The following is a 57,671-nucleotide window of genomic DNA, read 5'->3' on the forward strand; positions in this document are numbered from 1 at the left end:
TCCCGTGGCTGCTCTAGCACCCGCCCCTACTGGCCGTGGGAATCGTGGGTTAGGGTTAGGGTTAGGTTAGGGCGATCGCTTTCAGTGGGCTGGTTTCTCCCGTGGCTGCTCTAGCACCCGCCCCTACAGAGTCGCGCCTACTCTATATTTGTGTCGCCTTCCCTGGTTAAAATAATTAATCCACTATACTCGGATAATCTTCATGGCACAGACTCTACTTTTTAATGCACTGCGTCAAGCCACTGACGAAGAAATGGCTCGCGATCCTGCTGTATTGGTTCTAGGGGAAGATGTAGGTCACTATGGTGGTTCCTACAAAGTGACCAAAGACTTGCATAAGAAATATGGGGATCTGCGAGTTCTCGATACCCCCATTGCTGAAAATAGTTTCACAGGGATGGCAGTTGGTGCCGCTATGACCGGACTGCGACCCATAATCGAAGGGATGAACATGGGATTCCTGCTGCTGGCTTTCAACCAAATTGCTAATAATGGTGGAATGCTGCGCTACACTTCCGGGGGTAACTTTAAAATGCCTTTGGTAATTCGTGGACCCGGCGGGGTGGGTCGTCAATTGGGAGCCGAACACTCTCAACGCCTAGAGTCCTATTTCCAAGCGGTTCCGGGTCTAAAAATTGTCGCCTGTTCTACGCCCTATAATGCTAAGGGTCTACTCAAATCGGCAATTCGGGATGATAACCCGGTTTTGTTCTTTGAGCACGTCCTGCTGTATAACCTCAAGGAAGATCTACCGGAAGAGGAATATTTGGTTCCTATTGACCAGGCGGAAATTGTGCGATCGGGTAAAGATGTCACGATTCTTACCTACTCTCGGATGCGCCATCATGTAATGCAGGCGGTTCCGGCTATGGTGAAACAGGGTTTTGACCCAGAGGTGATTGATTTAATTTCCCTCAAGCCTTTAGACCTGAATACCATTGGCGAGTCGATTCGGAAAACTCACCGTGTGATTATTGTGGAAGAGTGCATGAAAACCGGGGGAATTGGGGCGGAACTGACCGCCTCGATTAATGATAATTTCTTTGATGAACTTGATGCTCCTGTGTTGCGGCTTTCCTCCCAGGATATCCCTACCCCCTATAACGGGATGTTGGAAAGGTTGACGATTGTACAGCCGGAACAGGTTCTGGAGGCGGTTCAGAAGATGTTATCCCACCAGGTATAGCTTAATGGGTTCCGCGTCTGGACTTCTGGGTTGAGTTGGGGTGAAGTTCCATGGCTTTCCTGGTAGTTCGGCGTGGGATCGGATTTTAATGATAAAATGAGTCGTTATCCCTGATTTTGAATTCAGTATGCGAAAACAGCGATCGCTCCTTTTCCTGATCTTACTCCTGGTCATCACTTCCCTGATTATTTTGGTCCGGGTTCCTATTCGCCTGGGACTAGACTTGCGGGGTGGTTCTCAACTCACAATTCAGTTGCAAACCTCCGATGATGTGCCACGCATTGATGAGCGGGTTTTGGAGGGGGTTCAGAGTGTCATCGAAAACCGTGTCAACGGTTTGGGTGTTTCTGAGGCTGTGGTGCAAACTGTAGGAGATGATCAGATTCTGGTGCAACTCCCCGGTGTCAGTGACCCAGAACAAGCGGAACGGGTTTTGGGAGGGACGGCTCAGTTGGATTTCCGGGAGCAAAGACCGGGGACTGAGGGAGAGCTTTTTGCGGAAATACAGGTTAATCGAGCATTAGATGCTGATTTAAGACAGGCGATCGCCACCGGAGACGATGATAGACTCGAACAACTCCTCCAACAACTCAATGAAAGTAATCAGGCGATCGCCTCATTCTATAAAGAACCCATAATTCGCGGCCAGCAGCTACAAGATGCCTTCCCCCAACCCACTCAAGGGGGGAATGGTTGGGAAATTGTCCTGCGCTTTAATAGTGAAGGCGGCAGAAATTTTGCTGAACTTACCAAAAACTTAGCCGGGACAGGACGCACCATTGGCATCTTTTTAGATGACAGTCTGTTAAGTTCTCCCACCGTTTCCGTGGAATTTGCCGATACCGGAATTACCGGGGGAAGTGCCGTAATTACCGGCAATTTTAGCGCCGCCGAAGCTAATGATCTCGCCGTACAATTGCGAGGGGGAGCGCTTCCGGTTCCGGTGGAAATTGTCGAAAACCGCACCGTCGGTGCAACTCTGGGACGTGATAGCATTCAGCGCAGTATTTATGCCGGCAGTGGCGGCTTGATTTTGGTGCTAATTTTTATGGTGGCTTATTATCGCCTACCAGGAGCGATCGCTGATGTGGCTTTGGTGGTTTACGCCTTATTTACCCTAGCCATTTTTGCCCTCTTGGGAGTTACCCTTACCCTACCGGGAATTGCTGGGTTTATCCTTAGTATCGGTATGGCTGTTGATGCTAACGTCCTGATTTTTGAACGCACCCGGGAAGAACTCCGAGCCGGAAAAACCCTCTATCGTTCCGTCGAGTCTGGTTTTTATCGGGCTTTTGGCAGTATCCTGGATGGAAATGTTACCACTGGTATTGCTTGTGCCGCTCTGTTCTGGCTGGGAACTGGACTGGTGAAGGGATTTGCCCTTACCCTCGGTTTGGGGGTGGCTGTGAGTATGTTTACCGCTGTTACCTTTAGCCGCACTCTCATGTTTACCGTGATTAGTTTACCTGAGTTCCGCAAGCCTGAATTGTTTTGTCCAAATCTCCCTAAGACTAATTAGGTTTGATGGTTTTCTCAACTCTTGTGTTGCCCCTAAATTATGGCTTGATCTGAAACTATGACTTTTAGTGTGACAAAACGGCGATCGCTTTGGTGGATGATTTCGGCGGCGGTTATCCTCGCCGGAATAGTGGGGATGTTAATTTCCTGGACTAATCCTGATATTGGCTCACCCATACGCCCCGGACTAGACTTTGTGGGAGGAACTCGCCTCCAGTTGGAACTTGATTGCACTGTTCCCGGTAATTGTGATGGCCCCATTGAGATTGACCAGGTGCGGGAAGTTTTGCAGGCTCAGGACTTGGGTAGCAGTTCCATTCAACTTTTGGATAAAGACCCCATTCAACGCGATCGCCAAATTGTTTCCGTTCGCACTAAAAACCTCAATGTTGATGAACGAACTCAGCTAGAAGCCGCCTTGCGAGAGGCGATCGGAGTTTTTGACCCCCTCGCTACCCAAATCGACACCGTGGGACCAACTCTCGGCCGTCAAATCTTTATTTCTGGACTCCAAGCCTTACTCGTCGCTTTCGCCGGAATTACCGTCTATCTAACTTTCCGGTTCCAGTTTGACTATGCAGTATTTGCATTTGTCGCCCTATTCCATGATGTTTTTCTGACTATGGGGATATTCTCCATTTTCGGTCTGGTTTTTGGCTTAGAAGCCGATACCCTATTTTTAGTAGCCCTCTTGACAATTATCGGGTTTTCTGTTAATGACACCGTGGTAATTTACGATCGCATCCGGGAAATCTTGAAACAAATGCCTGATGCTTCTACCGGGGAAGTCGTTGATAATGCCGTTAACCAAACCTTGGCGCGCTCTATCAATACCACAGTTACCACCATCCTACCCCTGTTTTGCATTTTCCTGTTTGGCGGGGAAACTCTCAAATATTTTGCCCTCACCCTGATTATAGGTTTTATTGCAGGTTCCTACTCTAGTATTTTTATTGCTAGTACCCTCCTGGGTTGGTGGCGCGATCGCAAAGCGTCTAAGTCAACCATCGTCCCTAATGATGAACCTCAGCCAGTGTCTAGGGAAAAATAAATAATTACAGTCCCATGTCCTATCCTGAACCCTCATTAGATGATCCAGTCCTGAAAACTCAAATGAAACGACTCCATGAGTTGATAATTTGGAGTCGCTGGCTGGTGATTATCCTATTATGGTTGGTTATTGGCTCACTGAGTTTGTGGGGAATGCGATCGGACATTTCCCTACTCATGGAACATTTTACCTGGGCTACAGTCCGCCACGGCCTATTTCATAATCGCCTATCTGCGATCGGTTTAGGTATATGTGTAGGCATGACTACCAGCACCTTACTTTGGCAAAGTCGCAACATTCTTATGGGTTTCCCCCTTCGTTATCGCCAACGCCTAGAAAGACAAGTCCTCAAAATTCGCCAACAGGGTTCGACTCATCCCCTGTGGCGGTGGGTAATTAATAATTATAAATAATTAGCCTCCATAACTGAGCAGATCAGCTACCACTAGAAGACTCTCTGAGAATTATCTGCCATAAGTTTGTATAAATTATTACAATTAACCCTTTATGTCAAGTTATGCTTCAGTTGGTTAAGAGATTTGTAAATCATGTGAAATCTTGTGTAATTTGATGTTTGATCAGGCGAATTTGAGTTATGGTTGAGACTATAAAGAAAAAATAAAGGCGGCCACCACAAATTTAAGATTAGTGTGAACAGGCTGCATATCTAAGACGCTCACCCACTCCCGGCTTTGGGGAGAAAATGAACAAACCATAAGGAGGTCTTATGACTCCAACAATGCTCCGTCAACTTTGGTCTTTAGTTGAAAATACCCAACCTTCACATTTAGTTAGTCTGGATGATGATAGCCTGGTTCAGTGCTTGATGGGTCGCCTAAAGAGTCAGTCAAGCATCAATGGTCAGGAGGTGGATATGTTGGATGAGTATATCAACTCTCGTATATCTCTAATTCGTGACCTAGCCGAGGCTCGTCTGTCTGGGGAATCAATGGCTTAATATTCAATAGGGACGGAGTATAGTGTGCGATCGCTCTATATATTACCCCCCCACAATTTCCCCGAAGATCGCGATATATAGCCAATTTATGTCAAACTCCCTTGAAATTGTCCACGAACGATATCGCCAAATTAAGGTAAGTTTATGAAAATTGTCAACTCCCTTCTCAGGCTGTTGTAAGATAGTCCTGTCCTCGGGTTGCCAATTAATTGGGCTCTCCCTCTTCTCCTAAGTCTCCCTGATAGGTGCAAACCTTAATAGTGGGTGGCTTAGTGGCGATATGTAAACCGATTCAAAGACAATTCAAAAACTATGGGTAAACGAGGTTTTCTATTATTGGTAAGTTGCTTGTCAGCCTTATCACTCACAGCTTGTGAACCCGGAGGATCTCCAGGTTCTGACGGACTAGCCGCCGGAGGCAGCGGTCAAAGTCGCCTAAATGTTGTCAAAAACCGAGGAGTCCTCATTTGTGGGGTAGATGGTGGTATTCCTGGCTTCAGTTTTGTTGATCAGAGTGGCGAATACTCTGGCTTAGATGTAGATGTCTGTAAAGCCGTAGCAGCAGCCTTATTTGATGACCCTAATGCAGTTCAGTATCGGAACTTAGATTCCACAGAACGTTTTGAAGCCATGAGAGCCGGGGAAGTAGATATGCTTTCGCGCAATACTACCTGGACTCTCAGCCGTGATACATCTGTAGGGATGGAATTTGCCCCTACCACATTCCATGATGGTCAGGGTATGATGGTTCGCGCAGATAGTGGAATTACCAGCTTAGAAGATTTTCAGGATCGCGCCGTCTGTGTAGAAGCGGGAACTACCACCGAACTTAATCTTACTGATAATATGCGCGAACGGGGTATCACCTTTGAGACCGTGACATTCCAACAGGCTGACCCCGCCTATGCGGCTTATGCTGAGGGTCGTTGTGAAGGTATGACCTCTGATAAATCTCAACTCCTCGCTCGTCGCAGCACCCTTCCCAACCCCAATGATCATATTATCCTGGATGTTACTATGTCTAAGGAACCCCTCGGACCTGTAACCCTCAATAATGACTCAGCTTGGTTTGATACCGTCAAATGGGTGACATTTGCTTTGTTTGAAGCCGAAGAACTAGGAATTACTCAAGCTAATGTCGAAGAAATTGCCCAAACTAGCGAGAATCCTACCATTCGCCGTTTTCTTGGCGTGGAAGGGGATTTAGGTACAGGAATGGGTTTAACTAATGATTTTGCTGCTAGGGTGATTAGGCACGTCGGAAACTATGCGGAAGTTTACGATCGCAATTTAGGTGCAGGTTCCCAGTTTAATCTTCCTCGCAATGAAAATGAGCTATGGACTAATGGGGGTTTACTCTTTTCTCCACCATTCCGTTAATGACAAAAATTAGGTGAAGGGTAGGATCTTATTAGTTGAGGCGGTTTTTTCGACTACCAAAACTGATCCACCTTTCATCTATCATGGTCAAGCTGAATAACATCACAGCAGCTTATGGGGACATATCAAGATGAAATTTGTGGATGAGTATCGGGATTTGGAATTGTCCCAAAAATACGCTCAGGCGATCGCATCTATTACTAGCCAACCCTGGACAATCATGGAAATTTGTGGGGGACAAACCCACTCCATTGTTAAATATGGCATTGACAAGTTATTACCTGAACAAATTACTTTAATTCATGGCCCTGGATGTCCCGTCTGTGTGACTCCCATTCACATGATTGATCGCGCTGTTGAAATAGCCACCCTTCCTAATACTATTCTCTGTTCCTTTGGGGATATGTTACGAGTCCCTGGAACCGAAAAAGACTTGCTTTCAGTTAAGGCTATGGGGGGAGATATTCGCATCGTTTATTCCCCTTTAGATAGTTTAAAAATTGCTCAGAATAACCCCGACAAACAGGTGGTATTTTTGGCGGTCGGCTTTGAAACTACAGCACCCGCTACAGCTATGGCGGTTTATCAAGCCAAAGAACTCTCAATTGAGAATTTTTCGATGCTGGTTTCTCATGTGTTAGTTCCTCCGGCGATCGCGGCTATTTTATCTAGTTATAACTGTCTAGTACAGGGGTTTTTAGCGGCTGGTCATGTTTGCACAGTGATGGGATACACTGAATATGAGCCGATTGTAAAAAAATATAATATTCCCATTGTTGTGACTGGTTTTGAACCTGTAGATATTCTTCAGGGGATTTATCTATGTATTAAACAGCTAGAAGAGGGACAAGCTACATTAGAAAATCAATACACTCGTTCGGTACAAAGAGAGGGAAATAAGACGGCACAAACCATTATATCACAAGTATTTGAAGTAGTCAATCGTCAATGGCGCGGCATAGGAGAAATTTCCGAAAGTGGTTTAGGGTTGCGATCGCCCTACGCGGAATTTGACGCAGAAAATCGGTTTAATTTGTCACCGCCACAACCGGATAATTATAGCGAATGTATTAGCGGTCAAATTATGCAGGGAATCAAAAAACCCCATCAGTGTCCCGCCTTTGGAACCCGCTGTAAACCAGAACATCCCCTCGGTGCGCCCATGGTTTCTTCGGAAGGCGCTTGCGCCGCCTATTATCGTTACCGCCACCAGGGAGAAACCGAGTTATTACAGTAGGGTGCGTCAGACACCAGAAACCATCAGAAAAACCCGATAATTTATTTCTGACGCACCAGAATACTTGTTCGGAAATAGCTTAAAATATTACCCTCACCCTAAATCAGAATTAATTAATAATTAATAATTAATAATTAATAATTAATTATTGTAGGGGCGCGTTCTGCTGTCAATTCTCAATTCCCCACGACGATATTAATAAACCCGCCCTACCCCACGGGGGAATTACTTGGAAAGGTATTAGATTATTAGACCAATTATATAGTAGGGTGCGTCAGACAGGGAAAACCAGGAGAAAAACCCGATAATTGATGACTGACGCACCAGACCAATTATAAAGTGAGGATTAAAATTTTAATTGATAGGTAAAATGTCTATCAGGTGTTCCCCTGGAAATAAGTCAATTCCTAAAGCTGATTTGATTAAATATAGCAGCAGAAATATGATAGCACTAATCATCAGGTTTAAGCCGATGAGCAATAAGGAAGCGGCTATGATATTAGCAATTTTATGGGCTTGGGTAAAGAAAGGCGATCGCTTTTTTTGTCGGCGTTCCTTACCCACGAAAACCACCACATAAAACCGATCTATAATCAAATCGACAGTAAATCTCAGATCGACAATTTTCGAGGAAGGTTGGGGTATAGCTGCATCTAAAGTTTGCCGAATTTCTGCCAGTTGTTGGGGGTTAAAACTTGCCAAAACTTCGGGAGTCATTTTTTGTAAATATTCATCAGCATTTGGGGGTTGAATCCGAGGTAAATTTCTCGGATATTGTTGAGATTTCCTGTTCATATTAAATCATCCAACCTAAGCGAAAAATTACCGAACCGACTATGAAAGCGACCCCCGGGATACCCAGTAGTATATAAAAAAGGCGATCGTCATTTAAACCCACCGTAGATAGGATAGTGCGACCCCATGCTAAAGCCATAATTAGCAGTATAGAAAAAGCCCATAATCCCATTAAAATCATCGCCCAAAGGGGTGCATTTTGGAATGGTAAATCTGGCAGCCACACCGTTGGCCATGTCTTGAGAATAGTGCCAATAAACATAATCAACACTAGCCAAGCATTCGCCAAAACAATAGCTTCTTCCCCGACCTTAGCCAAATGTAGGATAACCGCGAAAGTGATTAACCACACCAACCAGGGAACCTCAAACGCCGCCAGGAACCACCCAGCCACAGTATAGCCCAAAAATAAAGTGATAGTATAGATCCAAAATCGGGGATAGCTGTAAAATTTATCAGCCACAGTGTCTTTAACAGTTATCACGATATTGTATATTATACAAGAACATCTGAGCAACAGCAAATTTCAGCCAATTAATTAACCCATGGAAAGCAACCCCGACTTTAATTTAACCTGTCCTATTCCCATTGACAACTATCCCCAAGTTTTATTAGCCCACGGTGGTGGTGGACGATTAATGAATCAATTAATTGAGCAAATGTTTCGTCCCGCCTTCGGCACATCATCAGATATTCCCCATGATGCAACCACCCTGACTTTAACGGGCAAAAAAATCGCAATGACCACAGATTCTTATGTGGTTAATCCCCTATTTTTTCCAGGGGGAGATATCGGTTCAATGGCAATTTATGGAACTGTGAATGATTTAGCTATGGCGGGGGCGCGTCCTTTATATCTTAGCGTGGGATTTATCCTCGAAGAAGGACTACCCATGACCACTTTATGGCAAATCATTCAAAGGATGCAAATGGCAGCTAAAGGGGCTGATATTCAGATTGTTACCGGGGACACCAAAGTAGTAGATCGCGGCAAGGGAGATGGCATATTTATTAATACAGCAGGAATTGGAATTATTGAACATGAATTAAGGATTTGTCCTGAGTCTGTACAGCCAGGTGATATCATCTTAGTTAGTGGTGATTTAGGTCGTCATGGTATTGCTATTATGGCAGTGCGTGAAGGGTTGGAATTTGAAACCACAATTGAGAGTGATTCTGCACCAGTGGCTGACCTGGTTTTAGAATTATTAAATGCAGGGGTAGAAATTCACTGTTTGCGGGATTTAACTAGAGGTGGTTTAGCTAGTGCTTTACATGAAATAGCGACAGCCAGTAACTTACAAATGGAAATAGACGAGAATCAACTACCCATCCGGGAAGATGTCCAAGGAGCCTGTGAAATTCTGGGTTTTGACCCTATTTATGTAGCGAATGAAGGTCGTTTTGTGGCTTTTATACCTGCTAAGGATGTTGAAAAAACCTGCTCAATTTTAACTGCCAAAAATCCCCAAGCGTCTGTGATTGGTCAAGTTCAAGACAAAGCTGGGGGATTAGTGACTATGCGAAGTAAAATCGGATCGACTCGCATTGTTGACTTACTCAGTGGGGAACAACTACCCCGCATCTGTTAAGTTAAACTCTTTCATGGCTGGAATAAAGTTGGCGTTTTCATGGTTAGAACGACTGAGTTTAATCAATGCAAAACGCTGGATAGGTGTGAGTTTTTCCCACTGTTCTACAGAAATTTGTAAATGGGTTTCGGCGGCTTTATTTTGGACGGCTTCAGGAACTTGACTAGCATCTAACCAAGCTGGCTGTGAATCAACTGGCAAATCTTTTAGGGGTATATCTGTATATTTACTCGCGAAATCTTGCAGTAAATTACGATAGGTATTAATATCGTCTTGGGTTTCGGTTGGCTGTTGTACTAATTGTTGACGCACCGACAGGGGAAATTGATTCCAGTGGGCTAGTTTTAATTTAACCCCACAGGTATCGAGTTTGTAGCGAACCGCCATAGGAATACAGCGTAGAGAAGAGACAAAATCATCCTCAAATTTAAACAAGTGACTCATTATTTACCTATTAGAAGTTGACCTACAAAAAATTGACTTCTGCGCCAACAGATTGACTTTGGATAAAATCAGCTAACCACCGTCTAACGTGATAGGTAGCGCGACAATCATCTTCATTATAACGAACGATCGCATCTAATAAAGTGCGATCGCCTGTTTTTAACCATTCCTCATACCAACAAACACATTGCGCGCCATTAGCCTTAGCATCTCGCCACTCAAAACCCATCCAGCGTGCGATCGATTTTAAGGCGTAGCTTTCCACAGGTAATGTGACGGTTTCTACAATTTGATAATGAACATCAACTAAGCGTTTAATCAAAGGTCGCCACAAATAAGATGGAGTCTGATACAGTTTAGCCAAACGGCTAATAGTTTTGGCTTCATAGTCGCAAAAGTGGAAAATTGGCGCAATGGGATATCGCCACACGAGGGTTAAAAAATGCTCCCAGGCTATTTGTTCATCGGCGGTAGTTTCGGCTAATAAGGGATAGAATTTTTCCCTTTGCGATCGCCTATCAACTACCAACACACCATGAAGATAATCTAAGTTTAGATCCGGCTGTGCTTCAATATCAAAATATAGTTCTACAGGTGATTGTAACCAAAAGGGATCTGGCAGATATTTATGGCTGGTTTTTGTCGATAGTTTAACATTAATAATATCATCAATATTTTGCTTGAGAATGGCTTGATTTTTCCAAACAGATTCAGCTTGCCTAATTACTTGGACAGCGACACCATTATCAAACTCTGGATAAGTTTGGAGGATTTCGGGTTGAGTTTGTGCGAGAGACTCAACACTGGTCAAATTTAAACTATTAAGGCGAGTTTGACGAATGGGGGTAATTCCTGGTAATAAACAGATATTTTTTTGGGATTTAGCAATATCATGGCAGTTAGTATACCATTGACAGAGACTGCATTTTTGGCGACTGATAAAAATATCCGGTTCCTGAGCGTTTTTGATCAGAGTCAGATAATCCTGGACAATTTCCCGCATTTGAGGAAGTCGCTGTTTGAGGTCTACGGAATAAGCACCGCGATCGCGTAATAGTAGCACCACTTCTTCTGGCATTACCCCTTGAATCGCCGCCAATATTTCCCCATGAAATACGGCTACAATTTGATAATCAAGTTTCGGACGTTTTCCTAGGCGGATATCTTGGGGGATATATAGCCAATCACCAAACTGGGAAGCCCCAGGTTTTTTGACTAACAAATCTGGGCGACTGAGATAACTTACCTGTTCAGGGAGTTGGTCAAAAAAGGAGCGATCGCCATAAGCAGAATCGGAGGAATGGCTATGATATAATAACACCCCACGGTAAATATAATCTACTCCCTGCCGCATCAATTCTAGGGTAGCTTGCATTCCGGCTTCCCAGTCTTGTGGGGGATATTTAGGCTGTGAATAAATGCGATCGGCAATGATAGTTTTTCGATAGGTGACACTATCAGCTATCAATTTCAGGAGAAAATCGCTAGGGGGTTCTTTCAGGGTGCGATCGCCGTAGACATCTAAAAAGGCCCGTCGATCGCAACGTTGGTAAAATAGAAGCTGTTGATCTTCGATCAGCATTAATATTGTTGAGGATGGGCAAGGTAAATTTATGATTATAGGCTATGGTAGCACCAATTCTGATGTAGATGGGTTAGTTGTTGAAAATTCGTGGTAAAAGTGGATCATAAGGCGATATCTGATACCCATGAACAAGTCATTAGAAACCCACCGACAAAATTTTCCAGCTTTGGAGAATAAGGCATATTTTAACTATGGGGGACAGGGACCCTTGCCACAAGTCTCGATGGATAAGATTATCAAATCCTATCAGTTTGTCCAGGAGTGTGGTCCTTTTTCCCAAAAGGTAAATAGCTGGGTTCAGCAGGAGTTAGGCTTAACACGGGAGGCGATCGCCTCTGAGTTAGGGGTACAATCTGCAACTATTACCCTGACGGAAGATGTGACCGTAGGCTGTAATATTGCCCTATGGGGGATTGATTGGCAACGAGGAGATCATCTATTAATCTCGGATTGTGAACACCCAGGGGTAGTGGCCACGGTGGGGGAATTGGTGCGGCGGTTTCAGATAGAGGTATCTGTCTGTCCCCTGTTAGAGACTTTAAATGAGGGTGATCCGGTAGAGGCGATCGCATCTCGAATCAAATCCAACACTCGCCTGGTAGTAATTAGTCATATCTTATGGAATACAGGACAGGTTTTGCCTCTCACCGCGATTATGCAAGCCTGTAAAGCCGCTTCAGGAGGGGTTAGGGTATTGGTGGATGCGGCGCAGTCTGTAGGGGTTCTGCCGTTAAATTTAGCGGAATCTGGAGTAGATTTTTATGGTTTTACGGGTCATAAATGGTTATGTGGTCCAGAGGGTTTAGGGGGTTTATATGTCAGTCCTGATGCTGTATCAGATCTGAGTCCTACTTTTATCGGGTGGCGGGGTATTGAAGTTGACGAAAGGGGAACACCGACTAATTGGAAATCTGACGGAAGACGCTATGAAATAGCCACCTCAGCTTATCCTTTGATGGTGGGTTTACGAGAGGCGATCGCTATTCATAACCAATGGGGAACTGCCACCGAACGTTATCAACAAATTTGTAATCTTAGTCAATACCTATGGGAACGTTTATCAGAACTTCCCCAAATTGATTGTTTACGCACTTCTCCACCAGAATCGGGTTTAGTATCATTTAAAGTTACCCAAAGTCTCCCCCACCCACAGATAGTCAGAGCCTTAGAATCGGAAAATATTTTAGTGCGAACTATCCTCGACCCCGACTGTATTCGCGCCTGCGTTCATTATTTCACTCAGCCATCAGAAATTGATGAACTGATTACTTGTCTGGCTAAAATATCGGGTGGCGGCTAATTTTAAAGGCGATATATCCTTATGTTTCAACGGTATCAAGATGATAGAAATACTATATTTCATGGAGATGCAATTCAGATTTTATCTAGTCAAATTGCAGCTAATTCTGTGAATCTGATTTTTGCAGATCCTCCCTACAATATAGGGAAGAAATTTTCCAAGTTTCATGACCAATGGAATTCCGAAGAAGATTATATCAATTGGTCATATCAATGGCTTGATGAATGTGTCAGGGTATTGAAACCTAACGGAACATTATATGTAATGACCAGCACTCAATCTATGCCATACTTTGATATTTACTTGCGGCAAAAAATGTCAATTCTTAGTCGTATTGTCTGGCATTATGATAGTTCTGGAGTGCAAGCAAAGAAATATTTTGGGTCTATGTATGAACCCATACTTCATTGCGTGAAAGACCAGAAAAATTATATTTTCAATTCAGCCGATATTAAAGTGGAAGCCAAGACTGGCGCACAACGTAAATTAATTGATTATAGAAAACCAGTACCTACTCAATACAACAGTGAAAAAGTGCCTGGTAATGTCTGGTATTTTCCCCGTGTAAGGTATCGCATGGCAGAATATGAAAATCATCCAGCACAGAAACCAGAATCATTGTTAGAAAGAATTATTCTAGCAAGTACCAACACACATGATTTGGTACTTGATCCCTTTGCTGGAACTTTTACCACTGCAGCCGTAGCTAAACGCTTAGGACGAATTTCTATGAGTATAGAATCTCAAGAAGAATATCTTAAAATTGGTCTAAGGCGGGTTTTAGGATGGCAAGAATACCAAGGAGAAAAGCTACTACCACCCGCGAAAAATCAGACTAAACAAAATACCAATTTTCCTACAAATCAATTCATTCAACCCAGTATTTTTGATGCCGATACTACAGCATGAATTCACTCTAAAGATTATCGAAATTCTCAATTCTCATTTTCCCAATCAGGGAGAGCAAGTTTTGATAAATAGTGAGTTATTGCAATATCTCAATATTAAAACCAAAGCTGCTAATCGAGGTTCTAAATCACGGGCTGGATTTGCTAACCACTATGCTATCTATGTATTAGTTGAAGACTATCTCAATAATAAATTTCACATTAGAGGTGGCTATGATGATTATGAAGGGGCTCAGTTTATTAATCTTTTACAGAGACAAAGACAACTTCCCTTTGGGAATAAACTGCAAAATCATGCCCTGAATCATCGACTAAATCAGGAGTTTAAAAAATACTTCCCCACTTTATCTTATGTACCGGTAATCAGAGATACAAAAACTAATAGATACTGGATAAATGAAAATCTGCTTCAGGTTTCTATCAATGGTAATCAAATCAACATTGCTGAGGCAATCATAGATATTATAGATGCTTTTGTGATAGCCAGAAGACAGTCTTTTAGTCAGTTTATTATCTATTGTAAACAGATGATTGAGATTCATAACCAAGACCCTTTACAAGCTATTGAGTTTATTCGCAGTTTTTTAAACAAGGATGTAGATGCCAGAGTGTTTGAAATTGTGAGTTATGCGATTTTAAAACAGTATTACGGAGAGCAAAAAATCTACTGGGTCTCCTAATAGTCTAAATACTGAATACTTAATTTTGTATAAAACTGGTAGAACTAATGCGAATGATGGTGGTATAGATTTTGTGATGAAACCCCTAGGTAAATTCTTCCAAGTGACAGAAACTATTGATGCTGGTAAATATTTCTTAGATATCGATAAAGTACAGAGATACCCTATTACCTTTGTTGTGAAAACTGAACAGCCACCGGAGGAAGTTTTAGATCAAGTTAAGAAACAAGCTACAGCTAAATATCATATAAAAGCTATTGTTCAAAGATATTTAGAGTCTATAGAAGAAGTCATCAATATCCCCGAACTGATGCACCGTTTTGATGCAGTTTTAACACAAGGAAAAGCACCAGATGTAATTGAGGAAATAGTTATACAAAGTCGTATTGAGTTTCACCTGGAAACTGAGGAAAATGATCTGATTAATTATCAAGATGAGGGTAGACTAATTTAATCAAGTATCTGGGTAAAAACTGTGAGATGATGATAATTATTGCCTCCCATATCAAAATCTAAGATAACCATTCTGTTTGCTGCTGAAGACAGGCGATCGCTATAGTAGTTTCCACCTGGTCAAATTCCTGATAAAAACGGCTAACACTCAGGAAAACTTCTGGTGTGGCTAGGATAATTAGTCGATCGCATAACTGTTGTAAAGAATTGACTAACTCGATAGGTGCGAGGGGAACACAAATCCAAATAGCGCCGGGTTTTTGCGATCGCAAAGCCTTAATCGCCGCTACCATAGTCATACCCGTAGCAATACCATCATCAACTACTATAATTAAATTATCCTTAACCGAATTAGAAGGACAATAGGTGGCGAATTCCTGCCATTGACTATAGGCTTTTTCTTGTGCGTCACGCAGAATAGAATGGCTTTCCCAAAACTGGCTAGGACGACGGTTAGACCAAATCACATAACCATCAGCAGTAACAGCCCCTAATGCTAACTCGGGATTATCTGGCTGGGTGATTTTTTTAGCCACAATTACACTGAGGGGACAAGCCAAACGGCGGGCTATCGGTTCAGCCACGGGTAAACCCCCCCTCGGTAAAGCATACACCAACGGACTCATAGCCCCAGGGGAGTCGGTGGTAATCTTATCAATAACTACCTGAGCTAGTTCCTCCCCGGCATGGGTGCGATCGCGAAATAGTGGGTTAGGGAACATAATCGGTTCATCCTTAGCAGTCCCGTTAGATATATAATGACTGGTGTGGCTCATAGTTGCAACTATCCCAGTTCAGCATATACCAGGATTTGAACTTTTACTTAGAAATTCATGTCTAACCAAGACCAACAACTCAGCCTTTTCGATATTCCTAGTCTTAATCAAGACCCTGAGTCCGTAGATTTTGACCTAGAAGAAATTCCCAAAAATGCTCATACTCCCATACCGCCGGGAACCTATCAAACTCTTGCACAAATTGCTGATCATTGTAATAGGTGCTCGCGCTGTCAACTGGGAAAAAACCGCACTCATGCTGTGATTGGTCGTGGGAACCCCACCGCCCCCATTATGATTATCGGAGAAGCACCAGGACAACATGAAGATGAACAAGGTCTTCCTTTTGTGGGTAGATCTGGACAGCTTCTTGATAAGATTTTAGACTCCGTAGGACTTAGTACAGATACCGAAGTTTATATTTCTAATGCTATCCGCTGTCGTCCCCCGGAAAATCGCACCCCAACTGCTTCAGAACTCCAAGCCTGTAAGCCTTATCTATTAGAACAAATCCGCCTCATTAATCCTCAAATTATCCTCCTCACGGGGGCGACTGCAGTTAAGTCTCTTCTAGGAGATAAACGCCCGATTACTAAAATTCGCGGTCAGTGGTTTCAGTGGGAAGGTCGTCAATGTATGCCGATTTTTCACCCCGCATACCTACTCAGAAATTCCTCCCGAGATGTTGGTAAACCTAAATGGTTAATGTGGCAGGATATGCAAGCAGTACGTCAGAGGTTAAATGAGATCCAATCACATTAATTTGAATATAAACCTCCCCACACCTACACCCTCTATTAATTGTTCTCAAATCTGAAAATTACATAAATTTTGCTAATTTATACGGCTAGATAAATTTGATTTTTAAAATATTGTTAAGAATTGATACAATTTTAGGGCAAATACCTCGCCAAAAGTTGACGAGATTATGGGGGTTATGCTATTCTCTAGGAAATCGCACCCAAGGGGTTCCTCTGTCTATTTCCCAAAATCAAGGCTACAACCCTGATTATGTGGCGGTTATAATTATTATCTGACCACAAAATAAAACTGGCGATGCACGAGTTTTGGGGTTGAAAGCGGGGTCGATTTTTAGACCTATTGACAAAAACGCCATTTTGTGCATAGACCGATCCAGAGACAGATCCCCCACCCTAGAGGAGAGGGGGGGGAATAGAATCTAATCCTGTTCTAGCCACATTTGCAGCATAGCGGTAGGGATGTAGATAGTAGGGTGATTAAACATATTTCGGATCGCCTGAGTTCCCTGAGACTTGAAAACCATCTGTAAACGACGCTTGAGGTTAGGATACTGTCGCAAAGCCTGAGCGATCGCCTCTTCAGCCTCAGCATTATTCTTAGTATTTTGTGCGACATGATCAAGTAGTTGTTTAACCTCGGTCTGTAGGCTTTGTGTAGTATCTTCTGGCTTAGGTGCAGCGCCATTAGTGCGGCGTACAGCTTGACCATTAGTGCGGGCAGATTTGAGATTTTTAGCTGTTGAAGCAGGTTGAGGTTGAGAAGAACCGCCGCCCCAATTTTGGACAGCCGTCGCCACATCAATACCGGTAGTTTGGCGCAACTCTTCCAAAAACGCCGCCATTTTAGAAGCTGTATTCCCCTTATTAGCATCAACAATAGTAGCACTATCAACAGTAATTTCAGGAACAGTAGAAGCCATAGTTTTTAGTAAGACTTCCAACTTCTGATAAAGGAAAATTTCCCGAGCATTAGGACCGGCTGCTTTCCAGGACTCAGCCAGCCGTCGTGTACCTTCAGCTTGAGCTTTCCCATCTTCAATAATTTGGGCAGCATCCCCACGCGCCCTAGCGATCGCCTTTTTACATTCCGCTTCTGCTGGTGCGACCACATCAGCTTGTAGTTGCTGTTCTACCTGCTTAATCCTTTCTTTTTGAACAGAGACCTCAGCCTGAGTCCTAGCCACCTCAGCGGCTGTTTCCGACTCCGACTCTGCGACCACCGCCGCCCGTTTAGTCATAGCATCAGCCACCCGGCGTTCAGCTTCCGCCTTAGATACCTCTACCTCAGTTTCCAACTTTTTCAACTGAGTCATTTTATGATTTTCCGCAGTACGGATAGCAGCATCAGCCTTAGCTTGTGCTTCAGCGACACGAGAATCTCTAAACAATTCCGCCCGTTGTTGTCGTCCAATCGAGTCAAGATACCCCACCTCATCGGAAATATTTTGAATTTGGAGAGTATCCAAAATCAACCCCAGTTGTTGTAAATCATCTTCAGCTTCTTCGAGGAGACTTTTAGCAAAAGCCAATTTATCCCCATTGACCTGTTCAGGGGTAAGGCTGGCTAACACCCCGCGCAGGTTTCCTTCCAGAGTATCTTTAGCAATGCGTTCAATTTCCTGGCGAGTTTTCCCCAATAAACGCTCGATCGCATTATGAATTGTGGGTTCTTCCCCAGCAATTTTAATATTCGCCACCCCATCAACCTGTAAAGGAATGCCTCCTTTCGAGTAAGCATTAGCCACCTTTAACTCAATAATCATATTGGTTAAATCCATGTGAAAGGCTTGTTCTAACAGGGGTGTCCGAATGCTGCTACCACCTTTGACCAGGCGATATCCCACAGTGCGATCATTTTCTGTTGAGCGACGACTACCCGCAAAAATCAACACTTCGCTAGGCTGACAAATATAGTAGAGATTGCGGATAATAAATACAGTGGCTCCGCTTCCTAAACCTAGGGCTGCTAATAAGGCGATGATAATTTCCATAATTCCTATACCTGTGTTGGGCTGCCATGAAATTTACTGATTGTTATTTAATTTCTGCTTGTGTTCCCCAAAGTCCTAGATACATTAATTCCCAAAGTGCGATCGACACTTTCGAGGAATTGACGGAAAATTTCCGGATAGGCGCGAACCAAACCAGCGATCGCTTCTCCGTCTCCACTATCAATCACATTGACATATTCCAGACCAACCCGGCGGGGAATTTGGGCAGCTTCCCGCAATACCATCTCGATTTGTTGTAAGTAGAACAGTTCCGAAGCATCCTCGCCCATTTCCTGCCAAACTGCGTTAATCAGGTCGTTTACTTCCGCCGCCGCGCGGGCATTTTCCGCTAAAGCAGCCGCATTACCTCTGGCTTGCAGTTCCCTAGCTTGTCGTTCCGCGTCCGCAGGTAGGACGGTATCAGCTTCGAGTCGTAACCTTTCCAACTCAGCGCGGACAGTTTGCAGGAGTTGTTCAGCCCTAGCGCGGGCTTCTTTACCAGCAGCGATGGTGCGTTCTTCTTCGGACCTAGCTTGCTGTTCAAGTTCGGCGCGAATTTTCCGCAGTTCGTTTTCTTTCTTTTGGACAAAGGTTCTGGCTTGACTTAGGGCGACTTCCGATTGGCGGCGACAGTCGGCTTCTACCTGTTCAGCTTCAGCGACAGCATTAGATTCGGCAATTTCGGCATCTCTGGCAATGAGAGCAATTTGGCGCCGACCGATGGAGTTAAGATAATCGACATCATCAGAGACGCTCTGAATTTTGAGGGTGTCTAATTGTAATCCTAATCTGGCTAAATCCCTGGAAACATCCTCAGCGATATGTTCAGCGAACCGTAGGCGGTCTTCGTTAAGCTGTTCGGGGGTGAGGGTGCTAACAACTCCCCGCAGGTTTCCTTCTAGGGTTTCGCGAGCAACGCGGGAAATTTCGGAGCGATCGCGGTCTAAAAATCTTTCGATCGCATTTCCGACGACTTCAGGATCGTTGGAGATTTTCACATTGGCGATCGCTTGAATATTTAGGGGTGTTCCCCCTTTGGAGTAGGCGTTTTTGACTTCAACGGGAACTGGCATTGTCCGCAAGTCCATGGTTTTGACGGTTTCCAGAATGGGAATACAAATAGCCCGTCCACCAAAAATCACCCGATAACCTACCTCCCGTCCGTCTTTGGTACGGTGTTTGCGACCAGACAAAATCAGGACCTCACTGGGTTTGCAAATCTGCATAAAGACATTGAGAAACCAGATTAAAACCAATACTCCAAAAATTGATAGGGCTATGGGTAGGGCAGTTATAATCTGATCACTTAGCTGATTTGTGTTTCTTCCTTGAGTCGGAATTTGTGCCTGGGCTACCAAGACGACTATTTCTTGGTTCTGTTTGTCTAAAGATGCAACAAATTTCTGATTCATAGTTTTTCCCCCAAAAGGGTTTGAGCAAACATTTAAAAGGTGAAATGTCGGGTCATCCTATCCGCTTACCCTGACGTTGGACTTGTCGATTATGCTTCTGAGACACCGAAGGATGCTTCTGAGACCACCAAAACTTTATTTTTCTCCATTCCTACCACAAAAACGCGATCGCCCTGGGAAAATTCCTGATTTTCTTCAGTAATTGCGCTCAAATACAGCACGGACCCTCCGGCGCTGAGGCGTACTTTTCCACGACTGTCTCTATTAAAGGGAATTTCCACGATGGCGGATAGACCAATGAAATCATGGGATTGAACTAAACTGTTGGCTTGTTGCGATCGCAGAATATCAAAGACCCACACGACAGCAGTTCCGCAGGACACCCCAATAGCGATCGCTGCTGTAGCCACAAAAGCCGGGGTTAAGTCGGGGTTCAAAACTGACATAATTGTTCCGGTCAACCCAAAAAAGCACACCCCAAAAGTCCAGAAGCGCACACTCCCAAAAGGCAGCCTTAACCGGAGAGTTTTTCTTTTGGATCTATGGCTGGGCTGGTTTTCGGTATCATCCCTGCGATGTTCTAATTCTACATCGCTATCAAATTCGCCCTCAAACTCTACACCGTCTAATCCCTCCACAGCGGCTAATATGACACATACTCCACCCACCGTTAGACAGACAATATATAGGGTTATCATAATTTCGTCCCCATGTAAATTGTACCTAAAAATACTTGCTAGGGTCTTAGTCTGTCGGTACTAATGCACCATTCCCCAGGGGCGGGTTCCCAAAAACAGTCCTGGGGAATTGACAATTAACAGCCGACCCGTCCCCTACCATTATAGCTCAATTATCGATGATTAAAGATTGACGCATTACTGAGATCGGGATGGGTTGTTGTAGCCAAATTTCCAGGGCGGCGGCTCCTTGTTGAATCAGCATTTCTAAGCCATCGATCGCCACAGCACCTTGATTTTTAGCCAGTTGTAAAAAGCGGGTAGGGCGGGGAGTGTAAATCAAATCGTAGGCGATCGCCCCAGATTTTAAACCCTCAAAATTTTCGGCATCTACCGGAGAGCGATCGATATGGGGAGACATTCCCACCGGGGTAGTATTTACCAATAAATCTGCTTGTTTAATTAAGGGGTTTAATTCCTGCCAATTGTGAACATTAACCTTAATAGGAAGGGGAGAATGTAGCCAACTTTGCCTAAATTCTTCTAACTTTTGGGGGTTTCTGCCGACGATATGAATTTCTGCCATTCCCAATTCAGCACAACCAGCGACTACGGCCCTAGACGCGCCGCCATTGCCTAAAATTACGGCGATTTTTTCATGCCAATTGGGGAAGTTTAAATCCTTGAGAGGAGCCAAGAAACCCGCTACATCTGTATTAGTACCACTCCAACCTTTATCACTGTACCAAACGGTATTAACTGCCCCTACTGCTGTGGCTAATTTAGACACATTATCTAGTAGGGGAATAATGGCTTGTTTGTGGGGAATGGTGAGATTAAATCCCTGAACACCGATAGCTTGAAAGCCTCGATAAGCTGATGCTAACTGGTCAGGAGTGACTGGAAAGGGTACATAGACATAATCAACGCCGAGATGTGCGATCGCGGCGTTGTGCATAATTGGGGACATAGAATGTTCCACAGGATAGCCAACAATTCCTAATAGTTTGGTTGTCCCTTTAATCATCAAAGTTTACCGGTATTGACATCGGTAACATTTTACGATAAAATTGGTGTACAGCCCTTTCAGTAATCATGTAATACGATTTCAAAGTCCCTCTCCCTGCCTAGGAGAGGGATTTAGGGTGAGGGTAATGTTTTAAGTTACTTGCGAACAAGCTGTATTAATACTAACTAACTATTAAAGGTCAATCAGATTAAATTGATGGGCTTCGGCGATAACTGGATTAATATCAAACCAATATTCATCCTCATGGCGATATTCAAAGACCCATAAACTGCGTAAGAGGGTTTGATATTCCCTGAGACCCATAATTTTTTTAGTTTGGGCGACCTGACGTAAGAGTTGCCATTCTTCTGATGATATAGCCAACAGTAACTGATGAGAACGTTGGCGGATGACATTTTCCAAGATACTCCTGACAATAGGTGGATCTTCTTGTTGTAAACAACTATACAGGAGGGCGAGTAAAGTGCGGACATGACCACCACTCATAATACAGAGGCGATCGAGAGTTTCTGCACTATCAAAAACCTTAGTAATTAAATGAGTATAATTATTGAGGTCAATAGCGGGAAAAGCTCGCACCATGACCATTTTTCGGAGATGTTCAATACCTTCTGGGTATGGTGTACCATCAGGAAATTTAACCGGAACCATGGGTAATGTTTTAGGTTCACTAGCAAATCGGCTGGTTAGTCGTCCCAAGTCGCTGGAGAAAATTAACCCGATGGGAATAGTATAAACGACATGGCACTGAAGTTGATTGAGTTGGTCGCCGCGATCGATAAATAAATATTCTGGTTGTGGTCGTCCGGTGGCGCTTTTGGAATTCATGATCCGGTCGAGGTTATCAATAATGACGACTAACCCGGCTTTTCCCTGTTGTTTGAGTTGTTGAATGGCTGGAAGTAGTAATTCTTGATTGATGGCTTCCAGGATATTATTAGTGCGCGGTTCGAGGTATTGTCGTAATAGCGATCGCAGGTCGCGGGAGTCTTTGGCTTTAGCGGTGAGTTTACCAATTCCGACGGTGAGGGAAAATTCCCCCGGTTCCGAGAGTCCAGGGATGGCCAGTTCTGCTTTGACATTAATTTGGGTGTTAATGACATCAAGTAAACCCTGAATCAGGTTTTTAAAGCCTGTGGGGTTAAGTTTGATGTTCATTGATTCTACACTTTCGCTGACCTGACGGGCGATCGCCAACAGGATATCAGTAATATCTACATCAGCCATATCTAAGTCTTTAGAGGACTCGAAGTAGACTACATGAAATTCCTGCTGTTCTAATTCGGCTTTCAGGCGCAATAATTCTGTCGATTTTCCCGAGCCGATATGTCCGGTAAACAGTTGACAGGTTGGGCTATCGGGGGAGAGACGGGAAATGGTGCGAGCAATTTGTTCGATGAGTGTACCTCCGCGAACTTGGGAAAAATTGATATAATATTTTCGCTCTTCCGGGTTCCCTACGTCTATGGTTTTGGCGGGGTTACACGCCCGAAAAAATTGGCGTAAATCTAGTTTCATTGTTGTCCACTCAATTTAAAGATTTTGACCCTAGTTGAATTTTCGGGTGTTGATTATACTAATCCGTAGGTTATGGAGAAAATTTACGTTAATTTGATAGAAGTTTACCTAATGTCAATCCTAAGCCGGAAATCGAAACTAATATCAAAGCGGTATAAAATTTGTTGAAGGAAACCAATAATTTTTCCCCGGCTACCATTTGCGCGACTACGCCAAAAATAATGGCAATGGCTCCCCAAGCGCCGACGATCGCATCAAGTCCGGTGTTGGCGATCGCCGCTCTGACTGCCCCAGACCCGGCTCCTGACCACGCTCCTAACCACGCTCCTAATTGAAATCCGAACCAACTACCAACGCCGCCGCGTTTTTTGACTTGAAACATAGCATCAGAAATAATGCCAATTATCCACCCAGTCGAAGAACCAATTATTCCCCCAATTAGAGATCCTAAACCATTCCCGGTTTCAGCCCCGGCTACCCAACCAGCGATCGCTAAAATTCCGGTGAAGCTAAACCCCCAAATAATCGTGCGTGAGTTACTATCGGAACCGATAATTGACCCTAAAGCAGTTCCGGCTATAGCCCAGGCGATCGCGGTAATTAGCCCCCCCGCTTGACTTCCGGCGATCGCTCCCGCTATTCCTCCCGCTATCATCAGAGAAATTAACCAAGGATACTGGGTCTGGGAACCATAACTGGCTTCTAGGGATAGTCCTACCCAAACCAATGGGACTAATAACCACGTCCCTGGGTAAATGTCTAAATATCCTAAAATCCAACCTACTAGGGTATAGCTGAAAAATGCCCCGGTTAACCAACCCCAGGGGATGAGTTCGTCACTGGTTTCGGGTTCGCTAGGATTGACTTTCGGGGGTCTTGGTGGGCGCTGAATAGGTGTGGCGGTTACTGGTGGGGTGGGTGGCGGCGGGGAGATGACTGGGTAAGGGGAGAAGTTGGGATCCCTTAATAGGGTCATGAGGCGATCGTAAGCATAGTTGATCTCTTTGAATTTTTCTGTAGCTTGATACTGAATATGGGAGTCGGCCGGATAGCGATCGGGATGCCATAATAATGCTAGAGTCCGATAAGCCTGTTTGATTTCCTCTAGGGAAGCACCAGGTTTGACGTTCAGAAGTTGGTAGTAGCGATCGATATCGTCCACAGTTAGGGATTTTAGGGCTTCGGTAGTGTATGGAATTATGGCAATATATTAGGACATTCCACTAATTTAGCACTCCCCCAGCCAGACACCCCCATAATGTTGGGTTCATCCCTGTAAGTTTGGCATTTCAGGTCAATCAGGGTTACAATTAACTATCAGATTTTTTCCCTTTGATAACTAACTGCTAGAGTTCCCGTTATGGCTTTTTTTCGTCAATATATCGCGCCACTGTTGGTGGTTATGATTTTTCTGTTGGCTTTGGTCGCCGTTAGTGCGCGTATTTTCCTACCGGGTGATATGCAAGCACCAGCACCTATGGGAGTCATTAACTCTTCAGGGAAGATGGCCCCCATTGTTCATAAATTAATGATCCGTGTCTGAAATTTTGGTCACCGGTTATACTATCCGTTCTGGATCTACTCGCGATCGCTCTTTGTTGGTTAAGTTCATGAATCGCACCTATCGGGAATTGTACCCCGATCAGGATTTCTCTCACCTGGCGAACACTGTAGAACAGTATTTCTCACCCCAAACCCCTCTCTGGTGGGTGGAAATGTCCGGCGGTCCAAACATCACCCCGATCGCCTGTTTATGGATGGGAACTGCTATTAATCAGGTGACAGGCGATCGGATTTCTCATATTTTTCTGGTTTATGTTCACCCAGAACATCGACGACGGGGAATTGGGGCGGCTTTGATGAATTATGGGGAACAATGGACTCAAACCAGAGGCGATCGCCAAATCAGTTTACAGGTTTTTACTAACAATAAACCCGCTCTGAGTTTGTATGAAAAATTGGGCTATCAACCTCAATCTTTGGGTTTAGTTAAGCAGCTCTAAATCCGATAAATGATATCCTCTACATTTTGGGAGGGCGCGTCACACCCAATAAATAATATAAATAATCACCCGACAATTGAACACTGAGGCATCTTAGTAAATATCAATTATAACTATCAATTGTAAATTCTCAGTCATGCTCTAGGGCGGGTGAGGATTAAGGCGGCGCTAACCTTGACCCGGAAAGAAGGGGCAAATGTTCACCCCATGGCCCAGCTACTGTATGATAAACCCCCCACCCACCCGATCGCCAAACTAATTATCAATTTAGTATGGGGGTTATAGAAAACCAATTTTTTGGTAGAATCGAAATTATGGAGGATCAAGATCTGAGTGTAGTTAATTTTGAGCAAACCGCTGATAGTCCCCTAGACCATTGGCAAGAGGAAGAAGCCCCTAAGCCAGATCCAGAGGAAATGTTGCCGTTGCTTGAGTCCCCGGAACCGCAACACCGGATGATTGCGGCGCGGGCTTTTTGTGAACTTCAAGACCAACGGGCGATCGCACCTTTGATAAGTTTATTAGATGACTCCTGCCCCCTCGTGCGGGTAAGCGTCGCCTATGCTTTGGGGCGTAATCCTAGCCCGGATGCCGTGGAAGCCCTAATTAAACAATATAATTCCGATTGGAATGGTTATGTCCGCAAGGGGTTGGTTTGGGCTTTGGGAAATTGTCGCGATCCGAGGGCTTTAGATACTCTCCTAGAGGCTATTAAAACTGATATTCCCGCCGTGAGACTCTGGGCGGCTAGTTCTTTGGGTCAAATGGCTAAGGTGGGATATGATGGGGTGGTCAAAGCTATTCCCCCCGTGATTGAGGCTTTGCGTGGGGATGAGGTGGCTGCGGTTCGCAGTAACTGCGCTTGGTCTTTGGGACAGTTAAGCCGGGAATTACCTTCTAATGTCGTCTATGCTGGGGCGATCGATGCCTTAATTGAAGCCCTAGAGGAGGATGAGGATTTGAGTGTCCGCGATGATGCTAAGTCTTCTCTGCTACGGGTTGGTGATCCGCGCGGGTTACAAATTATTGAAGAGTTAAAGATTGATGGCTTAATTTAGGTCTTTGGGAATGGCTGATAATTTCCTGGCGGCTTTAATTCTGGCGGGGGGACGTAGTTCTCGCATGGGTCGGGATAAGGCTTTAATTCCCGTGGCGGGGGTTCCCCTACTGCGCCGGGTGGTTGAGGCGGCGGGGAGTTGTTCTCAGCAGGTCTATGTATTAACACCTTGGCCAGAACGTTACCAGGCTGTGGGGGCTAGTTATAATTTGCTGATGGAAACTAACCCCGGTCAGGGTCCAATGGTGGCTTTGGCTACTGGGTTGAGTCAAATTGACTGTCTTTGGCTATTGTTGCTGGCTTGCGATTTACCTCAACTACAACCCGATATTTTGCGAGGCTGGAAGGAGCAGTTAACTGTGGTCCCACCATCCCATTTGGCTATGATTCCCCGTCATGGGTCGCGGTGGGAACCTCTCTGTGGATTCTACCGCCACCAGGCTTTAGAATCTTTACAGGAATTTATGGCAACTGGAGAGCGATCGCTGCAACGGTGGCTAGATCAGGTTCCCGTAACACCCATATCAGTCGTAACTGTAGAATCCCAGATGCTCCTCAATTGTAACACCCCAGAAGATTTGAGGGCGATCGCATCTGAGGGAACATCTGCAGACCTTTGATAATTTCTGATAAGATGACAGATAATCGCTAATACCACTTAAATTAGGCAAGCAGAGTCATATTATGAATGTCCTAATTCCGATCGCACTATTAATCGTCTATGTTGGTGGAGTCTGGAAGTTTTGGTCTGGGTTTGGGCGCACCAACTTTGAAAAGAGTTTTGGAAATCGTGTCTCATTATCATTATTATGGCCGATTTTGTTGATCGCTAATCGTTCCTATCGCCAAAACTTTTCTAAAGCTCTAAAAGGCTCGAAGCGCTAATTTGTATCAGCTATAATGTCTAAAAAACCAGACTCTAACCCTTCCTTGGGATTTTTCGGATTATCAACTGGCGGGACTGCTGACCAGTGGCAGTCCCAAATTACTTCCGTAGCCCGCCGTTTTAACCAGGAATATCAAGGCGAACCTTTTGAACTCCCCGAAGAAGTCGAAAATATGCCGATTTTTCGCGATCGCATTTCGGGAACTCTCCAACAAAAACTCACTTCCCCATTTTGGGAGTTAGCCAAACCTCAGAAAAATCAATATTGTTTAGATATTGGTTGCGGAGTAAGTTTTTTAATTTATCCCTGGCGAGAATGGAATGCTTTATTTCATGGTCAAGAAATTAGTTCCGTGGCTAGAGATGGTTTGAATTCCCGAAGTCCTCAGTTAAATTCTAAGTTATTTAAGGGGGTTGAACTAGCCCCCGCTCACCAGTTACAGTACGAAACTGGAAAGTTTGATTTAGCTATAGCCACTGGCTTTAGTTGTTACTATCCCCTGGAATATTGGCTAGAAGTTATGGCGGAGGTTAAACGAGTCTTAAAACCACAGGGAATTTTGGTATTTGATATCCTCAATGGGGAACTACCCCTAGCAGAAGATTGGGCGATTTTAGAGACTTATTTGGGAACGGAGGTTTATTTAGAATCTCTGGAAAATTGGGAAAGTTTGATTAAAAAAGCTGGGGCTAAGATTGTTAAAAAACAGTCGGGGGAATTGTGGGAAATGTATAAGGTCAGATTTTAGTTATTCCGTAAGTTAGTGGCTGCTATGCCATCACTAAGTTAACAGATTTGCCCAAATTGGGGGATAAGGGGTTTTGGGGTGATTGACCTCTGCGGCGATCGCTCAGTTTGTAAAGAAATATGACGATTGCGTAAAACCTGCGAAATTTGTCGATAACTCCATAGAACATTCGAGCAAAGGTGAGCAATGGTCTATTCCAGTTGGCGCGCGCGACCACATCTCCCAGGTGACCAGGAGATGAAAACCATCAGCCACAGGACGATTTTGGGTCTGATACTATCGGCGATCGCATTTTCGGCGATCGTCAAAAGTGGCGAATATCTCCTCTGTGAAAATTCCCCCGCTTCTGATGATTCACCTCCCCTCGGTCAGTTGTGTGATCAATTCACCAAACTTGGCGATCTGATCGGGGAGGTTTTTCTATTCAGCCAAACGCCACGACACAACAGCTTTTTAGATTCGCAGGACCAAGGAAACAATTATTTTATTTGAGGGTTTGAATGGTGTTTAAAGAGCAATATGCACTACAACCAGGGGGACCCGAAAGATTGGTTGTTTCCTGGGAGAAGGGATGGCAAAATTTTACCATTTATTTAGATGGACGGGAACTCGGTAAATTTGTCAATCCTCAAGCTATCAAAGACGGACAATGCTTTGATTTGAAAGACGGCACGCAAATTAAAGTTAAGCTGATTCGTGACTTTATTTTTTGGTATTTACAAATTCTGTGGCGCGATCGACCGGTTCCCGGTTCCGAAACCGATCCTGAAACTCAACTCAAAAAGGCTTATAACATCTTTACGAACATCTGGAAAATTGGGGCTGGTATTGTTGGCTTAGTATTCCTTCTGTCTTTATTCGCCATCAATGAGGTAGGTGCTGGGGTAATTCTTCTGCCTTTATTTTTACTATCGAATATATCACCATATTTTCTAACTGCTTATTTTCTGAAACGGAAAGCAAAACTAGCAGCTTATTTCGCCATCTGGTTTGTGTTTGTCTTATATATTTATGCTTGGCTCGCATTTTGGATGTCAGTATTGATGAGCATTTTCTGGGTATTAGCGAGTTTAATGAATGGATTCGGGACTTTTATAGCTGTAATCATATCAGTTTCACTATTAAATATATTTTTACGTTGGGTATTGCATTTATTTTATACTGCCTTCAAAAGGGTATGGGCTGCGCCGTTCGCCATTTATCAACTCGATGAAAAATGGGGATTAAATTCTGGGGTTCATCCTAATTACCAATATCAAGATAATGTCAATAATCCCATTCCCATTCAATCAAATTCGGCTATTTTGACCAATCTTTCCAATCTTACAAATAGACCACCTGCACCACCACCTGCACCACCTGCACCTGCACCACCACCTGCACCACCACCACCGAAACCACCAAAACCACCAAAACCGATGACTCCCCCTATACCGAGGAGGGTAAATAATGCAGCGATCGCCAAAATGCAAACCTTGAATCCAGAGGGTTATAAACTTTATCAAAAAGCCGAACAATCCCAAGATCCTCACATCTTTTTTCAAGCCGGAGAAATGTACGATCGCAGCTATAGTTCATTCTGGGGAGATGGCATTTTTTCTGGCAACTATGATCGCCATTTTATCAAAATGTTGGGGATATCAATTGATGTGGTGGGAATGGAAACCGCCAAACAGGAAGCCACAACGATTATCAAAAATTCCCGCGATTCTTTAGTGATTAGTTGCTTGTGTTATCTGAAAGCCATAAAACTCGATTCTAATCACTACTGGTCAACCTTAAAATTAGCAACAGCCCTGACAGCAGCATTACAAATTGAGGCATCGCTAACCTATTGGCGACAAGCCTTAAATCTTGAAAAACAGGACACTTTATCAGCCCTAACTGCGGACTCGATGGGATTTGATAATCGTTCGACTGCCGCCAAAGAAGTCATGTATAAGTTAGGACTAGGCAGCAACCCGCAAGACTTCGACTCCCATTTTCTCAAACAGCAGGCGATCGCCAAAAAACTGCTCTGTGATCACCCTTACTTGAGCGACAATATTCCTAAATTAAGAACTGGATAAATCATGATAGTTAAGATTTGTTAAAATTTTCGGATAAAACTTGCCAAAATAGCGGAAGACAATTAAAGTATAAATAATCAAGGTTAAATTAATCATGGGAAATATAGTTGGGATAGATTTGGGGACTACCAATTCAGTAGCAGCTTTTAAGTGGGCTGAGGTCAATGTAGTGACTGCTGCTGAGAACTCACCGCCCGATCGCAAATTAACCCGGTCAGTGGTGGCGGCGGATCGCAATGGGTTAATCGTGGGTGAACAAGCCTATCGCCAACTGGGCGATGGAGATACCGAAAATGTGATAATTTCCATCAAGCGACTAATCGGAAGAGGCTTTAATGATCCGGTTGTGCAACAACAATTATCTCGCTTCAATTATAAGATTGATAAATCCAGCCAAGGGACGGAAAATAGCCTATCGGTTTGGTTGGGGGGACGGGAATATCTACCGGAAGATATATCGGCGGAAATTCTTAAAAAAGTTGTCAGTAATGCCCAAACTTATCAGGAGCGATCGGGGCAAACTAGCCGCATTACAGAAGCTGTAATTACCGTTCCCGCTTATTTCAATGATAAGCAGCGATACGCCACGGAAATCGCCACGCAAAAAGCCGGATTAAAACTCCGGGAACTTCTCCCAGAACCGACAGCAGCAGCTATTTCCTATGGTTATCGTCCGGACTCAGATGAGGTGAGTACCATCTTAGTTTATGACTTTGGTGGGGGTACTTTGGACTGTTCGATTATTACTTCGGTTGGTAATCAATTTATTGAGTCAGCCAAATCGGGGGATTTGTGGTTAGGTGGGGACGATTTTGATAACTGTATTGTGGAATTTGCCAAACAGGAAATCGCCCGGATTGAAAACCTCGATAATGTCGATCGCTTAATTAAAAAAATGCCGCATTATCAACGAGTGCGGCTGCTGGCGGAATTGAAAATTCAGGCGGAACAGGCGAAAATTAGACTGAGTACCCAAGGTGCAGCGGAAATTATTACCTCGGCACATTTAATTGATGAAATGGGAATGGCAATTCCGATTCAAGTTACCATCAGTCGCCAAGAGTTTGAAAAACGCATCGAACCGTTAATCGATCGCTCAGTAAAAATTGCTCAGGACGCGATTAAATATTCAGATTATCCCCTCGATCAAATTGATGCAATTCTGTTAGTTGGCGGTTCCGCGCAGGTGCCGATCGTGCAACAAAAAATCCGCCAAGCCTTCCCCCAACATCAAGTTGTGGTTCACGATCGCCCCATGTATGCGGTGGCGGAAGGGGCGGCGATCGTGGCGGCGGGACTTACGGAAAAAGTCACGACTGTTTCCCGTGATTATTGCATTGAATTGGTGGATGAGCCGCGATTTGTAATCATTAGTCAGGGCGATATTCTTCCGGTGCAAAAGTTCCATACTTTTAAAACTGAAGCGGACGGACAATCGCTAATTCACTTTAAATTTTTTAGCCCAGATCGCGTCCGCCAGGAACTCGATCGCCGATTTCAAGACGAGCGGATCGGGGATATGTGGTTAGCGCTCGATCGCCCCTATCCAAAAGGTACGGAAATTTTAGTGACGGTGGAACTTGACGAGGAAAATAACTCGCTGCAAATGACGGCGGCTCTCAAAAACAATCCCCAGGTTAAAGTTAGTTGTTCATTCTCGCGGGGGGGAGTTAATGAGGAGATTTCTCGCCAGGTTGAGGAACGAATTAAACAACTGAATGCGGCGGGTAACTTAACGGAAATCGGTGTGAAACGTGCTAATGAAATCGCCGGGGAAGTGGTGCGATCGGCTAACCAAATTTATTATAATGGTCAAGTGCAGCGCGATCGCCTTAACCAAGCTGAAAGCAAACTCAAGGAATTAGAAGAATTTGCTAATGATGAGTTAGATATTGCCAAGATTTTCATAATGCGATTTGAATTAGCGCTGGAAGTGTGCGATCAGCTAATCCATGAAGATCAAAAATATCGGTTGCGGAATTTAGTAGATCAACTGCAACAAGCCTTGAATAGCAAGAATATTGCCAGCTTGCAAAAATTAATAGAAGATAGCAAACGAGAGTTTGATAACCTTCCCGATAGCGTCAAACTGATTGTGGTAATTCGGGAGGAGATCGGCCGCATTCACCATCTTAACCCCAGTCAAGCGGGAGGTATGGAGGTCAAATTTAATCAATTGTTGAACGCATTACAGCAAGGAAATGGCAGCCAAGCTAATAGCCTGCTGCAAGAACTCCAGGCTGAGATTATTCCCTATTTAGATCGGGAATTACCCACAGGAACTATTGCTACAGGATTGACACGATGACGATTAAACTCACCTGTCCGGTGTGCGGTCGCGCCGAAATTGAGGGCAATATTTGCCCCAACTGCGAAACTGATCTCACCCTCATTCGGCAACTGCAAGAACTCCCCCAATTGGCGGTTGAACCTGCGGTTATTGCCGCCCCTAAATCCTCTCAAAATATCCAACAGTTGTTGTTGGTAATGGGCATCATAATTTTACTTTTGGGAATTGCCTTGGGAAGATTTATCAGGGGTGAATCTGATGTGCAAACTGCCTCGGTTTATCCTACAGAAGTTATAGAAACTGCTCGATTTCTTCCCTCCCTGAATAAACCGAAAATCGATAAAAATAGCCCGGCATCCTGTGGGGGATTTTACTACTCGGTTCAACGGGGAGATTCCCTGTCGAGAATTGCGCGCAAGTTTTATGGGGAGGGGTCGCGCTGGCCACAATTAATCGAAACGAACCCGAATTTAAAAGGTAGAGAAAATCAGATCGAAGTTGGGGAAGTGATTTTGATCCAAAACTTACCAGAATACTGCCTATGAATGCAATTATTAATTGGGTTGATGCTCTGACATACGCACTGTTTAAGGTAGAAATTGTTGATTTCTTTAAGAAAGTTTCTGTTACTAAGCAGGACATCAAAACCGCCCACAAACTTGCTGCCAAAAAAAAGCTAATTGAGGCTACTAAAAAGGGGCAATCTACTCTTAGCAAATGGTCAAATTCCCCGGCTTTGGTTGAGCAAAAACTGCGACAGCTATTGATGGGAAATTTGTTAACTGATTTTAAGTCAGAGATTAATTCGTGGAAACAGAAAATCAAATTTGCTAAAAGCATGATCGCTTCGGCTCAGGCTTTAGAAAAATCTGATGCTGGCGATCCGCTGGATACGACAAATTTATCAAAGGCTTTGTCAACATATAAAAAATGTCGAACAATTATTGATATAAGTCTTGTCAATCAGGCGATCGCTCGCTGTGAACACAAAATGATGAAATATAATCAATTTAGGACATTATTTACAGAAGGTCAAAAATATTGCCAAGAAAAAGATTATAAAAAAGGGAAACTGAGTTTTGAGCGAGCGAAAACATTATTTCCCATTCCACTGCTAGAAGAAGCGATCGCCGATTGTTCAGGATATATTCAGGGACAAAATCAGTATGAATTAGCATTAGAAAAAGCGGTAAATTTAGCGAAAAATGGTGAATTTAAGGCCGCCCTAAATGTGATTAATTTAGCCTTAGATAAGTTCGAGCGCGAAGATGGTCAAACATTGCGGGGGACACTAAACCGGGTGATGCAAGGAAAAGACTATTATAGTCAAGGACTTGGGGCGGAAAAGTCGGGAAATTTAGGACAGGCTATATCATTTTACCAAAAATCATATCAGTTACTCCCGGAATTAACAGAAACCCAAATTCGCTTGGCAATTGTTTCCCTAAAAACAGCAAATTGGCAACAGGCGATCGCACATTTGCAGGGACATTCAGGAGAAAAAATTAAATATCTGCGTGGTTTTGCTTACCTCCAACAGGGTGATTTTCAACAGGCTGAAGTGGAATGGCGATCGCTATCCCATCCCCAAGTTAAAAGTCAATTGGAAATTGTCCGCACATTAAGGGGGCGCGATCGCTTAAAATTGATGTTGTCTATTCAACAGTTGGTTGATGATAATAACCTGGACAATGCTGGTGCTATGAGCCGTCAATTTTTACATAGTTACGGCTCAGATACGGTGGTTGAAGCTAATCTCAATAACCATATTTTGCCGCGCCTAGAAGCTAAAATTTGGGAGGGTCAAGATTGGCCAAAAATTGCCCAAATCACGGAACAAGTTTGGCTAAAAAACGGAGATTGTAAATCTCTGCATAATTGGGCGATCGCTACCTATTATAATGCTCAAATTAACAGCCACACCCGCCGGGATTGGGTGGTGGCTGCTACCACGGCTTTAGCGAATTTAGAGCGCGATCCGGCTTGGCAAAATATTCCTTGGCTGCCGAAAATTTCCATTGATATTGAGGAAATTTTTAGTCATTTTCTGGCTACCCTAGAAACGGCGATCGATAGCTTAAAAGACGATAACTTAGCCGAGTATCTGAAACTGCGAGATCAATTTCGTCTGGATGCGATCGCCCTGAAATTAGTTAAAAAGTTCCCCCATCAAGCCGCCCAAATTAATCACCTAATTTTATTGCCGGGATGTTACCATCGCTATCGCCATCAATTTAGCAATATTAAGATTCCTCAAACTGCCAATTCTGCATCAACAGAAACCAATATTTTGCCCGCGCTTTATACCTCCTGGGGTTTGGCTGTGGCGGCGGCATTTGACGGAGATGGAGAACGCGCTATTAAACTTAAACCTTCTCAGAGTTATCAATTTAACTCTTCTCAAAAAAACGAATATTTTGCCCAAAAATTTGTAGCTTACTCCGAGGGAATTCACTATCTGCAAAAACAACGCTGGCGAGAGTCAATCGCGGCTTTAAATGCTCTCAAAAATGAATGGCGATCGCACCCAGAATGGCATCGAGAACTTGAGCGCTTATGTGAGTCTCAGCGTCAGGCGTTAAACAGTTTATCAGACCATCTGGCTTTTAGCGATTTTTGGTATCAACTATTGGGAACTGAAGCCTCCTGTAGCTATTGGGTTGAATCTCGTATTCAAGAAATTTGCGAAAATTTACAGCATCATAAAATTGATAAAAATCGAGCTTTATCTCAGCTTCGAGAACTGCAAAAAACCGATAGTAAAAACCCCCGTTTAATTTATGTCATTGAAACCTTAGAATTTGAGATTGAGGTTAATGAAATTATTGGTTTGATGCCATCTAATTTAAATGATGCGGTACGTCGCGCCAAAAACTGCCATAATCAGAAAGTGAAGCGACATATTGCTGCTATGTTAATAGAAATTTTAATTGCGGGAGTTAATGAAGGTAAAATGAACGGGGAAACTGCCGTACAATTTGCCCGTTGGGCGCATCAAATTTGCCCCAATGACCCCGAATTTGTGGATATTTATCGTCAATGTGGAATTTATTAAATTATGTCAAATCAACTACCCAATCCTAACCCTTATCAGGTTTTAGAGGTTTCTCCTTCGGCATCTAAGGCTGAAATTACCAAGGCTTTTGCGATGGCAATGAAGCGGAAAAAATACTCCCCCGATTTAATTGCTAGGGCGAGAAAAGCCTTGATGGATGACAAAGAACGTTTAATTGCTGATTATTTGCATCCGGTTTTACCACCCATTCAGCGGTTTAAGCGACAGGATTTCTCGGAACTTGAAAAACCGATTCCAGTTTTCGAGATGATTTCCGAATTTGATGATCTATCGTCAGCCATTGGCGCGGAAAAATCCGGCGAGGTGGCTCAACAATTAGGACAAAAAATCTTTATTCAATTTTTGAGTATTTAAGATTATGAATCATGCAAGCAAACTCGAAATTCCTGCCGAACTTCGTGACGAGATTCAACAAAAAATAGGGCAGCTTCTCCAAGAAAAAACTTTAATGCAACAAGCATTAATGGGTAAAGAACAGGAAGAATTTGCCCGGCTAGAAATGCTTTTTTTAGAACTACTAGAGGTTGTGGATTCTCTCGATTTTTTGATGGAATATTTGCACAATAACCCCCAACCCGATCCCAAAGCGATCGCCCGTTTTCCCCAATTAATCGGCAGCATTCATAAAAAATTACTCAATACCCTGGAAAAACGAGAGGTGCTCACTATTGATTTTCAGGGCGAAAAACCGGATTTTGATGTGTGTAAAATTATCGATCGCGAAGTTAATCCCGACCTCGAAAATGAAACGATCACCAAAATTGTCCGGCGAGGATTTCAATATGGCGATCGCCTTTTGCGTCCGGTGGAAGTGATTGTTTCCAAGTCCGAATAATACTGGCTGGTTGAGTGGGAATTTTAATTAATGTCTAAAACTCGCACTAAAAAAGCAAACTGATCAGCAATTTCTTCGATGATTTTAGCCATCGGTTTTCCCGCCCCATGTCCGGCTTTAGTTTCAATCCGAATTAACACAGGGTTGTCGCCACTGTGGGCGGCTTGTAAGGCTGAGATAAACTTAAAACTGTGGGCGGGAACTACGCGATCGTCATGGTCTCCCGTGGTGATTAAAGTAGCAGGATAGGCTGTTCCTGGCTGTAAATTATGCAGGGGAGAATAACGATAAAGAACTTGGAATTCTTCCTCATTTTCAGGGGAACCATATTCAGAAGTCCAAGCCCAGCCAATGGTAAACTTATGGAAGCGTAACATATCCATTACCGCCACTGCTGGTAGTGCCGCCCCAAACAATTCTGGGCGTTGGGTCATACAAGCACCCACTAATAAACCGCCATTACTACCACCAGATATAGCTAGTTTATTTACCTGGGTATAATTGTGGTGAATTAACCATTCAGCCGCTGCTATAAAGTCATCAAAAACATTTTGTTTTTTCAGTTTCATTCCGGCTTGATGCCATTGTTGACCATACTCGCCACCCCCCCGCAGGTTAGCCACAGCATACAGGCCTCCCATTTCCATCCATACTAAACGACTTACCGAAAAATTGGGGGTTAAGGAGATAGAAAAACCACCATATCCATAAAGAATTGTCGGGTTATTGCCGTCCAATTTTAAGCCCTTTTTATGGGTGATAAACATGGGAACCATTGCGCCATCAGGACTGCTATAAAAAACCTGATTGGTCTGGTAATCTTCCGGGTTAAAATCGACAGTTGGCTGTCGATAAAGTTGACTTTCTCCTGTGACTATATTATACTTATAAATGGTGGGAGGAGTCGTGAAACTGGTAAAAGAATAAAAGGTTTCTGTGTCCTCTCGTTTACCATCAAATCCCCCCACTGAACCAATACCCGGCAACTCTACTTCCCGGACTAAGGTTCCATCTAGGTGAAAAATATTCACCTGGGAACGGGCATCTTTGAGGTACAGGGCAACAAACTGATTATTTAGGGTGCTGACTCCTTCCAGGGTTTCTATGGCTTCTGGGATGATTTGATAGCGATTTCCGGTGTTAATATTAATGGCGATAACTCGACCCATTGGGGCATCTAAATCCGTCTTAAACCAAAAGGTTTCTCCTTGGTTATCAATGAAGCTATATTCTGCTTCAAATTCGGATATTAATTCGACTACGGGGCTATCAGGTTTAGTTAAATCGCGATAAAAGACTAGGTTTTTGGGGTCGGTTCCTCGCCATACAGAAATAATCAGATATTGACCATCTTCGGTGACAAATCCATTGAAACCCCATTCTTTTTGGTCAGGACGTTGGTAAATTAAAACATCTTCTGATTGAGGGGTTCCTAGGCGATGGTAAAACAGTTTTTGGTAATAGTTAATATCCTCAAATTGAGTTTCTTCGTTGGGTTCATCATAGCGACTATAAAAGAATCCTTGATGGTCATGAGTCCAAGATGCACCGGAAAATTTAATCCACTTGAGATGATCTTCGAGTGGTTTGACGGTGTTAATATCCATAACTTTCCATTCTTGCCAGTCGGAACCTGATGCGGAAAGACCATAGGCGATTAAATTCCCATCTTCACTAATGGCAATTCCTGATAAGGCAACGGTTCCATCTTCTGACAGTTGGTTTGGGTCTAATAAAACTCTGGGTTCGCCTTCCCATGAGTCCATTACATAGAGAACACTTTGGTTTTGTAAGCCATCATTTTTAAAGTAAAAATAGCGTTGACCTTCTCGAAAAGGGATGCTATATCTTTCATAATTCCATAATTGGGTCAAGCGATCGCTTAATTTTTGGCGGCTGGGAATGGTGGAGAGGTAATCAAATGTTACCTGATTTTGGGCTGTTACCCAAGCCTTGGTTTCGTCAGAGTCCAGATCTTCTAACCACCGATAGGGGTCAGTTACTTGGATGCCATGATATTCGTCTACTTGATCACTTTGGCGGGTATGAGGATAAATCAGGGGTTGATTGAGATCAGACATAACTAATGAATTTTACAACAATATTCTAGTTTAACCTATGATTTCTCTTTTCGGTATAGGTAACTTTTGGACATAACAATATGAGAGATGCTGGGGTAATCATCTACTGTATAATATACTGAGTTGATGGGCTATTGACTAACGGGAATCACCCAAGATTTTTTGAGAGAAGAACCCGCCGGACATTTAATTCTGTTTTCGCCGGTTTCGGGAGGGGCGATCGCATCTGCTCTGGGCGGTTTACGCAACTGATTAGATGAATGATCTACTAGACAAACTCCTCCGAAATTTTGAGTAACATTTTCATCAGTAACTGCCAATAAAGCACTAGCCAAAGAAATGATTAACTCGGAATCATCAGGACATTCAACCACGGGAGAGTTACCCCGTGATAATTGAATCGGCGCTGATAATTTATCCTGACTTTTACACATTCCCGCCACTGTTTGTATGAGGTTATCTCCAGGAATAATAAATACAGCACCAGCAAAATTAGGCAGACGTGAATTGGTAGGTATAGCATCAATTAAAACCAGGTTTTCATTAACATTCATCGCAAAGTTATACCCAGGTCTACCCTCAGATGTTGTGCGATATAAAGCATCTAAATTGTCGGTGAATCGATTGTAATGAAAAAGCTGTTGGCTTTGGTTTTGCAGTAAGTCGGTTAAGACTTCTCTGGCGACTTTTTCATTTTTTCTATCTCGTCTCTCGAGCAATGAGGACCATATCGCAGCTATTATTCCCAAACAACTAATTAGGAAGACCAAGGCAAAAAATGAAAAATAGATGCGCTTAGGATGCCGTTTAATCCAACTTTTAATCATGGCATAAAATTGGGGTAACACTGTCAACTTCAATTATAGCATTAATAGATTGACGATCGCCACTAATTTAAGACCCATGGCGATCGCAGTTGTCACAATGACCACAGCGAAATGATTGTGCTTCTGTCCCCAAGCCAAACGCCTCTAGTATAAATTTCCAGCGACAGTCACGGGTAGCAAAATAGCGAGTCATTTGGCGAATCGCAACTGTGTTAGAATTTTCAGTTAAAGATAGTGATGTATCTTTAATTTGATAATTAAACAAATCAACCCACTCTAATTTTCCCTGAGAATGCAAAAGAGACAAGGCGATCGCACTGTCGGGAAAACGACTGATCACTGTTTCTAAATGGCCTTTTTGGGGAAGTTTTTTAATCAAGGGTTTAGCGGTCATCATTTGTTGGCGAAAATTATCTTGTAAAAACGACAGCCTTTGTCTATCTTCAGGGTACAGCAAGCCCGTCGGTTCACAGAGAATAGTCAAGGCTTCTGCTGGTTTTCCGTCTCGTCCAGCCCTTCCTACTTCTTGGATATATTCTGATAGTAATAGGGGCGGTTGAAACTGAACCACCCACCGGACATTGGGCTTGTTAATTCCCATCCCAAAAGCAGAAGTACACACCACAAATTGCAGCTTGCCTTCTAACCATTGAGATTCAATTTTTCGCCTTTTTTCCGCCGATAGTCCAGCATGATAAGGGGCAGTTTTATAGCCAAATGTCTCCAGCCAGGCTGTCAATTCTTGACTATCTCGACGGGTGCGAACATAAATTAAACCGGTTTGCTTTTGATGTTGTTTCATCAAACTTAGCAAGCATTTTCGCCGTCCCATGGGAGTAAAAACTCGGCGAATTTTAAGGTGTAAATTATCTCGATATGGACTCAGTATAAATTCTTGAGGATCTTGTAACTGTAACACCGTTTTAATAGTGTTTTGGGCAGTGGGGTCAGCGGTAGCGGTAAAGGCAGCGATCGCTATTTTGCTACCTGGTGGTTTATGTTTTAATAAAGTGGGACGCACCGCCCCCAAACGGCGATAATCAGGTCTAAATGTATCCCCCCATTGAACTAAACAGTGAGATTCATCTAAAATCAAACCATTAATAGAAACCTGGGGTTTATTGATTAAATTCCACACAGGTTTACTTAATAAAGTTTCCGGGGATAAATATAGCAATCGTAGGCTGTTGTTTTGCAATTGATGTAAAGTTTGCCGCCGTTGTATGGGGGACATTTGACTATGAATAATACCCGCACTTAAATGGCGATCGTGTAATTCTTTTACCTGATTTTCCATCAAGGCTACCAGCGGCGAAACTATTATGGTTAAGCCATTTTTTAATAACGCTGGCAGTTGAAAACAGATAGATTTACCGCCTCCAGTGGGCAGAACAATCAACGCATCTTGACCCCTGATAATAGCCTCAACAATTTCCTGCTGAGGGGGGCGAAAATCATCATAACCCCAAAAACGTTTTAGGGCGTTTTTTACTTGTTCAGTTGTGTGAGAATCAGAAGGTGGAATCATGGGTTAAATTAGGGGTAAAGCGCGAAAACATAACCAAACTGTTGTCAATTTTAGCTCATCGAAAAATTATCAGTCCCAGATTAGGCAGTCAGCCTAGTTGCCAAAATTGATGATTTCATTTAAGATTACCATTAATCTTGTTCACCAGTAGGGGCAATTCCCAATCCTTAATCAAAATTTGTGATTTCTGCTATGTCACCGACTCGCCAAACCCTAGAATTAAAAACCCTGAAACTTTCCTATTTAGAGTGGAACCCTAACGGTCAACAGCCGTTGTTGCTTCTACATGGACTAGCCGATCATGCCCTAGTTTGGACAAGTTTAGCAGAAGATCTGGGCGATCGCTATCATATCATCGCCCCTGACATGAGAGGTCACGGAGACAGCGACAAACCAGATCACGGTTATACATTCGATGACGCGATCGCCGATCTCGAAGAGTTAATGGATCACCATCACTGGTCAAACGCCCACATTTTAGGTCATTCTTGGACGGGTAAATTACTACCTATTTGGGCAAAAAAACACCCCGAACGTTTCCGCTGTATGATTTTAGTCGATCCTATTTTCATCACTAAAATGCCCGGGCTGCTAAAATTAACCCTTCCCATAGTGTATCGTAAATTAGACTCATTAAAATGTATGGGACCTTTTGAGAGTTTCACCGCCGCCGAAACCCTAGCTAAAGAATTGAGTCAGTTTTCCGGTTGGAGTCCTCAGCAACAGCAAGTTTTTGCCGCCGCCATGGAAGCCAAACCCGATGGAAAATGGGGGAGTAAGTTTAGCATTAGCGCGCGCAATGAAATATTTTTAGAAGTGATGAAAGTTCCGGGATTAACAGAAGCGATCGCCTTACCGACCCTGCTGGTTAAACCGGAAAGGGGAGTTAATCGTATGGAATGGCAATTAAAACCCTATCAAAAGTATCTCACCAATCTAACTATTAAACAAGTGCCGGGAAATCACTGGCCGTTTTTAGTTGCATCAGAATCCTTCAATCAAACCATTTCCGAATTTTTAAATCAGCACAATTAGACCGTGAGGATGTCACCTTGAGCGTAGAAATAATTGCCCATCGAGGATTTTCTAGTATCGCCCCGGAAAATACCTTAACCGCTTTACTCGCCGCCATTTATAATCAGGCAAATTCCATAGAATTTGATGTACAGATTACCGCAGATAGTGTCCCTGTGGTTTTTCATGACAAAAGCCTAAATCGAATTACTGGAACCCCCGGAACTATCCGCGAAAAAACCATTTCCGAACTGAAAGAATTAGACGCTGGGACGTGGTTTGCGGAGTCTTATAGGGGAGAACGTATCCCCACCTTAGAGGAGGCATTAGCTGCCCTAAAATCGATTAAAGGATGGCTGTATTTTGATATTAAACCCCATGCTATATGGTCGGACTTAGAAATCAAAACTCTCCTGGGTCTGATTCAGGAAGCCAATTTGGGCGATCGCACTATTTTAACATCCTTTGACGAAGATTTACTATGGCAATGTCGCCAGTCAGATCCTCAAATAAAACTGGGATATTTTGTAGTGAATGCTTCACAACTACCCCAACAAATTAGCAAAGCAGAAGCCGCCGGTAATGCCATTTTAAGTAGTCAATATCAAGTGATATTAGACCAACCTAGTATAATTCAGGAAACTCGGAATAAAGGAGTTGATATAGTAGTCTGGACTGTAGACAAGATTATAGACTTTGAGAGATTAGTAGATTTAGGAATTGAGCGGATTATAACTAACTGTTTAATCGGTGATAATGTCATCAAAAATATCACTTATTAGTTAGGTTTACTATGTCGATAATCTGTCCTGGCTACGCCTACTTATTCCAGCAGATATAAGCCAAGTTGGGTGATGGTTATTTTTAGTAAGTAACCTAACAAAACTAGGTCATCGGGTAGCTTCTTACTTAGTCATTCCCTCATCATCATTGGGGCAGTTTTTGAGGTCAATATGCTGGTCATAATCCCCTACAGCGTCTGATTTCAGCCACCTAATGGTCGATTTGACTAGGTTAAGCCGACCACATAGAGCAGGCGATCGCCTCAAGTTTAGTTAGTTGGTCTGTACCAACTTTCCACAGTCAAATCCCGCACCGTTTGGATTCGTTGAAAGTCACTATCTGCTGAAACTAAAATCAGATTGTGTTGCCATGCAATTGAAGCAATCCATAGGTCATTATCATCAAAACCAATATCTCTAATTTTAGTTTTTCGTCTTTGGCTTTTTTCTTTCGGAGCAAACTGATCGAACAACGCTGCTTTAATTTGCCCATAAATAACCGCTGTCGTTTCATCAGTCAGATAAATCCGCAAGTATTGTAGAAAATCATTGACATTAGCTAAGTTTTGTGTCTTTTGTGCCGACTTTTCAGCCATCAAAATAAGTTCCCCCTGAACTATCACACAAGTAGCCAAGTTTTCTGTACCGATCGCCAGCGCTTTTTCCCATACGGTCGCTTCTTTTTTGATTAGATAACTACAATGATTCGTGTCTAGTAAATACATACTTTAAAATGGCTGATGGTTGGATAAATTGACCTGGCTACGGCTATCTAAAACCAGTCGCAGACATTCTTCAAAATCATCTCCTACCCATTCTCCTTGGTAATCTACTAGAGATTTTCCGGACGCTTGACGATAAGGTAATTGAGACAGTTTGTTAGATGTTTCTGATGCGTCCTTTGTCGTTTTTGCCGTTGATGAATCCGAGGCGCGAGACCTCATAAATAGTAGAAATTCTAAAGCGATCGCTAAAATTTCATCGGGGGTTTGTTCAATTTCTTGATGGAATTGTTCTTGAATCGAAACCTGATTAGCTTCCCGATTCGATTCAGGATTGTTGAGAATTTTCTGAGTATCCATAAAAAATTACTCCGTGGGGTTGATAGTGGTTGATATTTAACCATTATAGCAACGACAATTGGAGGTCGATCACCTCTGGTCTGCGAGCCACCGATATAGTTTAAATCTAGGGTGACTGGAATGCGATCGCCATGACGCACACACAGGGGGAAGCCATGAATTACTTATTCCAGCAGATATAAGCCAAGTTGGGTGATGGTTATTTTTAGTAAGTCACCTAACAAAACTAGGTCATCGGGTAGCTTATTACTTAGTCATTCCCTCATCATCATTGGGGCAGTTTTTGATGTCAATATGCTGGTCATAATCCCCTATAATCCCCTATTTACAGCGTCTTATTTCAGCCACCTAATGGTCGATTTTAGTAGGTTAAGCCGACCACATAGAGCAGGCGATCGCCTCAAGTTTAGTTAGTTGGTCTGTACCAACTTTCCACAGTCAAATCCCGCACCGTTTGGATTCGTTGAAAGTCACTATCTGCTGAAACTAAAATCAGATTGTGTTGCCATGCAATTGAAGCAATCCATAAGTCGTGTTGACTGACTCCAATATCAATCAGTCGAGTTTTACGGCGTTTATTTTTCTCTTTGGGTCCAAAATTGTTCATCAAATCTGCTTGAAATGAGCCATAAATTTCGGCAGTCTTTGAATCAATTTCGTAAATCAAAATATTTTGCAAAAACTCGATTACCCGATTCAGATTATTGTCTCGCTGTCGAGAATTCTCCGCCATATAAATTAACTCGGCTTGTACAATCACACAAGTACAAATTTGGGACTGATAAAGTTCTGCTAACCTAGCCATAATATCCGGTTGATGATTCATGGCTAAACTACAGTGATTGGTATCTAATAAATACATATAATCTGTTAGTCTGCTTTCAATGCTTGAGTATCTGTGTCATCAGTGGAAATATATAATTGACCACGAGATGTATGGACTAACTCTAAACATTCCTCCAAGTCATCTCCTTCCCATTGACCAATTTTTTCCAGAGTTTTAAGGATTGATGCTGCTGTCGATCGCGATGAATCCGAGGCGCGAGACCTCATAAATAGTAGAAATTCTAAAGCGATCGCTAAAATTTCATCGGGGGTTTGTTCAATTTCTTGATGGAATTGTTCTTGAATCGAAACCTGATTAGCTTCCCGATTCGATTCAGGATTGTTGAGAATTTTCTGAGTATCCATAAAAAATTACTCCGTGGGGTTGATAGTGGTTGATATTTAACCATTATAGCAACGACAATTGGAGGTCGATCGCCTCTGGTCTGCGAGCCACCGATGATGATTGATTATAAAACTTTCCCAGTAGCCGGGTCAAAAATCATTAAATAGTTTAAATCTAGGGTGACTGGAATGCGATCGCCAGGACGCACACGCACACTGGGGGAAGCCATCAATTGTAATATGTTTCCCTGTACAGTTTTCGGGTCATTTGATGGCCAGGTAGCCCTCACTAAAGTTTCCCGTCCTAGGGGTTCAACCACACTAACTTCTAATTCCAGAGGGACTTTATCCAAAGCCCAAACATCTTTTTCAACCGGATCAGTCTCCGACTCGCTGAGGTTTAATTGTAAATGTTCCGGTCTAATTCCTAACTCAAATCTCTGTCCTTCCTGGGGGTGTATTTTCTCCCGAATAACCATCGGACAAGCCACCGATTGACTACCCACCCAAAATAAACTATTACCATAGGTAGCCGGGATAATATTCATGGGAGGATTACCCAAAAAAGTGGCAACCATCCTATTAGCAGGCTTACTGTAAACCTGTTGAGGACTCCCGACCTGTTGGATACGACCTTGTTCTAAAATCACAATCCGATCGGCTAAGGTCATAGCCTCAACCTGATCATGAGTCACATAAATTGTGGTAATTCCTAGGCGCTGGTGAAGTTGCTTCAGTTCCGCGCGTGTATCGTCTCGTAATTGTGCGTCTAAATTAGATAGAGGTTCATCTAAAAGGAACACATCAGGTTCCCTGGCGATCGCCCTACCTAAAGCCACCCGTTGCTGTTGACCCCCCGACAATTGTTTAGGTTTGCGGCTTAACAGATGTTCAATAGATAGCGATCGCGCTACTTCCTGAATCCGTTGTTCTATCTTAGCGCTATCAGTCCCCCGCATTTTTAAACCAAAAGCCAGGTTTTCTGCGACCGTCAAATGCGGATAGAGGGCGTAATTCTGAAATACCATAGCCACATTGCGATCGCGTGCCATAATGTCATTAACTAAGCGATCGCCTATATAAATATCGCCACTGGTAGCTTTTTCTAAACCCGCAATTGTCCGCAAAATCGTTGATTTACCGCAGCCCGAAGGTCCTACCAACACCCAAAACTGACCATCAGGAATATTTAGGCTAATCCCCTCAATCGCCGTAGCGCTATCATAACTACGGGTAATATTTTCCAAACGAACAGTTGCCATTAGCTTTCCAGTAAATTAGGGTTTAATTTGCTTTAACTAGCCGTTCAAGTTCTGAAACCACCCGATCTAATTCATCTACCAAGGGCGTTAGTCCCCCAGCACGAAAAGCAGTTATTAATGATCGATAATACCACAGCGTACCGTCCCGCTTGCCACTAAAGCGATCCCATAATTGCTCTCCAATTTCTCGATAATCTTTTAAAATCGAACGGGCGTTGTGAAGTTTGTCGCAAGCAGACACTAACTGCACAGAAGCCGAAGCCGTGGGAATATGTGCAATATAAGCCTGTTTACGTTCCCGCCAAGGTGGTAATGGGGTCTGATGGTTATCTGTACAGCCTTTCACAATTTCCGTGACCCGATCGCCAAATTTACGCCGGATTTCTTTTTCCGTCTTCACTCCCCCTTGGTCTTCGATCGCATCATGAAGTAAGGCGGCGATCGCTTCATCCTCATCGGCCCCATATTCTAGGGCCAAACTCGCCACCCCCAACAAATGCGCCACATAAGGAACCCCAGACCCCTTGCGAACCTGATTAGCGTGTAATTCCGTCGCGTAGGTCACAGCCTGGGTAAATCGTTTTGATAACTGCATAGTTGCCATTCTAGGGTTTAATAGATAGAGGCGTTTTTTTTAATCATAATGGATCGGTTCCGAGTTGAAGTCATCGCTAAAACCCACAACCCGCAACAGGTAATTTATGCAGCGATGCACCAGGACTATACAGACAAGTTTGTTTTTGATGGTAGAAGCCATTGGCCGTCAGAATTGGAAGCGGGGGAGATAATTGTTAAGCGTCTACTAGCAGGGGAGCGTGGACACTACGGCCCCTTAGAACATCCTAGCATCACATTTAACTGTGGCTATTTTCCCCATAGTGTGATGCAGCAAGCACGTACTCATCGCGTGGGAATTTCCTTCGATGTCCAATGTTTAGATGGTGATACAGAAGTCACCTTTATTCAAGCCAGTGGCAGTTTGAGAAAAATCAAAATTGCCGATTTATATGATGTTTGGGAAAATGGAGAAAAAGCGATTCGGACTCGCCAAATTATCGGTCGCCACAACCAACCACCCGGAGAATACCGCCGCCATGGCAAGAAACGGATTCAGAAAATGTCCCTGCGGGTTCTGAATGAGGAAACCGGAACTTTCCAAATCGGTCATGTCAATAATGTGATGTGTAGTGGTTTGCAACCCGTCTATCGGCTGACCCTTGCGGATGGAAAAACCCTAAATTGTACCATCAATCACCGTCTCTTAACCAGTGCAGGTTGGCAGACCATGGGCGATGCTTTGGGTTTGATAGTTGACGAAAATCACGAAGTTTTGGCGACCACCCAAAATTGTCAGTTGATGTGTAATGGAGTTTGGACAAATGATGCTATTTATACCCATAAAAATTGCTGTGATGACCAGATTAATCAAGGTTTGAATCTTCGGGAAAATCCTCGGCTGGGGGAAGTTGCACAATTGAATCAGCCCAATCAAAATCTGCAATTGGCTAAGTTTTACCAACCCAGAGGAGAAGTTAAAAGTTTAAAAGCACATCCGGTCAAAGTCACTCAAATCGAATATATTGGAAAACAAATGACTTATGATCTGGAGGTTGACGGACCCTGGCATAATTTCGTGGCTAATGGGATTGTGGTTCACAATTCTTATCGGTATACGGGAAATCAGATCCTTGAACTTGCCGAAAACAAAAAAGACTTGGAAGATATCTTTTATTTGCGTCCAGTAGGAGACTACACAGACCGCCAAGGAAAAAAATACTATTATTCCCCCCAACAGCGACAAGCTGATTTGGACTGGTGTTTAGAAGCAGCTAAACGCTATAAAGCCGATTTAGATAATGGTTTGTCAGAAGAACACGCTAGGGGTAAAATTCCCTTTGACTACCGACAGCATTTTGTCGTGAGTTTCAATCTGCGATCGCTTCTACATTTTCTGGATTTACGCTATAAAAAAGACGCTCAACTAGAAATCCAAAAACTCTGTGATTTGATGTGGCCCCATCTACAAGAATGGACTCCAGCCATTGCCCAATGGTATCAAAAAAATCGCCTCGGTAAAAGCCGACTCGCTCCCTAAGTTATCCGGTCAAGTAAACTGGTCAACAATCAGCCCCAATACTTAGGGGTTAAACTCTTGGAAAATATAGCTATCATGAAACTCGAAGTTCAGCAACTAAAACCATCAGCCATTTTGCCCAAATATGCCCATGAAGATGATGCCGGGCTGGATTTATTCTCAGTGGAAAATATAGAAATCCCCCCTGGTAAAAGTCATTTAGTCCGCACCGGAATTGCGATCGCCCTTCCCCCCAACACCGAAGCCCAGGTTCGTCCTCGCAGCGGTTTAGCCCTCAAACACCAAATCACAGTCTTAAATAGTCCCGGAACCATTGACGGCGGATATCGGGGAGAAATTGGCGTGATCTTGATTAATCATGGCACCACCTCATTTAAAGTAGAAATAGGCATGAAAATCGCCCAGATGGTCATCTCGCCAATTGTACGGGTCGAAGTTGAAGCCGTAGAACAACTCAATTCAACCTTTAGGGGTTATAATGGATTTGGATCGACAGGTTTCGGGGTTTAATGTTATGGAAGATATCGCGCCCAATTACCAACCCCCCATCAGACCTACCTGGGATGAGTATTTTTTGATGTTTGCTAAACTAGCAGCCACCCGATCAACCTGTTTGGCTTTCCCAGTGGGGGCGGTAATTGTCAAAGATAGGCAAATTCTCGCAACCGGTTATAATGGTTCCCCCTCCGGTTCGGTTCACTGTACTACCCAGGGTTTCTGTTATCCTGGACTTAGTAGTTGTGATGCTAGTCAAACCCTACCTTCGCGGGCGGTTCATGCTGAAGCTAATGCGATCGCTCAAGCCGCCAAACATGGTATTTGCTGCGCTGGTGCCAGTATTTATGTCACCTTAGAACCCTGTATTTATTGCCTGAAATTGATTATTTCTACAGGGATTAAGGAAGTCTACTATGAGAAGGTTTTTAATAGTGGGGAAAAAGCTATGCTGCGGGATATGTTCGTTCAGGAAGGTTTAGTCAGCATTAAACAAATCTATCTATCTGAGGAAATCGCTCAACAAGGAGCCATGTTTCTCCTAAATCCTACTTCTGTACCTCGTCCTTGACTGGTGATGATTCCCCAGATAATGCTGGTTTAAGCCTGATTATCAACCTCTAATAATTAGTGAGGATGACAGCAAAATGATTACTCGCAAATCTTCACCTTGGCTAGTCGGAATTAGCTTGATACCAGTATTGCTAATTACCTCCTGTGATGATGCCTATAATAGATCCTTACAGTCTCCTCCACGGGAGTTAGCTACCCCTCCCGTAGGGGAAACCCATTTAGATGCAGGCTTAACACCAGCCACACCGTCACCAATACCGCTGGAATTGGATGCCGAAATTCCCAACACAGAAACCTATGATTTAATTGCCGAAAATAACTTTCAATTAGTAGCAGCTAATCCCCTGTCTACCTTCTCGATTGATGTTGATACAGCATCCTATAGTAATGTACGCCGCTTTATTAACCAGCGTCAACGTCCGCCCATTGATGCAGTCCGAATTGAGGAATTGATTAATTATTTTTCCTACGATTATCCTCAACCCCAAGGCGAAGAACCTTTTTCAATTACCACAGAAGTATCCTCAGCCCCTTGGAACCCGCAACATCAATTAGTTCATATTGGGTTACAGGGTAAAACTTTAGCGATCGAGGAATTACCCCCTAGTAATTTGGTATTTTTATTGGATGTATCTGGTTCCATGAATCAGCCCAATAGACTACCCCTATTGAAGGAAGGATTTAAGTTATTAGTTGACCAACTCACCGAACAGGATACGGTGGCGATCGCTGTTTATGCGGGGGCGGCTGGTGTGGTTTTACCTCCTACCCCTGGTAATGAAAAACAGAAAATTATCGCCGCCATAGATGGCTTACAAGCCCAAGGTTCAACCGCTGGCGGTGAAGGTATTAAATTAGCCTATGAGTTAGCTACCAGGATGCTAAGTGAAGCCAAAAATAATCGGGTAATTCTGGCTACTGATGGCGATTTTAATGTGGGTGTATCCAGTGATGCGGAATTGGTGCGGCTGATTGAATCTTATCGCGATCGCGGTATTTATTTAACCGTGTTAGGCTTCGGTATGGGGAATTATAAAGACTCCAAAATGGAGAAACTATCGAATCATGGCAATGGTAACTATGCCTATATAGACAACCTAATGGAAGCCAAAAAAGTGATGTCTACCGAATTAACAGGAACCCTATTTACCATTGCTAAAGATGTGAAAATTCAAGTAGAGTTTAACCCCACCCAAGTTCAAGCATATCGGTTAATTGGCTATGAAAATCGCCGCCTGGAAAATCAGGACTTTCATGATGATACCAAAGATGCGGGAGAAATTGGGGCGGGACATTCCGTAACAGCCCTTTATGAAATTATCCCCGTTGGTGTAGAATCAGATGTAAATTTACCGGCGGTGGATCAGTTAACTTATCAGCAAAATGTCGTCAGTTCAGAAGCCTATAATAGCAATGAATTAATGAGGTTGAAAATCCGTTATAAACCCCCAACGGACACAGAATCACGGTTACTTGAACAGCCCATAATTAACCGTAGTCTTCCCCTGAATCAAACCTCGGATAACTTCCGATTTGCGGCGGCTGTGGCTGAGTTTGGGATGCTGTTAAGAAACTCCCCCTATCGCGGAAATTCCAGTTTTCCACAAGTCTTACAATTAGCAGAATCATCCAAAGGAGTTGATTTACACGGCTATCGATCCGAATTTATCCAGTTAGTAAAAAGGACTCCCCAACGTTAACTTCGCAGCAGTTTAGGCGATTGTCAATTAAAAGGCGATCGCCTGATATATCCTCAACTAATCGATTAAGGAAACGATAATCTAAGCTGCTTTCCTTCCCCTCGCAAAAAATAGTTTTTCCACCACTAATTACACTCATAACTATATCTCGAATCTGATAATATTTGCATCGGGGACTAGCTGCTCTATATAATCCGAATGAGTAGTAATTATAAATTGATTGTTTTTCCCAAGTTTCGGCAAAGATCTCAGTAATGCTTGTTGCATAGGCGGATGTAAATGCAGTTCAATTTCATCAATTAAAATCACTGAATTATGAATATTCCAACTAGCAAAATCTACCAATATGGGAAAAGTCGATCGCTCTCCTCCCGACATTTCCGAAATTTCGTACTGATTCTTACTATCATACAGGTAAAACCAAGGCTCACTTAAAATGTCATCTACTCCCTCTCGTAGCACAGGACCATCAAAACTCCGTTCGGGAAAAATAGCTTGATAAGCACGTTCGAGATCCCCATATAAATCTCTTTGTCCGGGTCGTAAATTTTTGATTTTACCCGATTTAATATCTTGATGAAACTGTCGCCACTTAGATAAACGATCGCGCAGAATATCATCGGTAATTTCAACTGTTTTATCTGGATCTTCAGTAGTCAAGCTAGTTGAAGTTCTTTGTTCTGTGTACCACAGCACTGTACCCACTCGCTCGAAGACATTAAATCCGTGGGAACGTACCAATTTTTTGGCATATTCTCTACCCTTAAATTGGAAAAGTTCAGCCGCTGTCTCAGCCTGAACTCGTCCATCTCGCCATTTAATAGTTACCACATTTTCTTGAGCCGGAGCATGAGAATAACCAGAGCCTTCCAGATTTTGATAAAACTCTTGAATCGCCTTAATTTCCTGAGATGAAAATTGAACTTTTACGGCAACCCCTGGCTCAAACTTTCCCCAATTACTCCCTAATAATTCATAGTTAAATCCCAGCCATTTTAAGTCATGAAAGTGATGGATCCGACCCGTTGCCATCCCTAAAGTGGCTGCTATAGCTTGTAAAATGCTGGTTTTGCCAGCACCATTCATTCCGATTAAAACAATCAAATCTTTTGCTAATCCGGTTTCCGAGTCCGTAAAATCCAACTCCAGGTGCCGAAATTTTTTAAAATACTGCAAGTTAATCGATTCAATTTTCATCGGTTTTACCCATTCACAAAAGTTCTGGAATATGGCATAATTAAAGATTGAGTTAATATCGCCATAGCCCAACCAGATATTTAATGGTCAAGCCATGGCGATTAGAAATGAGCCGCCAGCAAACCCGAGGGTTATTTGTTATAATAAAACTCGATTTCTTTATCTTTTAGGGGTGCAAAACCTGCCGCTTCTAGCATCTGGTTTAGTTCCGACTGGGCGATATGTTTCGCTCCAATGCGGACGATGCGCGATCGCATAGTATTACTAACCCCACTGCGTTGGCGCTGTCCTTCCAAAGCCATCACTTTATGATATAGTTCTAGCTTTTCTGGGGGAATGGGACTCCCATCAAAATCCAGTCCTTGGGCGATCGCCACATCAATAGCGTCGGCTCCGGTGTTGGTAGAATTTGCACTCATGATAAATTATAACTGCCATGTTTGACCAGCATTATTATAGCAGCCATTTGTAGGCGTATCACACCATTACTAGCCCTCAGTTTAGATGGGATCATCTAATCCCGGTCTGGGTGTCGGTTCAATTCTCAGCCTTGATAAATGTCGCAACCAGACACCACCTATAACCGCCACAATTAGTGATATCCATGCGATCGCCTGTTGGAGAAGTAGAAATCCTCCCGTCGCTAATAGTAACCCCAGCAATAAAAATATAGAGGCTAAAACCCGTTGTAAATCTAAGCCTAAATCCTGGGCGGGAAATAAACCAGTTTTCATCCTTTCCCGACTCCAACCGGGTCCTCCTGGTCGCACTTTTTGATAAAATGTTTCTAGGGTGGTTTCCGACTCTGGGGGAGTTAATACTAAGACAATCACCCATAAACAAGTCACGCTAATGGTGATAAAAATTATCCGCCAACCAAAGTCTTCAATTTTGAACCAAGGGGAAAGACTCGTGACCATTCCCACCAAGAAACTACCGACGATCGCACTTAATTCCGCCGCCGCATTTACCCGCCACCAAAACCACCGCAATATTAATACTAAACCCGACCCCGTACCAATGGCAATTACCAGGCGAAAAACTGTGGCTACATCCGTGGCTAAAAAGGCAGCGATCGCCCCTAAAACCGTGACTAAAACAGACGATAACCTACCCACCAATACCAACTCAGTTTGAGTGGCTGTCGGCTTGACAAACCGCAAATAGAGGTCATTGGTAATAAACGATGCACCCCAATTAATGGAGGTGGAAACCGTACTCATAAACGCGGCTAATAAGGACGCAACCACCATCCCCAAAATTCCCACGGGGAGGAAATCTAACATTAACTTAGGATAGCCTAATTCCTTATCGGCTAAATCAGGATACAGCACCACAGAAGCCAAAGCCACCAAAATCCAAGGCCAGGTTCTGATCACATAGTGCATAATATTAAAAGTCCAAGCCGCCTTTTCTGCGTCGGCTTCATTTTTGGCGGCTGCAAATCGTTGGACAAATTCCCCGCCGCCGTCACTGCGTCGCCAAGACCACCACTGAAGAAAGATATAAGCGAAAAATGTACTAGCGGTAATTCCCGCCGTTTTACTAAAACTAATCCAACCCTCGCCGCCACCAAAATTAACGGGAAGTAGAGACAAAATATCTTGGTCAGGATAAGCGATCGGCACCTGTTGAACCAGGGAGTGAATCCCCCCGACACTTCCCAGGGCAAAATATGCCACAATTATCGCCCCAAATAATGCCAGAAAAAACTGGAAAAAGTCGGTGGCTACGACTCCCCAAAGTCCCGCCAAACCGGCATAAATCAAGACAAAAATACTGACCCCAACCACACTAAAAAGTTTAAGGTTATTGTCTCCCGCCTCAATACCCAAACTTTGCCAAATTTCCAAAGCATCAACCACCTTAACCATGGCTAACATGGCATAACCGATCGCAATACAATTCATGGGGACGGCAAAAATAAACGCCTTCACCCCCCGCAAAATTGCGCCCATATCACCGCCATAGCGTAATTCTGTCAATTCCGCATCCGTGAGAACTTCCGATCGCCGCCACATTTTGGCAAAAATGTAGATCATAATCACGTGGGAGATGCCAAAGGTCCACCATTCCCAGTTTCCGGCAATTCCCCGGTTAGCCACAACCCCGGTAATATAGAGGGGGGTATCGATGGAAAAGGTAGTAGCAGCCATACTGATACCAGCTAACCACCAGGGAAGCGATCGACCAGAAACAAAGAAATCCGCCAAACTTTTCGACCCTTTCCGCGACAGGTAGAGTCCCATCGCCATGGTCAAGATTAGGTAAACTAGGACAATCAGCCAATCAATCGGGTGCATGAATTTTCAGTGAATCTCAGTGAACAAGGCAAAATATCGGTTAGCCATCGCGGAGTTACTGGAGAAAGCGATCGCTGTTCTACAAACCTTACCTGAAAATGAACCCGATGCGATCGACTAAATCTGATCTGAGACTTCTCACGTCAAACCCCTCTCCCAAAAAGGGCGAGGGGCTGCAATGGCGATCGCACTCCATTTAATTTTGACGTTGATTAGGCTTTTTGACCCTTGCGGACTTTGCTACCCATGAAAGTCACACCCAGCAAAGCTAAACCAGCAAGAGTACCGGGTTCCGGGACAGAGACACCCGCCAAGGCTACACCATCATTACCACATTCTAGGAATAGGCTGGCTAAATAGTCACCACTGCCAATCAAAGACTTACTGAAGCTGAAACCAAAGGTATGGGTTCCCGCTCGGTTAAAGTTACCAAAATCTAAGCCAGCATTTAACAATTCCTGTTGGGAGTGCATATTAATGCCACCAACCAAGTTACCAGAGGCGATCACGTTATCGATAGAAGTTCTTTGACCGAAATAGTCGTAAGCCTCCTGTCTGGTAGCGATGTCAGTACCCATGGTGTTCTGGCGATAAAATCCAGAGTTGTAGTAGTGTTGCAGGCTGTTGTATCCGTTGTTAATGCTAGTCACACTTTTTGCGCGAACATTGCTATAAACACCTAACTCGGATGCACCAGAATCATTAGTTTCGGCAAAACGCACACCAAAGAGAGCGTTATTTTGGCTGGCGGTTAGGAAATCATCTCCGGTGAAATTGAAGAACAAGTCACCCCAACCAATTACACCACTTCTGGCATCTCTAGTGTTAACTCCCGCCAATGGTGTACCGCCTGTTAAGGCAACCCATATAGTATCGGAGGTCTGCATGGTTGCCATACCGTAGATATCATATTGGGCACCACCGGAACCGTCGCCAATGGCATCAATTGCATAGTTCCAGCCATTGTGAAACTGTCCAGCAGTGGCGGTGGTAGCAGTAGCTGCGATCATGCAGGTGGCGGCGATCGCACTTCCGATTAATGTTTTAGCATAATTAGATTTCATAACTCAAGCCCCGCTAACTTTTCTTCATCCTTTGCATTTTCAAAATAACTGGTTTTATATAAAGATTGCTACCGCAGTGAGGGAAATTACTGTAAAGTTTCTGTAAATAGGGAACATTTTAATTAGGGAAATTACTTGCCGATTTAATTGCGTGAAAATACGGATGATTTCATGGAAATTGTGGCATCCCTACCGCCCAGGTCCACCACGGAGAGTTTCCAGGGAGGCGATCGCAGTTGTGAAAGTTTGCTTTAAAATAGATCCTTATCCCATTACCGTGGACTCCGGCAATGAAACCAACCCTGACTCGCACCCCTCTGTATGACCTATCCGTTGAACTCAAAGGCAGGATGGTTCCCTTTTCGGGCTGGGAAATGGCGGTTCAGTATTCCGGTATTACCCAAGAACATCAAGCAGTGCGATCGCAAGTGGGACTATTTGACATCTCCCACATGGGCAAATTTTACCTCGAAGGTGAACAGCTAATCAATGCCCTCGAACCCCTATTTCCCTCTAGTCTCAGTCGTCTGCAACCCGGTCAAGCCCAATATACAGTCCTATTAAATGGCAGTGGCGGCATATTGGATGATGTGATTTTTTACTACCAAGGCTTAGACCCAGCCACGGGAAACCAGCGGGGAATGATGATTGTTAATGCAGCCACCAAGTCCAGAGATAAGGCTTGGGTGGTCGCCCATTTGGAAGGAACCGGAGTCGCCCTAGAAGACCTATCTCGCAGCCAGGTATTAATTGCAGTCCAGGGACCCCAAGCGGAAGCTGTCCTTGGATCCCTAGTAGAAGCGGACTTATCAGCAGTTGCCAATTTTGGACATATAGAAACTACCCTTTTCGGAAAACCTGCATTTATCGCCCGGACTGGATACACGGGAGAGGATGGGTTTGAAGTCATGGTAAATCCCGACACCGGAGTAAATCTATTTCGGGAGTTAATAGAAGTGGGAGCCACGCCCTGTGGTTTGGGGGCTAGAGATACCCTGCGTTTAGAAGCGGCAATGGCTTTGTATGGGCAAGATATTGATACCCATAGCACCCCTTTAGAGGCTGGTTTAGGCTGGTTAATCCATTGGGATGAGAAGGGGGACTTTATCGGTCGTGAGTCCCTAGAAGCGCAAAAATCCGGGGGTTTATCGAGGCGGTTAGTGGGGCTAGAAATGCAGGGCCGATATATTGCCCGCCACGGTTATTCTGTGAAGGCTGGCGGCGAAGTGGTGGGAGAAATTACCAGCGGCACGATGTCGCCTACCCTGGGAAAGGCGATCGCCCTAGCCTATGTTCCGGTAGAATTAGCCAAAATCGGCAGCCAAGTAGAAGTAGAAATCCGTAATCAAATCTACCCCGCAACGGTTGTTAAACGTCCCTTCTATCGTTCCCCACATCGGTAGTTATTGACCCCTAACCAGAAGATTAAATCCTGGGGCTTTTTTCATGATAAGCGATCGCAGATCCTCCCGATTCACACTTTCAAATAGAGTCCGTTCATAGCGCCATTGACCGGAATGAACATAGTGGAAATTGGGCGTATTTTGTAATCGCGGTGGTTTTTGCCAGTCTAAGGCAAAGGCTAGGGTACTCCCAGAAGAATTAGGGGCTAATTTTTCTGGTCCCACATAGTGATTTAATCCTCCCCCATTACGACCGACACAGCCACAGAGAATTAAGCCGACAATAGCGGCACAATACATGAGATTATTGTGATACCAATGGTTAATCCCGGCACCAATAATAATGCTGGATTTGCCTTCGGTAATTTCGGCATTTGCTGCCCATTCACGGGCTAGTTGAATCACGGTTTGTCGGTCAATTCCTGTGAATTTTTCTTGCCATGCGGGGGTATAAGGTTTGGTTTCATCGTCATAGTTTTCGGGATAGTCTCCCCCTAAGCCTCGAGTAACTCCAAATTGCGCCATTAATAGGTCATAAATGGTGGTGACTGTTAGGCTGCCATTGGCGGTTTCTAGATATTTGACGGGGACTTCCCGTTGGCAAGTTGATTCGTTATCGGAGAAGTCGGTAAAGGTGACCGATAAATGGCGATCGCCATTCTCCAGTATGGTTAATAAGGGGTCAATTTCTCCATGATAATTGTACCAGTCCTAAAAGTTGCAAAAATCGCGAACCCACTGCATAACTCAACATAGACAGGGCGGGAATTGGAGAAAATCTAATGATGCGATCGGCTCCTTCTTTTTTAACAGTATGAGTGATGGATGCGCTAATAATTTCTAACACTTAATCCCAACTACTGCGACGAAAACCACCT

60 protein-coding genes are annotated in these 57,671 nt (G+C 43.7%); 34 read left to right on the plus strand and 26 right to left on the minus strand.

Annotation, left to right across the window (positions count from 1 at the left end):
- Window positions 1–202: 202 nt before the first annotated feature.
- The 7 genes from P5683_RS01035 (at window position 203) to hypD (ending at window position 7,330) form a co-directional block, all read left to right on the plus strand.
- Window positions 203–1,186 (plus strand): alpha-ketoacid dehydrogenase subunit beta, encoded by a 984-nt coding sequence (locus P5683_RS01035; RefSeq protein ID WP_006621902.1) that lies wholly within the window; start codon window positions 203–205, stop codon window positions 1,184–1,186.
- 127 nt (window positions 1,187–1,313) lie between these two features.
- On the plus strand, window positions 1,314–2,705 hold the full coding sequence (gene secD / locus P5683_RS01040) for a protein translocase subunit SecD (protein WP_006621903.1): 1,392 nt from the start codon (window positions 1,314–1,316) through the stop codon (window positions 2,703–2,705).
- Window positions 2,706–2,762: 57 nt separating this feature from the next.
- Window positions 2,763–3,755, plus strand: coding sequence for a protein translocase subunit SecF (gene secF / locus P5683_RS01045; RefSeq protein WP_008052940.1), 993 nt, complete (start codon window positions 2,763–2,765; stop codon window positions 3,753–3,755).
- A 14-nt stretch (window positions 3,756–3,769) separates the two neighbouring features.
- Window positions 3,770–4,168 (plus strand): hypothetical protein, encoded by a 399-nt coding sequence (locus P5683_RS01050; RefSeq protein ID WP_006668879.1) that lies wholly within the window; start codon window positions 3,770–3,772, stop codon window positions 4,166–4,168.
- 314 nt (window positions 4,169–4,482) lie between these two features.
- A complete protein-coding gene (locus P5683_RS01055; RefSeq protein ID WP_006668881.1) occupies window positions 4,483–4,713 on the plus strand; it encodes a hypothetical protein in 231 nt (76 codons plus the stop codon).
- A 312-nt stretch (window positions 4,714–5,025) separates the two neighbouring features.
- Window positions 5,026–6,093: an amino acid ABC transporter substrate-binding protein gene (locus tag P5683_RS01060; protein ID WP_006621910.1), complete on the plus strand. Its 1,068-nt coding sequence runs from the start codon at window positions 5,026–5,028 to the stop codon at window positions 6,091–6,093.
- Window positions 6,094–6,223: 130 nt separating this feature from the next.
- Window positions 6,224–7,330 carry a hydrogenase formation protein HypD gene (hypD, locus tag P5683_RS01065; protein ID WP_315638747.1) on the plus strand — a complete coding sequence of 369 codons (1,107 nt, stop codon included), beginning with the start codon at window positions 6,224–6,226 and terminating at the stop codon, window positions 7,328–7,330.
- A 354-nt stretch (window positions 7,331–7,684) separates the two neighbouring features.
- Here the strand turns inward: hypD and P5683_RS01070 are convergent, their stop codons facing one another.
- A complete protein-coding gene (locus P5683_RS01070; RefSeq protein WP_006621912.1) occupies window positions 7,685–8,125 on the minus strand; it encodes a hypothetical protein in 441 nt (146 codons plus the stop codon).
- Window position 8,126: 1 nt separating this feature from the next.
- Window positions 8,127–8,609 (minus strand): hypothetical protein, encoded by a 483-nt coding sequence (locus tag P5683_RS01075; protein ID WP_006668883.1) that lies wholly within the window; start codon window positions 8,607–8,609, stop codon window positions 8,127–8,129.
- 61 nt (window positions 8,610–8,670) lie between these two features.
- Here P5683_RS01075 and hypE point away from each other — a divergent pair, with 61 nt between their 5' ends.
- Complete coding sequence (hypE, locus tag P5683_RS01080) at window positions 8,671–9,717, plus strand: hydrogenase expression/formation protein HypE (RefSeq protein ID WP_006621914.1); 1,047 nt, start codon at window positions 8,671–8,673, stop codon at window positions 9,715–9,717.
- Here the strand turns inward: hypE and P5683_RS01085 are convergent.
- The gene (locus P5683_RS01085; protein ID WP_006621915.1) at window positions 9,700–10,161 is read right to left on the minus strand and encodes a nitrate reductase associated protein; all 462 of its coding nucleotides are present in this window, start codon (window positions 10,159–10,161) and stop codon (window positions 9,700–9,702) included. The two genes, hypE and P5683_RS01085, sit on opposite strands and share 18 nt — an antisense overlap.
- 22 nt (window positions 10,162–10,183) lie before the next feature.
- Window positions 10,184–11,743 (minus strand): TM0106 family RecB-like putative nuclease, encoded by a 1,560-nt coding sequence (locus P5683_RS01090; RefSeq protein ID WP_006668884.1) that lies wholly within the window; start codon window positions 11,741–11,743, stop codon window positions 10,184–10,186.
- A gap of 127 nt (window positions 11,744–11,870) precedes the next feature.
- Here P5683_RS01090 and P5683_RS01095 point away from each other — a divergent pair, with 127 nt between their 5' ends.
- Genes P5683_RS01095 through P5683_RS01110 form a run of 4 tightly spaced genes read left to right on the plus strand, consistent with a single transcriptional unit; the run spans window position 11,871 to window position 15,088 of the window.
- Window positions 11,871–13,046, plus strand: coding sequence for an aminotransferase class V-fold PLP-dependent enzyme (locus P5683_RS01095; protein WP_006621917.1), 1,176 nt, complete (start codon window positions 11,871–11,873; stop codon window positions 13,044–13,046).
- Between the two features lie 21 nt (window positions 13,047–13,067).
- On the plus strand, window positions 13,068–13,955 hold the full coding sequence (gene yhdJ, locus P5683_RS01100) for an adenine-specific DNA-methyltransferase (RefSeq protein WP_006668885.1): 888 nt from the start codon (window positions 13,068–13,070) through the stop codon (window positions 13,953–13,955).
- Window positions 13,936–14,634, plus strand: coding sequence for a hypothetical protein (locus tag P5683_RS01105; RefSeq protein WP_006621919.1), 699 nt, complete (start codon window positions 13,936–13,938; stop codon window positions 14,632–14,634). The genes yhdJ and P5683_RS01105 overlap by 20 nt, the downstream gene beginning before the upstream one ends.
- A 25-nt stretch (window positions 14,635–14,659) precedes the next feature.
- Complete coding sequence (locus P5683_RS01110; RefSeq protein ID WP_006621920.1) at window positions 14,660–15,088, plus strand: hypothetical protein; 429 nt, start codon at window positions 14,660–14,662, stop codon at window positions 15,086–15,088.
- Between the two features lie 58 nt (window positions 15,089–15,146).
- Here P5683_RS01110 and P5683_RS01115 read toward each other — a convergent pair whose 3' ends face one another.
- Complete coding sequence (locus tag P5683_RS01115; protein WP_006621921.1) at window positions 15,147–15,863, minus strand: phosphoribosyltransferase; 717 nt, start codon at window positions 15,861–15,863, stop codon at window positions 15,147–15,149.
- Window positions 15,864–15,920: 57 nt separating this feature from the next.
- Between P5683_RS01115 and P5683_RS01120 the strand changes: the two genes are divergently transcribed.
- Together P5683_RS01120 and P5683_RS01125 are read left to right on the plus strand one after the other, a co-directional pair.
- Complete coding sequence (locus tag P5683_RS01120; protein WP_006621922.1) at window positions 15,921–16,625, plus strand: uracil-DNA glycosylase family protein; 705 nt, start codon at window positions 15,921–15,923, stop codon at window positions 16,623–16,625.
- Window positions 16,626–16,720: 95 nt separating this feature from the next.
- The gene (locus tag P5683_RS01125; protein WP_006621923.1) at window positions 16,721–16,900 is read left to right on the plus strand and encodes a hypothetical protein; all 180 of its coding nucleotides are present in this window, start codon (window positions 16,721–16,723) and stop codon (window positions 16,898–16,900) included.
- Between the two features lie 143 nt (window positions 16,901–17,043).
- Here the strand turns inward: P5683_RS01125 and P5683_RS01130 are convergent, their stop codons facing one another.
- The 6 genes from P5683_RS01130 to P5683_RS01155 all read right to left on the minus strand — a co-directional run bounded on the left by P5683_RS01130 (window position 17,044) and on the right by P5683_RS01155 (window position 24,414).
- A complete protein-coding gene (locus P5683_RS01130; protein ID WP_006621924.1) occupies window positions 17,044–18,615 on the minus strand; it encodes a flotillin family protein in 1,572 nt (523 codons plus the stop codon).
- Between the two features lie 47 nt (window positions 18,616–18,662).
- On the minus strand, window positions 18,663–20,027 hold the full coding sequence (locus tag P5683_RS01135; protein ID WP_006621925.1) for a flotillin family protein: 1,365 nt from the start codon (window positions 20,025–20,027) through the stop codon (window positions 18,663–18,665).
- An 89-nt stretch (window positions 20,028–20,116) separates the two neighbouring features.
- A complete protein-coding gene (locus tag P5683_RS01140) occupies window positions 20,117–20,725 on the minus strand; it encodes a hypothetical protein (protein ID WP_006621926.1) in 609 nt (202 codons plus the stop codon).
- Between the two features lie 148 nt (window positions 20,726–20,873).
- A complete protein-coding gene (locus P5683_RS01145; protein ID WP_315638737.1) occupies window positions 20,874–21,731 on the minus strand; it encodes a shikimate dehydrogenase in 858 nt (285 codons plus the stop codon).
- A gap of 174 nt (window positions 21,732–21,905) precedes the next feature.
- The gene (locus tag P5683_RS01150) at window positions 21,906–23,252 is read right to left on the minus strand and encodes an ATP-binding protein (RefSeq protein ID WP_193520475.1); all 1,347 of its coding nucleotides are present in this window, start codon (window positions 23,250–23,252) and stop codon (window positions 21,906–21,908) included.
- Window positions 23,253–23,340: 88 nt separating this feature from the next.
- Window positions 23,341–24,414 carry a J domain-containing protein gene (locus P5683_RS01155; protein ID WP_006621929.1) on the minus strand — a complete coding sequence of 358 codons (1,074 nt, stop codon included), beginning with the start codon at window positions 24,412–24,414 and terminating at the stop codon, window positions 23,341–23,343.
- A gap of 198 nt (window positions 24,415–24,612) precedes the next feature.
- Here P5683_RS01155 and P5683_RS01160 point away from each other — a divergent pair, with 198 nt between their 5' ends.
- From P5683_RS01160 to P5683_RS01220, 13 genes are all read left to right on the plus strand, one after another.
- The gene (locus P5683_RS01160; RefSeq protein WP_006668890.1) at window positions 24,613–24,795 is read left to right on the plus strand and encodes a hypothetical protein; all 183 of its coding nucleotides are present in this window, start codon (window positions 24,613–24,615) and stop codon (window positions 24,793–24,795) included.
- On the plus strand, window positions 24,788–25,255 hold the full coding sequence (locus P5683_RS01165) for a GNAT family N-acetyltransferase (RefSeq protein WP_006621930.1): 468 nt from the start codon (window positions 24,788–24,790) through the stop codon (window positions 25,253–25,255). Before P5683_RS01160 ends, P5683_RS01165 begins: the two co-directional genes overlap by 8 nt.
- Before the next feature lie 314 nt (window positions 25,256–25,569).
- Window positions 25,570–26,313, plus strand: coding sequence for a HEAT repeat domain-containing protein (locus P5683_RS01170; protein ID WP_396442546.1), 744 nt, complete (start codon window positions 25,570–25,572; stop codon window positions 26,311–26,313).
- Between the two features lie 10 nt (window positions 26,314–26,323).
- Window positions 26,324–26,932, plus strand: a complete 609-nt coding sequence (locus P5683_RS01175; protein WP_006668894.1) for a molybdenum cofactor guanylyltransferase — start codon at window positions 26,324–26,326, stop codon at window positions 26,930–26,932.
- Window positions 26,933–26,996: 64 nt separating this feature from the next.
- A complete protein-coding gene (locus tag P5683_RS01180) occupies window positions 26,997–27,197 on the plus strand; it encodes a hypothetical protein (RefSeq protein WP_006668895.1) in 201 nt (66 codons plus the stop codon).
- A 15-nt stretch (window positions 27,198–27,212) separates the two neighbouring features.
- Window positions 27,213–27,947 (plus strand): class I SAM-dependent methyltransferase, encoded by a 735-nt coding sequence (locus tag P5683_RS01185; RefSeq protein ID WP_006621934.1) that lies wholly within the window; start codon window positions 27,213–27,215, stop codon window positions 27,945–27,947.
- Window positions 27,948–28,184: 237 nt separating this feature from the next.
- Window positions 28,185–28,439, plus strand: coding sequence for a hypothetical protein (locus tag P5683_RS01190; RefSeq protein ID WP_006621936.1), 255 nt, complete (start codon window positions 28,185–28,187; stop codon window positions 28,437–28,439).
- A gap of 8 nt (window positions 28,440–28,447) precedes the next feature.
- Complete coding sequence (locus P5683_RS01195) at window positions 28,448–30,016, plus strand: hypothetical protein (RefSeq protein ID WP_006621937.1); 1,569 nt, start codon at window positions 28,448–28,450, stop codon at window positions 30,014–30,016.
- Between the two features lie 94 nt (window positions 30,017–30,110).
- Window positions 30,111–32,324 carry an Hsp70 family protein gene (locus tag P5683_RS01200; RefSeq protein ID WP_008056588.1) on the plus strand — a complete coding sequence of 738 codons (2,214 nt, stop codon included), beginning with the start codon at window positions 30,111–30,113 and terminating at the stop codon, window positions 32,322–32,324.
- A complete protein-coding gene (locus P5683_RS01205; RefSeq protein ID WP_006621941.1) occupies window positions 32,321–32,851 on the plus strand; it encodes a LysM peptidoglycan-binding domain-containing protein in 531 nt (176 codons plus the stop codon). Before P5683_RS01200 ends, P5683_RS01205 begins: the two co-directional genes overlap by 4 nt.
- Window positions 32,848–35,361, plus strand: a complete 2,514-nt coding sequence (locus tag P5683_RS01210; protein ID WP_006621942.1) for a peptidase — start codon at window positions 32,848–32,850, stop codon at window positions 35,359–35,361. Before P5683_RS01205 ends, P5683_RS01210 begins: the two co-directional genes overlap by 4 nt.
- Before the next feature lie 3 nt (window positions 35,362–35,364).
- Complete coding sequence (locus P5683_RS01215; protein ID WP_006621943.1) at window positions 35,365–35,736, plus strand: hypothetical protein; 372 nt, start codon at window positions 35,365–35,367, stop codon at window positions 35,734–35,736.
- Window positions 35,737–35,740: 4 nt separating this feature from the next.
- A complete protein-coding gene (locus P5683_RS01220; RefSeq protein ID WP_006621944.1) occupies window positions 35,741–36,217 on the plus strand; it encodes a nucleotide exchange factor GrpE in 477 nt (158 codons plus the stop codon).
- Between the two features lie 23 nt (window positions 36,218–36,240).
- Here P5683_RS01220 and P5683_RS01225 read toward each other — a convergent pair whose 3' ends face one another.
- From P5683_RS01225 to P5683_RS01235, 3 genes are all read right to left on the minus strand, one after another.
- On the minus strand, window positions 36,241–38,298 hold the full coding sequence (locus P5683_RS01225) for a prolyl oligopeptidase family serine peptidase (protein ID WP_315638726.1): 2,058 nt from the start codon (window positions 38,296–38,298) through the stop codon (window positions 36,241–36,243).
- Between the two features lie 131 nt (window positions 38,299–38,429).
- The gene (locus P5683_RS01230) at window positions 38,430–39,125 is read right to left on the minus strand and encodes a type IV pilin-like G/H family protein (RefSeq protein WP_006668900.1); all 696 of its coding nucleotides are present in this window, start codon (window positions 39,123–39,125) and stop codon (window positions 38,430–38,432) included.
- A 67-nt stretch (window positions 39,126–39,192) separates the two neighbouring features.
- Entirely contained in the window at window positions 39,193–40,653 is a 1,461-nt protein-coding gene (locus P5683_RS01235; protein WP_046321132.1) for an ATP-dependent DNA helicase RecQ, read from the minus strand.
- A gap of 192 nt (window positions 40,654–40,845) precedes the next feature.
- Here P5683_RS01235 and P5683_RS01240 point away from each other — a divergent pair, with 192 nt between their 5' ends.
- A complete protein-coding gene (locus P5683_RS01240; protein ID WP_006621949.1) occupies window positions 40,846–41,688 on the plus strand; it encodes an alpha/beta fold hydrolase in 843 nt (280 codons plus the stop codon).
- 17 nt (window positions 41,689–41,705) lie between these two features.
- On the plus strand, window positions 41,706–42,449 hold the full coding sequence (locus tag P5683_RS01245) for a glycerophosphodiester phosphodiesterase family protein (protein WP_006621950.1): 744 nt from the start codon (window positions 41,706–41,708) through the stop codon (window positions 42,447–42,449).
- 269 nt (window positions 42,450–42,718) lie between these two features.
- On the opposite strand, the gene P5683_RS01250 is transcribed toward P5683_RS01245, so the two are convergent.
- From P5683_RS01250 to P5683_RS01275, 6 genes are all read right to left on the minus strand, one after another.
- On the minus strand, window positions 42,719–43,174 hold the full coding sequence (locus tag P5683_RS01250) for a type II toxin-antitoxin system VapC family toxin (RefSeq protein ID WP_008056591.1): 456 nt from the start codon (window positions 43,172–43,174) through the stop codon (window positions 42,719–42,721).
- A gap of 3 nt (window positions 43,175–43,177) precedes the next feature.
- Window positions 43,178–43,531, minus strand: a complete 354-nt coding sequence (locus tag P5683_RS01255) for a hypothetical protein (RefSeq protein ID WP_046321134.1) — start codon at window positions 43,529–43,531, stop codon at window positions 43,178–43,180.
- 406 nt (window positions 43,532–43,937) lie between these two features.
- Window positions 43,938–44,393, minus strand: a complete 456-nt coding sequence (locus P5683_RS01260; protein WP_008052923.1) for a type II toxin-antitoxin system VapC family toxin — start codon at window positions 44,391–44,393, stop codon at window positions 43,938–43,940.
- Window positions 44,394–44,401: 8 nt separating this feature from the next.
- Window positions 44,402–44,722 carry a hypothetical protein gene (locus P5683_RS01265; RefSeq protein ID WP_006668902.1) on the minus strand — a complete coding sequence of 107 codons (321 nt, stop codon included), beginning with the start codon at window positions 44,720–44,722 and terminating at the stop codon, window positions 44,402–44,404.
- Between the two features lie 104 nt (window positions 44,723–44,826).
- Complete coding sequence (locus P5683_RS01270) at window positions 44,827–45,963, minus strand: sn-glycerol-3-phosphate ABC transporter ATP-binding protein UgpC (RefSeq protein ID WP_315638714.1); 1,137 nt, start codon at window positions 45,961–45,963, stop codon at window positions 44,827–44,829.
- A 22-nt stretch (window positions 45,964–45,985) separates the two neighbouring features.
- Window positions 45,986–46,558, minus strand: a complete 573-nt coding sequence (locus P5683_RS01275) for an HD domain-containing protein (RefSeq protein WP_174447131.1) — start codon at window positions 46,556–46,558, stop codon at window positions 45,986–45,988.
- Window positions 46,559–46,606: 48 nt separating this feature from the next.
- Here P5683_RS01275 and P5683_RS01280 point away from each other — a divergent pair, with 48 nt between their 5' ends.
- The 4 genes from P5683_RS01280 (at window position 46,607) to P5683_RS01295 (ending at window position 50,826) form a co-directional block, all read left to right on the plus strand.
- On the plus strand, window positions 46,607–48,058 hold the full coding sequence (locus P5683_RS01280; RefSeq protein WP_006621957.1) for an FAD-dependent thymidylate synthase: 1,452 nt from the start codon (window positions 46,607–46,609) through the stop codon (window positions 48,056–48,058).
- A gap of 75 nt (window positions 48,059–48,133) precedes the next feature.
- The gene (gene dut, locus P5683_RS01285; RefSeq protein ID WP_006668904.1) at window positions 48,134–48,568 is read left to right on the plus strand and encodes a dUTP diphosphatase; all 435 of its coding nucleotides are present in this window, start codon (window positions 48,134–48,136) and stop codon (window positions 48,566–48,568) included.
- The gene (locus tag P5683_RS01290) at window positions 48,537–49,124 is read left to right on the plus strand and encodes a dCMP deaminase family protein (protein WP_008056603.1); all 588 of its coding nucleotides are present in this window, start codon (window positions 48,537–48,539) and stop codon (window positions 49,122–49,124) included. The genes dut and P5683_RS01290 overlap by 32 nt, the downstream gene beginning before the upstream one ends.
- Before the next feature lie 76 nt (window positions 49,125–49,200).
- A complete protein-coding gene (locus P5683_RS01295; protein ID WP_315638709.1) occupies window positions 49,201–50,826 on the plus strand; it encodes a VWA domain-containing protein in 1,626 nt (541 codons plus the stop codon).
- On the opposite strand, the gene P5683_RS01300 is transcribed toward P5683_RS01295, so the two are convergent.
- The 5 genes from P5683_RS01300 to P5683_RS01320 form a co-directional block, all read right to left on the minus strand.
- A complete protein-coding gene (locus P5683_RS01300; RefSeq protein WP_006621962.1) occupies window positions 50,792–50,965 on the minus strand; it encodes a hypothetical protein in 174 nt (57 codons plus the stop codon). The two genes, P5683_RS01295 and P5683_RS01300, sit on opposite strands and share 35 nt — an antisense overlap.
- 2 nt (window positions 50,966–50,967) lie before the next feature.
- Entirely contained in the window at window positions 50,968–52,023 is a 1,056-nt protein-coding gene (locus P5683_RS01305; RefSeq protein WP_006668906.1) for an AAA family ATPase, read from the minus strand.
- Between the two features lie 131 nt (window positions 52,024–52,154).
- Window positions 52,155–52,442 carry a DUF4090 family protein gene (locus tag P5683_RS01310; protein WP_006621964.1) on the minus strand — a complete coding sequence of 96 codons (288 nt, stop codon included), beginning with the start codon at window positions 52,440–52,442 and terminating at the stop codon, window positions 52,155–52,157.
- A gap of 81 nt (window positions 52,443–52,523) precedes the next feature.
- Window positions 52,524–54,326: a sodium:solute symporter family protein gene (locus tag P5683_RS01315; protein ID WP_315638705.1), complete on the minus strand. Its 1,803-nt coding sequence runs from the start codon at window positions 54,324–54,326 to the stop codon at window positions 52,524–52,526.
- Between the two features lie 212 nt (window positions 54,327–54,538).
- A complete protein-coding gene (locus P5683_RS01320) occupies window positions 54,539–55,390 on the minus strand; it encodes a PEP-CTERM sorting domain-containing protein (protein ID WP_008056622.1) in 852 nt (283 codons plus the stop codon).
- Between the two features lie 290 nt (window positions 55,391–55,680).
- Here P5683_RS01320 and gcvT point away from each other — a divergent pair, with 290 nt between their 5' ends.
- Window positions 55,681–56,793 carry a glycine cleavage system aminomethyltransferase GcvT gene (gene gcvT, locus P5683_RS01325; RefSeq protein WP_006621970.1) on the plus strand — a complete coding sequence of 371 codons (1,113 nt, stop codon included), beginning with the start codon at window positions 55,681–55,683 and terminating at the stop codon, window positions 56,791–56,793.
- Here the strand turns inward: gcvT and P5683_RS01330 are convergent, their stop codons facing one another.
- Window positions 56,794–57,318, minus strand: coding sequence for a molybdopterin-dependent oxidoreductase (locus P5683_RS01330; RefSeq protein ID WP_315638702.1), 525 nt, complete (start codon window positions 57,316–57,318; stop codon window positions 56,794–56,796).
- Window positions 57,319–57,671 lie beyond the last annotated feature (353 nt).

Origin of the sequence: Limnospira sp. PMC 1279.21, assembly GCF_032349615.1 — a bacterium.
Taxonomy (GTDB): Bacteria; Cyanobacteriota; Cyanobacteriia; order Cyanobacteriales; family Microcoleaceae; genus Limnospira; species Limnospira fusiformis.

Coding starts and splice junctions, on each gene's coding strand:
- P5683_RS01290 (WP_008056603.1), top strand. CDS start 48,537: ATGGATTTGGATCGACAGGTTTCGGGGTTTAATGTTATGGAAGATATC.
- P5683_RS01305 (WP_006668906.1), bottom strand. CDS start 52,023: ATGAAAATTGAATCGATTAACTTGCAGTATTTTAAAAAATTTCGGCAC.
- P5683_RS01210 (WP_006621942.1), top strand. CDS start 32,848: ATGAATGCAATTATTAATTGGGTTGATGCTCTGACATACGCACTGTTT.
- P5683_RS01090 (WP_006668884.1), bottom strand. CDS start 11,743: ATGCTGATCGAAGATCAACAGCTTCTATTTTACCAACGTTGCGATCGA.
- P5683_RS01220 (WP_006621944.1), top strand. CDS start 35,741: ATGAATCATGCAAGCAAACTCGAAATTCCTGCCGAACTTCGTGACGAG.
- P5683_RS01320 (WP_008056622.1), bottom strand. CDS start 55,390: ATGAAATCTAATTATGCTAAAACATTAATCGGAAGTGCGATCGCCGCC.
- P5683_RS01255 (WP_046321134.1), bottom strand. CDS start 43,531: ATGGATACTCAGAAAATTCTCAACAATCCTGAATCGAATCGGGAAGCT.
- P5683_RS01120 (WP_006621922.1), top strand. CDS start 15,921: ATGTCTAACCAAGACCAACAACTCAGCCTTTTCGATATTCCTAGTCTT.
- P5683_RS01230 (WP_006668900.1), bottom strand. CDS start 39,125: ATGATTAAAAGTTGGATTAAACGGCATCCTAAGCGCATCTATTTTTCA.
- P5683_RS01105 (WP_006621919.1), top strand. CDS start 13,936: ATGCCGATACTACAGCATGAATTCACTCTAAAGATTATCGAAATTCTC.
- P5683_RS01270 (WP_315638714.1), bottom strand. CDS start 45,963: ATGGCAACTGTTCGTTTGGAAAATATTACCCGTAGTTATGATAGCGCT.
- P5683_RS01130 (WP_006621924.1), bottom strand. CDS start 18,615: ATGGAAATTATCATCGCCTTATTAGCAGCCCTAGGTTTAGGAAGCGGA.
- P5683_RS01250 (WP_008056591.1), bottom strand. CDS start 43,174: ATGTATTTACTAGACACGAATCATTGTAGTTATCTAATCAAAAAAGAA.
- gcvT (WP_006621970.1), top strand. CDS start 55,681: ATGAAACCAACCCTGACTCGCACCCCTCTGTATGACCTATCCGTTGAA.
- P5683_RS01070 (WP_006621912.1), bottom strand. CDS start 8,125: ATGAACAGGAAATCTCAACAATATCCGAGAAATTTACCTCGGATTCAA.
- P5683_RS01180 (WP_006668895.1), top strand. CDS start 26,997: ATGAATGTCCTAATTCCGATCGCACTATTAATCGTCTATGTTGGTGGA.
- P5683_RS01265 (WP_006668902.1), bottom strand. CDS start 44,722: ATGGATACTCAGAAAATTCTCAACAATCCTGAATCGAATCGGGAAGCT.
- P5683_RS01050 (WP_006668879.1), top strand. CDS start 3,770: ATGTCCTATCCTGAACCCTCATTAGATGATCCAGTCCTGAAAACTCAA.
- P5683_RS01280 (WP_006621957.1), top strand. CDS start 46,607: ATGGATCGGTTCCGAGTTGAAGTCATCGCTAAAACCCACAACCCGCAA.
- P5683_RS01145 (WP_315638737.1), bottom strand. CDS start 21,731: ATGATTAAAGGGACAACCAAACTATTAGGAATTGTTGGCTATCCTGTG.
- P5683_RS01310 (WP_006621964.1), bottom strand. CDS start 52,442: ATGAGTGCAAATTCTACCAACACCGGAGCCGACGCTATTGATGTGGCG.
- P5683_RS01095 (WP_006621917.1), top strand. CDS start 11,871: ATGAACAAGTCATTAGAAACCCACCGACAAAATTTTCCAGCTTTGGAG.
- P5683_RS01215 (WP_006621943.1), top strand. CDS start 35,365: ATGTCAAATCAACTACCCAATCCTAACCCTTATCAGGTTTTAGAGGTT.
- P5683_RS01275 (WP_174447131.1), bottom strand. CDS start 46,558: ATGCAGTTATCAAAACGATTTACCCAGGCTGTGACCTACGCGACGGAA.
- P5683_RS01170 (WP_396442546.1), top strand. CDS start 25,570: ATGGAGGATCAAGATCTGAGTGTAGTTAATTTTGAGCAAACCGCTGAT.
- hypE (WP_006621914.1), top strand. CDS start 8,671: ATGGAAAGCAACCCCGACTTTAATTTAACCTGTCCTATTCCCATTGAC.
- P5683_RS01060 (WP_006621910.1), top strand. CDS start 5,026: ATGGGTAAACGAGGTTTTCTATTATTGGTAAGTTGCTTGTCAGCCTTA.
- P5683_RS01140 (WP_006621926.1), bottom strand. CDS start 20,725: ATGATAACCCTATATATTGTCTGTCTAACGGTGGGTGGAGTATGTGTC.
- P5683_RS01315 (WP_315638705.1), bottom strand. CDS start 54,326: ATGCACCCGATTGATTGGCTGATTGTCCTAGTTTACCTAATCTTGACC.
- P5683_RS01235 (WP_046321132.1), bottom strand. CDS start 40,653: ATGATTCCACCTTCTGATTCTCACACAACTGAACAAGTAAAAAACGCC.
- P5683_RS01135 (WP_006621925.1), bottom strand. CDS start 20,027: ATGAATCAGAAATTTGTTGCATCTTTAGACAAACAGAACCAAGAAATA.
- P5683_RS01085 (WP_006621915.1), bottom strand. CDS start 10,161: ATGAGTCACTTGTTTAAATTTGAGGATGATTTTGTCTCTTCTCTACGC.
- P5683_RS01260 (WP_008052923.1), bottom strand. CDS start 44,393: ATGTATTTATTAGATACCAATCACTGTAGTTTAGCCATGAATCATCAA.
- dut (WP_006668904.1), top strand. CDS start 48,134: ATGAAACTCGAAGTTCAGCAACTAAAACCATCAGCCATTTTGCCCAAA.
- P5683_RS01195 (WP_006621937.1), top strand. CDS start 28,448: ATGGTGTTTAAAGAGCAATATGCACTACAACCAGGGGGACCCGAAAGA.
- P5683_RS01190 (WP_006621936.1), top strand. CDS start 28,185: ATGAAAACCATCAGCCACAGGACGATTTTGGGTCTGATACTATCGGCG.
- P5683_RS01330 (WP_315638702.1), bottom strand. CDS start 57,318: ATGGCGCAATTTGGAGTTACTCGAGGCTTAGGGGGAGACTATCCCGAA.
- P5683_RS01240 (WP_006621949.1), top strand. CDS start 40,846: ATGTCACCGACTCGCCAAACCCTAGAATTAAAAACCCTGAAACTTTCC.
- secD (WP_006621903.1), top strand. CDS start 1,314: ATGCGAAAACAGCGATCGCTCCTTTTCCTGATCTTACTCCTGGTCATC.
- secF (WP_008052940.1), top strand. CDS start 2,763: ATGACTTTTAGTGTGACAAAACGGCGATCGCTTTGGTGGATGATTTCG.
- hypD (WP_315638747.1), top strand. CDS start 6,224: ATGAAATTTGTGGATGAGTATCGGGATTTGGAATTGTCCCAAAAATAC.
- P5683_RS01295 (WP_315638709.1), top strand. CDS start 49,201: ATGATTACTCGCAAATCTTCACCTTGGCTAGTCGGAATTAGCTTGATA.
- P5683_RS01150 (WP_193520475.1), bottom strand. CDS start 23,252: ATGAAACTAGATTTACGCCAATTTTTTCGGGCGTGTAACCCCGCCAAA.
- P5683_RS01160 (WP_006668890.1), top strand. CDS start 24,613: ATGGCTTTTTTTCGTCAATATATCGCGCCACTGTTGGTGGTTATGATT.
- yhdJ (WP_006668885.1), top strand. CDS start 13,068: ATGTTTCAACGGTATCAAGATGATAGAAATACTATATTTCATGGAGAT.
- P5683_RS01175 (WP_006668894.1), top strand. CDS start 26,324: ATGGCTGATAATTTCCTGGCGGCTTTAATTCTGGCGGGGGGACGTAGT.
- P5683_RS01205 (WP_006621941.1), top strand. CDS start 32,321: ATGACGATTAAACTCACCTGTCCGGTGTGCGGTCGCGCCGAAATTGAG.
- P5683_RS01055 (WP_006668881.1), top strand. CDS start 4,483: ATGACTCCAACAATGCTCCGTCAACTTTGGTCTTTAGTTGAAAATACC.
- P5683_RS01035 (WP_006621902.1), top strand. CDS start 203: ATGGCACAGACTCTACTTTTTAATGCACTGCGTCAAGCCACTGACGAA.
- P5683_RS01200 (WP_008056588.1), top strand. CDS start 30,111: ATGGGAAATATAGTTGGGATAGATTTGGGGACTACCAATTCAGTAGCA.
- P5683_RS01300 (WP_006621962.1), bottom strand. CDS start 50,965: ATGAGTGTAATTAGTGGTGGAAAAACTATTTTTTGCGAGGGGAAGGAA.
- P5683_RS01115 (WP_006621921.1), bottom strand. CDS start 15,863: ATGAGCCACACCAGTCATTATATATCTAACGGGACTGCTAAGGATGAA.
- P5683_RS01185 (WP_006621934.1), top strand. CDS start 27,213: ATGTCTAAAAAACCAGACTCTAACCCTTCCTTGGGATTTTTCGGATTA.
- P5683_RS01225 (WP_315638726.1), bottom strand. CDS start 38,298: ATGTCTGATCTCAATCAACCCCTGATTTATCCTCATACCCGCCAAAGT.